40 protein-coding genes, 2 tRNA genes and 1 other RNA gene are annotated in these 43,853 nt (G+C 72.8%); 26 read left to right on the top strand and 17 right to left on the bottom strand.

The annotated features are described in order from the left end of the window. A partial coding sequence (locus BLW04_RS18290; protein ID WP_139306901.1) for a transposase occupies positions 1-268 on the bottom strand: 268 nt, incomplete at its 3' end. 857 nt (positions 269-1,125) lie between these two features. Between BLW04_RS18290 and mobF the strand changes: the two genes are divergently transcribed. From mobF to BLW04_RS18275, 3 genes are all read left to right on the top strand, one after another. Continuing rightward, positions 1,126-4,011, top strand: coding sequence for a MobF family relaxase (gene mobF, locus BLW04_RS18285; protein WP_371327801.1), 2,886 nt, complete (start codon positions 1,126-1,128; stop codon positions 4,009-4,011). A gap of 134 nt (positions 4,012-4,145) precedes the next feature. Beyond that, positions 4,146-4,376, top strand: coding sequence for a helix-turn-helix transcriptional regulator (locus BLW04_RS18280; RefSeq protein ID WP_091544586.1), 231 nt, complete (start codon positions 4,146-4,148; stop codon positions 4,374-4,376). Between the two features lie 81 nt (positions 4,377-4,457). Next, complete coding sequence (locus tag BLW04_RS18275) at positions 4,458-5,609, top strand: tyrosine-type recombinase/integrase (RefSeq protein WP_091544582.1); 1,152 nt, start codon at positions 4,458-4,460, stop codon at positions 5,607-5,609. A gap of 16 nt (positions 5,610-5,625) precedes the next feature. On the opposite strand, the gene BLW04_RS18270 is transcribed toward BLW04_RS18275, so the two are convergent. Then, positions 5,626-5,699, bottom strand: a tRNA-Ile gene (locus BLW04_RS18270). Positions 5,700-5,775: 76 nt separating this feature from the next. Further along, entirely contained in the window at positions 5,776-6,426 is a 651-nt protein-coding gene (locus BLW04_RS18265) for a maleylpyruvate isomerase family mycothiol-dependent enzyme (protein WP_091544579.1), read from the bottom strand. Between the two features lie 269 nt (positions 6,427-6,695). Between BLW04_RS18265 and BLW04_RS18260 the strand changes: the two genes are divergently transcribed. Further along, positions 6,696-7,193, top strand: coding sequence for a DUF3145 domain-containing protein (locus BLW04_RS18260; protein WP_091544575.1), 498 nt, complete (start codon positions 6,696-6,698; stop codon positions 7,191-7,193). A gap of 134 nt (positions 7,194-7,327) precedes the next feature. Here BLW04_RS18260 and BLW04_RS18255 read toward each other — a convergent pair whose 3' ends face one another. From BLW04_RS18255 to BLW04_RS18230, 6 genes are all read right to left on the bottom strand, one after another. Next, complete coding sequence (locus tag BLW04_RS18255; RefSeq protein WP_091544572.1) at positions 7,328-8,743, bottom strand: acyl-CoA carboxylase subunit beta; 1,416 nt, start codon at positions 8,741-8,743, stop codon at positions 7,328-7,330. Between the two features lie 72 nt (positions 8,744-8,815). Next, positions 8,816-10,057, bottom strand: a complete 1,242-nt coding sequence (locus BLW04_RS18250) for a beta-ketoacyl-[acyl-carrier-protein] synthase family protein (RefSeq protein WP_091544567.1) — start codon at positions 10,055-10,057, stop codon at positions 8,816-8,818. Positions 10,058-10,328: 271 nt separating this feature from the next. Beyond that, positions 10,329-10,574 carry an acyl carrier protein gene (locus BLW04_RS18245; RefSeq protein WP_091544564.1) on the bottom strand — a complete coding sequence of 82 codons (246 nt, stop codon included), beginning with the start codon at positions 10,572-10,574 and terminating at the stop codon, positions 10,329-10,331. Between the two features lie 91 nt (positions 10,575-10,665). After that, positions 10,666-11,634: a beta-ketoacyl-ACP synthase III gene (locus BLW04_RS18240; RefSeq protein WP_091544560.1), complete on the bottom strand. Its 969-nt coding sequence runs from the start codon at positions 11,632-11,634 to the stop codon at positions 10,666-10,668. Then, complete coding sequence (locus tag BLW04_RS18235; RefSeq protein WP_091544611.1) at positions 11,631-12,833, bottom strand: acyltransferase domain-containing protein; 1,203 nt, start codon at positions 12,831-12,833, stop codon at positions 11,631-11,633. The genes BLW04_RS18240 and BLW04_RS18235 overlap by 4 nt, the downstream gene beginning before the upstream one ends. A gap of 172 nt (positions 12,834-13,005) precedes the next feature. Then, a complete protein-coding gene (locus BLW04_RS18230; protein WP_254781771.1) occupies positions 13,006-14,199 on the bottom strand; it encodes a PucR family transcriptional regulator in 1,194 nt (397 codons plus the stop codon). Between the two features lie 44 nt (positions 14,200-14,243). Between BLW04_RS18230 and BLW04_RS29335 the strand changes: the two genes are divergently transcribed. The 4 genes from BLW04_RS29335 (at position 14,244) to BLW04_RS18210 (ending at position 17,117) form a co-directional block, all read left to right on the top strand. Then, positions 14,244-14,948: a phosphatase PAP2 family protein gene (locus BLW04_RS29335; protein ID WP_091544558.1), complete on the top strand. Its 705-nt coding sequence runs from the start codon at positions 14,244-14,246 to the stop codon at positions 14,946-14,948. After that, a complete protein-coding gene (locus BLW04_RS18220) occupies positions 14,945-15,484 on the top strand; it encodes a pirin family protein (protein WP_091544555.1) in 540 nt (179 codons plus the stop codon). Before BLW04_RS29335 ends, BLW04_RS18220 begins: the two co-directional genes overlap by 4 nt. An 83-nt stretch (positions 15,485-15,567) precedes the next feature. Then, positions 15,568-15,813 (top strand): nickel-binding protein, encoded by a 246-nt coding sequence (locus BLW04_RS18215; RefSeq protein WP_091544553.1) that lies wholly within the window; start codon positions 15,568-15,570, stop codon positions 15,811-15,813. Between the two features lie 89 nt (positions 15,814-15,902). Beyond that, on the top strand, positions 15,903-17,117 hold the full coding sequence (locus tag BLW04_RS18210) for a M20 metallopeptidase family protein (protein ID WP_091544549.1): 1,215 nt from the start codon (positions 15,903-15,905) through the stop codon (positions 17,115-17,117). Positions 17,118-17,250: 133 nt separating this feature from the next. On the opposite strand, the gene aceE is transcribed toward BLW04_RS18210, so the two are convergent. Continuing rightward, on the bottom strand, positions 17,251-20,064 hold the full coding sequence (gene aceE, locus BLW04_RS18205; RefSeq protein ID WP_091544545.1) for a pyruvate dehydrogenase (acetyl-transferring), homodimeric type: 2,814 nt from the start codon (positions 20,062-20,064) through the stop codon (positions 17,251-17,253). 389 nt (positions 20,065-20,453) lie between these two features. Between aceE and BLW04_RS18200 the strand changes: the two genes are divergently transcribed. From BLW04_RS18200 to BLW04_RS18185, 4 genes are all read left to right on the top strand, one after another. Beyond that, complete coding sequence (locus BLW04_RS18200) at positions 20,454-20,879, top strand: DUF3052 domain-containing protein (RefSeq protein ID WP_091544541.1); 426 nt, start codon at positions 20,454-20,456, stop codon at positions 20,877-20,879. 15 nt (positions 20,880-20,894) lie between these two features. Next, positions 20,895-21,350 (top strand): peroxiredoxin, encoded by a 456-nt coding sequence (locus BLW04_RS18195; RefSeq protein WP_091544539.1) that lies wholly within the window; start codon positions 20,895-20,897, stop codon positions 21,348-21,350. Between the two features lie 79 nt (positions 21,351-21,429). Next, positions 21,430-21,501: transfer RNA gene (locus tag BLW04_RS18190), tRNA-Val, on the top strand. Positions 21,502-21,833: 332 nt separating this feature from the next. After that, entirely contained in the window at positions 21,834-22,205 is a 372-nt protein-coding gene (locus tag BLW04_RS18185) for a dirigent protein (RefSeq protein ID WP_091544536.1), read from the top strand. Positions 22,206-22,265: 60 nt separating this feature from the next. Here the strand turns inward: BLW04_RS18185 and BLW04_RS18180 are convergent, their stop codons facing one another. Continuing rightward, positions 22,266-24,224 carry an FUSC family protein gene (locus BLW04_RS18180; protein ID WP_091544532.1) on the bottom strand — a complete coding sequence of 653 codons (1,959 nt, stop codon included), beginning with the start codon at positions 24,222-24,224 and terminating at the stop codon, positions 22,266-22,268. A gap of 84 nt (positions 24,225-24,308) precedes the next feature. Here BLW04_RS18180 and BLW04_RS18175 point away from each other — a divergent pair, with 84 nt between their 5' ends. The 8 genes from BLW04_RS18175 (at position 24,309) to nadA (ending at position 35,061) form a co-directional block, all read left to right on the top strand. Then, positions 24,309-28,073, top strand: a complete 3,765-nt coding sequence (locus BLW04_RS18175) for an ABC transporter ATP-binding protein (RefSeq protein WP_254781769.1) — start codon at positions 24,309-24,311, stop codon at positions 28,071-28,073. 75 nt (positions 28,074-28,148) lie between these two features. Continuing rightward, positions 28,149-28,655: a GNAT family N-acetyltransferase gene (locus tag BLW04_RS18170; protein ID WP_091544529.1), complete on the top strand. Its 507-nt coding sequence runs from the start codon at positions 28,149-28,151 to the stop codon at positions 28,653-28,655. Positions 28,656-28,957: 302 nt separating this feature from the next. Then, positions 28,958-30,145, top strand: a complete 1,188-nt coding sequence (locus BLW04_RS18165; RefSeq protein WP_254781767.1) for a Nif3-like dinuclear metal center hexameric protein — start codon at positions 28,958-28,960, stop codon at positions 30,143-30,145. A gap of 32 nt (positions 30,146-30,177) precedes the next feature. Further along, positions 30,178-30,459: a DUF3311 domain-containing protein gene (locus BLW04_RS18160; protein ID WP_217631103.1), complete on the top strand. Its 282-nt coding sequence runs from the start codon at positions 30,178-30,180 to the stop codon at positions 30,457-30,459. Positions 30,460-30,462: 3 nt separating this feature from the next. Then, positions 30,463-32,121, top strand: a complete 1,659-nt coding sequence (mctP, locus tag BLW04_RS18155; RefSeq protein ID WP_091544521.1) for a monocarboxylate uptake permease MctP — start codon at positions 30,463-30,465, stop codon at positions 32,119-32,121. Positions 32,122-32,147: 26 nt separating this feature from the next. After that, a complete protein-coding gene (locus tag BLW04_RS18150) occupies positions 32,148-32,888 on the top strand; it encodes a zinc ribbon domain-containing protein (RefSeq protein ID WP_091544516.1) in 741 nt (246 codons plus the stop codon). Beyond that, complete coding sequence (locus tag BLW04_RS18145) at positions 32,885-33,982, top strand: bifunctional RNase H/acid phosphatase (RefSeq protein ID WP_091544512.1); 1,098 nt, start codon at positions 32,885-32,887, stop codon at positions 33,980-33,982. The genes BLW04_RS18150 and BLW04_RS18145 overlap by 4 nt, the downstream gene beginning before the upstream one ends. 53 nt (positions 33,983-34,035) lie before the next feature. Next, positions 34,036-35,061, top strand: a complete 1,026-nt coding sequence (gene nadA, locus BLW04_RS18140) for a quinolinate synthase NadA (RefSeq protein ID WP_254781765.1) — start codon at positions 34,036-34,038, stop codon at positions 35,059-35,061. On the opposite strand, the gene BLW04_RS18135 is transcribed toward nadA, so the two are convergent. Both BLW04_RS18135 and BLW04_RS18130 read right to left on the bottom strand, forming a co-directional pair. Then, positions 35,062-36,291 carry an SLC13 family permease gene (locus BLW04_RS18135; RefSeq protein WP_254781763.1) on the bottom strand — a complete coding sequence of 410 codons (1,230 nt, stop codon included), beginning with the start codon at positions 36,289-36,291 and terminating at the stop codon, positions 35,062-35,064. A 25-nt stretch (positions 36,292-36,316) separates the two neighbouring features. Next, the gene (locus tag BLW04_RS18130) at positions 36,317-37,072 is read right to left on the bottom strand and encodes a sulfite exporter TauE/SafE family protein (RefSeq protein ID WP_091544502.1); all 756 of its coding nucleotides are present in this window, start codon (positions 37,070-37,072) and stop codon (positions 36,317-36,319) included. 24 nt (positions 37,073-37,096) lie between these two features. On the opposite strand from BLW04_RS18130, the gene BLW04_RS18125 reads away from it, so the two are divergent. Further along, positions 37,097-37,456, top strand: coding sequence for a DoxX family protein (locus tag BLW04_RS18125; protein WP_091544499.1), 360 nt, complete (start codon positions 37,097-37,099; stop codon positions 37,454-37,456). Positions 37,457-37,492: 36 nt separating this feature from the next. Here the strand turns inward: BLW04_RS18125 and BLW04_RS18120 are convergent, their stop codons facing one another. Further along, positions 37,493-38,095: an Lrp/AsnC family transcriptional regulator gene (locus BLW04_RS18120; RefSeq protein ID WP_091544493.1), complete on the bottom strand. Its 603-nt coding sequence runs from the start codon at positions 38,093-38,095 to the stop codon at positions 37,493-37,495. A 423-nt stretch (positions 38,096-38,518) separates the two neighbouring features. On the opposite strand from BLW04_RS18120, the gene BLW04_RS18115 reads away from it, so the two are divergent. The 4 genes from BLW04_RS18115 (at position 38,519) to rnpB (ending at position 40,979) form a co-directional block, all read left to right on the top strand. Continuing rightward, positions 38,519-38,965, top strand: coding sequence for a hypothetical protein (locus BLW04_RS18115; RefSeq protein WP_091544490.1), 447 nt, complete (start codon positions 38,519-38,521; stop codon positions 38,963-38,965). 79 nt (positions 38,966-39,044) lie between these two features. Beyond that, a complete protein-coding gene (locus BLW04_RS18110) occupies positions 39,045-39,692 on the top strand; it encodes an alpha/beta fold hydrolase (RefSeq protein ID WP_217631102.1) in 648 nt (215 codons plus the stop codon). A gap of 21 nt (positions 39,693-39,713) precedes the next feature. After that, positions 39,714-40,442, top strand: coding sequence for a PIG-L deacetylase family protein (locus BLW04_RS18105; RefSeq protein ID WP_091544487.1), 729 nt, complete (start codon positions 39,714-39,716; stop codon positions 40,440-40,442). A gap of 136 nt (positions 40,443-40,578) precedes the next feature. Then, an RNA gene (gene rnpB, locus BLW04_RS18100) (RNase P RNA component class A) lies at positions 40,579-40,979 on the top strand. A gap of 29 nt (positions 40,980-41,008) precedes the next feature. Here rnpB and BLW04_RS18095 read toward each other — a convergent pair. Beyond that, a complete protein-coding gene (locus BLW04_RS18095; protein WP_091544483.1) occupies positions 41,009-42,109 on the bottom strand; it encodes a tyrosine-type recombinase/integrase in 1,101 nt (366 codons plus the stop codon). Between the two features lie 37 nt (positions 42,110-42,146). Next, complete coding sequence (locus tag BLW04_RS18090) at positions 42,147-42,338, bottom strand: helix-turn-helix transcriptional regulator (protein WP_217631101.1); 192 nt, start codon at positions 42,336-42,338, stop codon at positions 42,147-42,149. A 246-nt stretch (positions 42,339-42,584) separates the two neighbouring features. Here BLW04_RS18090 and BLW04_RS18085 point away from each other — a divergent pair, with 246 nt between their 5' ends. Further along, complete coding sequence (locus BLW04_RS18085; RefSeq protein ID WP_091544480.1) at positions 42,585-42,800, top strand: hypothetical protein; 216 nt, start codon at positions 42,585-42,587, stop codon at positions 42,798-42,800. A gap of 755 nt (positions 42,801-43,555) precedes the next feature. On the opposite strand, the gene BLW04_RS18080 is transcribed toward BLW04_RS18085, so the two are convergent. Next, positions 43,556-43,853 (bottom strand): transposase (locus BLW04_RS18080; RefSeq protein WP_139306900.1); only part of this gene is annotated, 298 nt, incomplete at its 5' end.

Raw genomic sequence — 43,853 nt, 5'->3', positions numbered from 1 at the left:
CGCGCTCAGGGGCTGCGGCGCGCACCGCGGCGAACATCCGCACGTAGGTGCCGTCGTCAGACCAGCGACGGTGGCGTTCCCACACCGATTGCCACGCGCCGAAGTGATCGGGCAGGTCACGCCACGGCGACCCGGTGCGGTACCGCCAGATGATCGCCTCGAGCGTCAGTCGGTGGTCATTCCACGGCCGGCCCTGATGACCGCCGGCAGGCAGCACCGGCTGGATCAACTCCCACAACTCGTCCGGGATCTCGTCGGTACGCAACATTCGTCCAGCGTCGCCCACCAACCCGCCAATCTTTGGCAGACACGCTCTAGACCATGGCGGGACAAGTGCGCGGGCGAGACGCGGGTGAGCAGATCGCCGCAGGCATGGCAGACGACTCGCCGGTCGGCGTCAGCGGCCACGAGCTCGCGGGGCGTGGCGAACACCGGACTGCCGTCGGGCGGCTGGGACACCGGGACATGCGGGCAGGTACTGATGCAGGACACCCACGCAGCATCTCGCGCGGATCTGACAGTTCCGGGGGGCGGTTGTGTGACAGGCTGTGGCGCCACTCCGAAGTGGCTGCCTGATCGATCTGCTGATGCGCTGGCCCGGCCAGGGGGCGTCGGGAAGGGCATCAACTCCTGTTCGCGCCAGGAAATGGCGTCCCAATTCGGTCTGGCCCCCGACGCTGACCCAGAAACAACGCCGGCCTTGAAGCTAGTCGCCTGTTGGATGGCAGCCAAAGCCTCACGGTTCCGATGACCGGCCAGAGCCCAGGCATCTGTCTGTTGACAGATGTTGGGCGACCTGCGGCCTGGCAGATTGGCGTCACCATCCGCGGGCGTTCCAACCGCCCGGCATCCACGTCGACGCAGGTCGCGAGGCACCCGACGTCATCAGCCCACTGACGCGAGCTCGCCGGACTCCAGTCGATTAACTATTACCGTCATCGTTCAATCAATCTGTTAAACCTTCACGAATAGTCGATGACCCCAAGCTCGAGCCATCACCGTCCAAGCCTTTACTGGGAACGGAACGGCACGCATGCTACCAATATCGGTAGTTCTGGCCCCGCTTCGCGGGGCCCTTCGTCGTTTGTGGGGTGACGTGTTGGTCATTATCGGGTGGTGCTGAAAATGCATGGCGGGATGAAGGTGTACGCCGGTGCGCCGGCCCCTGCCCGCCAGTACGTCGAGGCCGGTCGGGGTCGGGCCGATGACTACTACCTGACCGAGGGCACTGGCATCGCGCGCCGCTTCGCCGCCGCCGGCGGCCGGGTGGAGGAGTTGGCCTCGCTGACCGGTGACGGCTACGAGGCGTGGGTCGCCGGGGTGGACCCCGAGACGGGGCGGGCGCGGGGGCGGCTGCGGGACGACGACCGGGCGGTGCGGTTCGTCGAGGTGGTGGTCAACGGCCCGAAGTCGTGGTCGCTGGCGGCCGCGTTGTACCCCGAGGTGGCCGCGGCCTACGACGCCGCACAGGACCGCGCCGCAGGCCAGATCATCGGCTGGCTCGCCGAGCACGTCACCACCCGGCTCGGGCCGCGGGGCGGGCAGGTGCAGGTGCCGGTCGAGGTGCTGGAGGCGGTGACGGTGCGGCACTACACGTCCCGGGCCGGGGATCCGCACCGGCATCTGCATCTGCAGATCAACGCACGGGTGTTCGCCGCGGGGAAGTGGCGGGGGCTGCACACCGTCGGGGTCCGGGACTCACTGGCTGCGATCAACGGGATCGGGCATGCAGCGGTAGCCACCGACCCGCATTTCCGCGCCGCACTCGCAGCCCACGGCTACACCTTGGACGCGGCTGGAGAGATCCGTGAGTTGGCCGGATATGTAGGCGCGTTCAGTGCGCGGGCGGCGCAGATCGGTCGCAATTTCGAGCGCTACGAAGTCGAGTGGACGGCAGCGCATCCCGGGGAGCTTCCCGGGCCGGCGCTGCGGCGGTCCTGGGATGCGCGGGCTTGGGCCGATGGGCGCCCGGACAAGGTCACCCCGCTTTCAGGCGCGGACGTGGATGCCCGGTGCCTGGCCGAGCTCGCCGCGCTCGGTTACCGAGAGCGCGACCATCCGGTGGAACTGGTCCCGGCCTCAGTCGGGACCCTGGACCGCGACGGTGCGGTGCAGCAGGTGCTGGCCCGACTGGGCGCCGGGCGGTCGGCGTGGAACGCCGCAGACATCCGAGGCGAGGTCGAGCAGTTGATCGCCGCCGGCGGAATCGTCGTCGACGCCGCGGTCCGGGCCGAGCTGGCCGAGGACCTCACCGCCCGGGCCGTGGACCGCTGCGTGCCGCTACTGACCCGCGACGGCGCTGCCCTTCCCCTTCCTGAGCACATCCGTGCTTTGACATCGCGTCCGGTGCTCGCGGTCGAGGCGGATCTGACCGTCCGGCTCGCCTCCCGCGGCACTCAACCCGCCACCGACCGCTATCCCGACGTCGGCCTTGACGGCCAGCTCGCCGCTGGGATCGGACTGGATGTCGGTCAGGCCGCGGTTGTCGCCGCGCTGGCTGGGGACCGGCCGCTGCTGGTGGTCGAGGGCGCAGCCGGCGCCGGTAAGACCGCCACCCTCGCGGCCACCCGCGACCTCCTGAACCGGCAGGGGCGGGCACTGACGGTGGTAACCCCGACGTTGAAGGCGGCCAAGGTCGCCGCCGCCGAGGTCGGTGCATCGGCCGGGTCGGCGGCGTGGCTGGCGTTTCAATACGGCTGGCGCTGGAGCAGCGACGGCGTCTGGACCCGGCTCGCCGTCGGGCAGACCGACCCGAGCACTGGTCACGTCTACTCGGGGCCGGTCGAGCGGGCACGGCTTCGTCACGGGGATCTGCTCGTGGTCGACGAGGCCGGGATGCTCGGCCAGGACAATGCTCGGGCCTTGCTCACCGTCGCCGACGAGTGTCAGGTGCGGGTTGCGCTGCTCGGGGATAGGCACCAGCTGGCCGCCGTCGGCCGCGGGGGAGTGCTCGACCTTGCGATCGGCCAGGTCGACCCGACGGCGCACCTGACCCTGCAGGAGGTGCACCGCTTCACCCGCGCGCTCACCCTCGTCGACGGAGGCGTCCGGATGGCGCCGGACGCCGAATACGCGGACCTGACGCTGGCCATGCGCACGGGCGACAACCCCGGGACGGTCTTCGACGCGTTGGTGGCGCGCGGCCAGATCCAGCTGCACGCCGACGAGTCCGCGCTGCGCACGTCACTGGCGACCACCGCCGCCGCGTCCTACGGCGGCAGTGAAGAGCTCGCGGTGGTGGCGGACACCCTCGAGCGGACCGCTGCCCTCAACGCCGCGATCCGCCAGCAGCTCGTTGCCGACGGGCGGGTGGACGACACTCGCGTGGTCACAACGCGGGCTGCGCAGCGGATCGGGGCTGGAGACCTGATCGCCACCCGCCGCAACGACCGCGGCCTGGACGTCGCCAACCGGGACAACTGGACCGTCACGGCGGTCGACCGGCACGGGCAGCTCTATGTCGCCCCCGCCTGTGTCACCCCTGCCGGCAACGTTCATCGTGACGTCACCGCGGCCGGCAGCAGCGACCGGGTGCTGCTCGCCGAATACACGGCGGCGTACGTGGAGCTGGCCTACGCCAGCACCGCGCACGGCGTCCAAGGGGACACCGTCGACACTGCCCACGTGGTGCTGGGCGAGCAGACCGGGGCAGCGTCGGCCTACGTGGGGATGACGCGGGGGCGCCGTTCGAACACCGCCCACCTGGTCGCCGAGAGCCTGACCGAGGCGCGGGACCAATGGATCGCTGTCTTCGCCCGCGACCGCGCCGACCTCGGCCCCGCACATGCCGTCGAGCTCGCCGCCGAAGAGGCGGCCCGTTACGCCGGAGCCCGCCCTGGAGTCCAGCTGCCGGCGGAGCTGCGCCACGCGGGGGCAGTCCCACCCGACGAACGGGATACCTGGCCTGTCACTCGGGCGACCACCACGGAGCACGGAAGCGGCATCCGCCGGCCGGAGCCGGCCGCCTACCGGGTGCCGCGACGCGACGCCAGCCCGCGCGTCCGACGGTGACCGTCCACCCGTCACCGCAACAGCAGGTCAGGCGGACCGAACCCGTCACTCCGACGACGCTGTCACCAATCGACGGAGAAACGCGCCTTTGAAGCCGAAGGGCCAACCACTGCCGACCTGCCCCGGAGGCAGCTATGCCGGACCACCCCACCCGTCCCGAGCTCGCCGGCAGCCGCGACCCGGAGCTGCTCACCATCAGCGAAGCAGCCGAGCTCGTCCGCGCGCCCGTCGCGACCCTGCGCTACTGGAGACACCTGGGCACCGGCCCCCGCAGCTTCCGCCTCGGTCGCCGCGTCCTTTACCGCCGCGACGACCTCCGCGCCTGGATCGACACCCAGCACGACCAGCCGCCCGGCTCCCGTTGACGGGTCGCGGCGACCACCCGCGGCCTGATCGCCGCGGCGCCGTCCGTTGACGCAGGGACGGCATGTGGGGAAGGTCGTCTGATGGCCGGGACCATCAGCACGATCGTGCTCAGTGACGGCGCGAAGCGGTACCGCGCGCGCTACCGCGACGTCGGCGGACGTCAGCACGAGAAGCGCTTCAGCCGCAAGGTCGATGCCCAGCACTGGCTCGACGAGCAGACCTCGGCGCTGGTCACCCAGACCTGGACGGCGCCCGAGCGGGGCCGCGTCACCGTCGCGGCGTGGGCAGAGCAGTGGTCAGCCGCGCAGACCGGCCTGAAGCCCAGCACCCTGTACGGCTACCGGTCGATCCTAAGGGCCCGCATCGTGCCGCGGTGGGGCCAGTACCGGCTGGCGGACGTCACCCATGCCGAGATCGCGGCCTGGGTCGCCGGCCTCGTGTCGAGCGACCTGGCTCCCTCCAGCGTGCGGCAGGCGCACCGGGTGTTCTCGCTCCTGCTGACCCTGGCCGTCCGCGACGGGCGGATCCCGCGCAACCCCGCGGTCGGCGTTCCACTGCCGCGGGTCCGGCGGGCCGACCCCCGGTTTCTGAATCGGAACGAGGTCGAGCGGCTCGCCGAGGCGGCGGGGGAGTATGGCGACGTCGTCCACCTGCTGGCCTACACGGGCCTACGGTTCGGCGAGATGGCCGCGCTGCGGGTCCGACGGGTCGACTTCCTCCGCAAACGGCTCACCGTCGCCGAGAGCGCCACCGAGGTCGGCGGCACCGTCGAGTACGGCGCCCCCAAGAGCCACCAGCAGCGCACCGTGCCCATCCCCGGCGTTCTCATGGCGCCGCTGTCCCGGCGGTGCGAGGGGAAGGGCCGGGACGACCTCGTGCTGACCTCACCGGAGGGCGCGGTGCTGCGCTCAGGCAACTTCCGTCGGCGGGTGTTCGACCCCGCTGCTCGAGCGGCCGGGCTGGAGGACCTCAGCCCGCACGACCTCCGGCACACCGCCGCCAGCCTCCTGGTGGCGAGCGGCGCGAACGTCAAAGCGGTCCAGCGGATGCTCGGGCACGCCTCCGCCGCGATGACCCTGGACGTCTACTCCGGGCTCTTCGACGACGACCTCGGCGGGCTCGCCGACCGCATGGACGCCGCACACGACGCCCACACCTCTTCGCGGAGTGTGGGCGCCGTGTGGGCGCGGGACCCGATCGTCAAGATCACCGATCAGGACGCAAGCCGCTGACCTGCCCATATACCGGTGGGGCGGGTGGGGCTCGAACCCACGACCCAGGGATTATGAGTCCCATGCTCTGACCAGCTGAGCTACCGCCCCGTCCTGCCCGCACAGCCTGCCAGACGGCGCGCGCCGCCTCGCGACGCGACGGGCGCCTGACCGCGGTGGACCAAGCTCAGGTGACGGGCTGCAGCCGCGCGCGGAGCGGGGCCACGCCGTCGCCGGTGAGCTCGTGGAGTGCCGCGGTGCGACCGGCGATCGTCGTCACAAGCGCGACGGCCGGCCCGGACACCTGGGCGCCGTCGCCGGAGCTCCAGCTCGTGTCGGAGGCCGAGAAGGCCAACCCGTCGAGCAGGCCGGGCGTGAGCGCGCGGCGGCCCCGCGGGCTCGTCAGCTGGTCGAGCGTGCGGCCGGCGTCCTCCGGATCGGTCGGCGACGGCACGCCGAGGGGCCAGTAGACGTCCTCAGCGTGGATCACCAGGTGGCTCAGCGGCGCCTCGGCCGGCGCCCCGGGCCCGCCGGAGAAGGTCTGGTGCTCGGTGTCGCGCAGGGCAGCCATGACCTCCGACGGCGACCGCCGGTCCGTGGTGGCCCAGCGGTCCGCGGCCCGGTCGAAGTTCATTCGGGCGCGCAGCATCAGGAGCGCGAACCGGTGCACCGGCAGCTCGTAGGGCATGAGCAGGTGCACGACGAGGTCCCGCACCGACCAGCCCGCACACAGGCTCGGCGTCTGCCACTGCTCGTCGTCCAGAGCCTCGAGCACGCTGACCAGCCGTGCCCGCTCCTCGCGGACCCTGACATCCACGTCGTCCACCGTCCCGCTCATCCGAGCCCCCTTCGTCGCACCCTGGACGATCCACGGCCAGAGCGTCCAATTCCACGGGTCGCCGCGCCGCCGCACCGTCCAACTTCGGCGCCTCTTTGGACGCTAGCCGCCCCAGGCGTCCCATTCGCACCACTTCGCACTGGCGCAGGACCCCGCCGGTCGGGCAGACTGTCCGCCGGTACCCCGGTGCCGGAGCATGCCCGAGACACACCACCGCACGACAGGTCCGTTGGGGAAGACGAGGCCAGTCGAGTCGATGGAGGTGCCCCGTGCGGCGTTCTACCCAGGGTGTGGTCTTCGTGCACGCGTGCCCGAAGGCGCTCTGCCAGCACGTCGAATGGGCGCTCGAACGCGTCGTCGGCGGGCCGGTGTCTTTGACGTGGGCTGAACAGCCCGCGGCGCACGCTTCCTACCGTGCGGAGGTCGCCTGGACCGGTTCCACCGGTATGGGCGCCAAGCTGGTCGCTGCCCTCAAGCAGTGGCCGATGCTGCGCTTCGAGGTGACCGAGGAGCCCAGCCAGGGCAACGACGGCGAGCGCATGGCCTACGTCCCGGGCCAGGGCGTCTTCCGCGCTGCTACCAGCGCCAACGGTGACCTCATCGTCACCGAGCAGCAGCTGCGTCACCTGGCCGCCACCTCCGCCTCGCCCGAGGCCTTCCGGCACGGCGTCGACGTCCTGCTCGGCGCCCCCTGGGACGCCGACCTCGAGGCCTACCGCTACGCCGGCGACGCCGCCCCGGTCACCTGGCTGCACCAGGTCGTCTAAGGCCACCTCCCGGGTCACCGTCGCGGGACCACGGCAGAACGGCTCGGCACCCCCGTGGGGTGCTGGCCCGTCGTTCGGCCCGCTCCAGGGGCCCGCCGCGAGCTTGCGAGTGGTGGGGAGGAGCAGGTCCTTTCTCAGAGCGGGATGTTGCCGTGCGCCCCGCGACCGGACGGCGCCTCCGCCAGAGCCGCCACCAGCCGCCGCTTGGTCTCCGCCGGATCGACCACCTCGTCGACCACGCCGATCTCGCGGGCCCGGTTGACGCCGCCGGCGATCCGCTCGTGCTCGGCGGCCAACTGGGCGTGCAGCGCCTCGCGCTCCCCGGGAGGAGCCGCCGCCAGCTTCTTGCGGTGCAGGATGCCGACCGCGGCCTTCGCGCCCATCACGGCCACCTCGGCGCCGGGCCAGGCGAAGACCGCCGTCGCGCCCAGCGACCGGGAGTTCATCGCGATGTAGGCCCCGCCGTAGGACTTGCGGGTCACCAGCGTCACCCGCGGGACGACGGACTCGGCGAAGGCGTGCAGCAGCTTCGCGCCGCGGCGCACCACGCCGTCCCACTCCTGGCCGACGCCGGGCAGGTAGCCGGGCACGTCGACCAGCACGACCAGCGGCACGCCGAACGCGTCGCACATCCGCACGAACCGGGCCGCCTTCTCCGCCGAGGCCGAGTCCAGGCAGCCGCCCAGCCGTAGCGGGTTGTTGGCGATCACGCCAACCGTGCGCCCGGCCAGACGGCCCAGCGTGGTGACGACATTCGGCGCGAAGCGCGGGTGCAGCTCCAGCGACGGCCCGTCCAGCAGCGCGGCGACCAGCGGCTTGACGTCATAGGCGCGGTTCGGCCGCTCGGGCAGCAGCGCCCTGAGGTCGACGTCGGGCGCACCGTCCGCGGCGGCGAAGCTGCCCTGGGCGGCGAGCAGGTCGACCGCCTGGCGGGCGGTCTCCAGCGCCTCGGCCTCGCTGTCGGTCACCACGTGCACGACGCCGGAGCGCCGTCCGTGGGTGTCCGGGCCGCCGAGCCGCTCCATGTCGACGTCCTCGCCGGTCACCGACCGGACGACGTCCGGGCCGGTGACGAACACCCGGCCGGCCGGTCCCATGATCACCATGTCGGTGAGCGCCGGCCCGTAGGCGGCGCCGCCGGCGGCCGGGCCCAGGACGACGGAGATCTGTGGGATCCGTCCCGACGCCCGCACCATGGCCGCGAAGACCTCGCCCACGGCGTGCAGCGCGGTTACACCCTCGGCCAGCCGGGCACCACCGGAGTGCCAGATGCCGACGACCGGCACGCGTTCCCGCAGGGCGGCGTCCATCGCGTCGACGATGTGGCGGCAGCCGTCGAACCCCATCGCCCCGCCCATGATCGTGGCGTCGGTGCAGAAGGCGATCGCCGGGGAACCGGCGACGGTGCCCCGGGCGGCGAGCACCCCGGAGGTGTCCTTCGCCGCCAGCGTCCGCATCGACCCCGGGTCGAAGAACCGGGACAGCCGATCCTCCGGGTCCCGGGGGTCGACGGCGGGTGCGGTCGGCGGCTCGGCGTGCACCGTGGTCATGCGGACGTCCAATCGGGGGGCTCCGCCGGAAGGGCTCCGTTGCCGGAACCGGCGTTGCGGGCGAGCGGGGGCTCAGACAGTGGTGAACACCAGGGCCATGTTGTGGCCGCCGAAGCCGAAGGAGTCGTTGAGCGCGGCGGAGAAGGACGCCCGGCGCGGCTCGCGCCGGACGATGTCGAGGGACTGCACGGCCACGTGGTCGTCGGGGTCGTCGAGGTTCGCCGTGGCCGGCACGATCTGGTCGCGCAGCGCCAGGATCGTGAACACCGACTCGAGCGCACCGGCGGCGCCGAGCAGGTGACCGGTCTGGCCCTTGGTGGCGGTCACCAGCGGGTGGTCGCCGATGGTGCCGTGGATGGCGGTGGCCTCGGCGGTGTCACCCATCGGGGTCGAGGTGGCGTGCGCGTTGACGTGCCCGATGTCGGCCGCGGTGAGGCCGGCGTCCTTGATCGCGGCGGCCATCGCCCGGGCGCCGCCGGCGCCCTCGGGGTGCGGGGCGACCAGGTCGTAGCCGTCGGAGGTGGCCCCGGCGCCGGCGAGCCGGGCGTAGACCCTCGCGCCGCGGGCCTTGGCGGCGTCGGCCCGCTCGAGCACGAGCGCGGCGGCGCCCTCGGCCAGCACGAAGCCGTCGCGGCCCTTGTCGAAGGGGCGCGAGGCGCGGCCGGGCTCGTCGTTGCGGGTGCTCATCGCCCGCATGGCGGCGAAGCCGGCCATCGGCAGCGGGTGCACGCAGGCCTCGGTTCCGCCGACCAGCACCATGTCGGCGCGGTCGAAGCGGAGCAGGTCCATGCCCCAGCGGATGGCCTCGGCGCCGGAGGCGCAGGCGCTGACCGGGGCGTGGACGCCGGCCTTGGCGCCGACGGCCAGGCCCACCGCGGCGGCCGGGCCGTTGGGCATGAGCATCGGAATGGTGTGCGGGGAGACCCGCTTGGGGCCCTTCTGCTCCAGGATGTCGTCCTGGCCCAGCAGGGTCAGCGCGCCGCCGATCCCGGTGCCGAAGACGACGGCGATCCGCTCCGGGTCGACCCCGGAGGTCGCGCCGGCGGCATCCCGCCAGGCCTCCTCGGCGGCGATGACCGCCACCTGCTGGCTGCGGTCGAGCCGGCGGGCGCGGACCCGGTCGATCTGCTCGGCGGGGTCGACGGCGAGCCGGGCGACGAGCTGGGCGGGGAAGTCCTTCACCCAGTCGTCTGTGATGCGGGTGACCCCGGACCGGCCGGCCAGCAGCGCCTCCCACGTGGAGGCGACATCGCCACCGAGCGGCGTGGTGGCGCCCATCCCGGTGACGACGACGTCGGCGGTGGACGTGCTCATGGACGTTCCTCCTTGGACTGACTGGCCGGACGGCCGGGGGAGTGCGGGGGCAGAGCTGTACCTGAGGGGCGCGGTACGGCGGAGCCGTTCCGCTCCTACACCGGAGGTGGGTCCGGTTTCGGTTGGTACGGCGGAGCCGTTCCGCTCCTACACCGGAGGTGGGTCCGGTTTCGGTTGGTACGGCGGAGCCGTTCCGCTCCTACACCGGAGGTGGGTCCGGTTTCGGTTGGTACGGCGGAGCCGTTCCGCTCCTACACCGGAGGTGGGTTGGTCAGCCCTGGTTCTTCTCGATGTAGGAGATGGCGTCGCCGACGGTCTTGATGTTGCCGAGCTCGTCGTCGGGGATGGCCACCCCGAACTTGTCCTCGACGGCGGTGGCGATCTCGACCATGGAGAGCGAGTCGACGTCCAGGTCGTCGGTGAAGGACTTCTCGGGGCTGACGTCGGCGGGGGCGACGCCGGCCACCTCCTCCAGGATCTCGGCGACGCCGGTCTGGATCTCTGCGGTGCTGCTCACGGGCTGTCCTCTCGTCGGGGCGATGGGTGGCCAGCCGGGTCGGCTCGCCACCGTCGTCCGGGACGTGCGTCCCGGGGGTCTGTGGGGTGGGTCAGGGCAGGTTCAGGACCTGGCCGGCGAACGTGAGCCCGGCGCCGTACCCGAGCACCAGGGCGGTGTCGCCGCTCTTGGCCTCACCGGACTCCAGCAGCGCGGTGAGCGCCAGCGGCACCGACGCCGCGGAGGTGTTGCCGGCCTGGATGATGTCGCGGGCGATGACCGTGGACTCGGGGAAGCCGATCTTCTTGGCCATCGACTCCACGATCCGCAGGTTGGCCTGGTGGGGGGCGAAGACGTCGATGTCCGCCGGCCCGACGCCGGCCTTCTCCATCGCCTGGAGCAGGGTCTCGGTGAGCTTGGTTGTCGCCCAGCGGTAGACCGCCTGTCCGGCCATGGTCATGTGCGGCAGGCCCTCGGGGATGGAGATGGCGGTGTGCTGGTCGCCGTCGCTGCCCCAGACGACCGGGCCGATGCCCGGTTCGTCGGCGGCGCCGACCACCATCGCGCCGGCCCCGTCGGCGAAGATCACCGCGGTGCCGCGGTCGGTCAGGTCGGTGACGTCGGTGAGCCGCTCGACGCCGATGACGAGCGCGTTGCGCGCCGAGCCGGCGCTGATCGAGTCGGTGGCCAGGCCCAGGGCGTAGCAGAACCCGGCGCACCCGGCGTTGAGGTCGAACGCGCCGGGGCGGGTCACGCCCAGCCGGTGGGCGACCAGTGGGCCCATGCCGGGGATGGGCTTGCGCAGGCTCGCGCTGGCCACGATCACCAGGTCGATGGCGTCGGGCGACAGCCCGCTGGCCGCCAACGCCTTGCCGCCGGCGGCCACGGCCATCTCGATCAGCGTCTCGTCCGGCTCGGCCCAGCGGCGCTCGGCGATGCCGACCCGCGACTGGATCCAGTCGTCGCTGGTGTCCATCGTCTCGGCCAGGTCGGCGTTGGTCACCCGGCGCCGGGGCCGGTAGGCGCCCAGGCCCAGGACGCGGGCGCCGGCAGCGCCCTGCGCACGCTTCAGGGTGGTCATACGGCTACCTCCGGATAGAGACGGGCGAGCGGATCGCCGGCGTCGACGAGGTCGCCGTCCTGAACCAGCCACTCGGCGAGCACGCCGTCGTAGGCGGCGGAGACGTTGACCTCCTCGCGCCGGCCGCGGATGCAGCCGAGCGGGGTACCGGCGGGCAGGTGGGTGCCCTCCGGAACGTCGGCGGGGCTGACGGTGCCGCGGGCGGGGGAGACCACCACCCGCCAGTCGGGCAGGTGCTCGGCCTCGGCGCGGCCGCGTTCGGCGGTGATCAGTTCCCGGGCGCGGTCCAGGTCGTTGGGGCCGGCGAGGGCGAGCACCTCGATGTCGCTGCCCTTCCACTCGCGCTTGGCCAGCCCGGCCAGCGCACCGGCCGGGGGTAGCTCGAGCACCGCGGTCACCCCGAGGTCGCGCAGCGTCGCCAGGCAGGCGTCGAAGCGGACCGGGCTGGTGACCTGGCTGACCAACCGGGACAGCACCTCGGCGCCGGAGTCGACCGCCGCGCCGTCGGCGTTGGACAGCAGCAGCCGGCTGGGGTCGGCCGGGCGCAGTCCGCCGACCAGCCCCTCGAGTTCCTCGCGGGCGGAGGCCATGTAGTGCGTGTGGAAGGCGCCGGCCACCGGCAGCGGCATAACCCTGGCCTTGGCCGGCGGTTCGGCCCTCAGCGCGGCCAGCCCGTCGAGGGAGCCGGCGGCGACGATCTGGCCACCACCGTTGCGGTTGGCCGGGACCAGCCCGGAGGCCTCGATCGCGGCCAGCACCTCGTCGGGGTCCCCGCCCAGGACGGCGGACATCCCGGTGGGCGTCTGCGCACACGACCGCGCCATCGCCCGGCCGCGGACGGCGGTCAGCGCGATCGCTGCCTCGATGGACAGCACCCCGGCCAGTGCGGCAGCGGTGAGCTCGCCGACGCTGTGCCCGGCGATGACGACGTCCCGCCCGGCCTGCGGGCTGTGCACCACCGGGCCGGGCATGCCGCCGAGCTCCCGGGCGATGAACAAGCTCATCGCGACGACCAGCGGCTGGGTGACCGCGGTGTCCTGAATGGCCTCGGCGTCACCGGTGGTGCCGAGCTCCAGGAGGTCGGCGTCGGCGATCGCACCGGCCCAGCGGAAGAAGGACTCGGCACCGGGCAGCTCGAGCCAGGGCGTGAGCATTCCGGGCTTCTGGGCACCCTGTCCGGGAGCGAGGACGGCCAGCACGTGCCCACCGTGCCAGTCCGGCCGCCGATCCGCGGTGCTGGGACCCACGAAGAATGGCGGGGTCCCGTTGGAGGATCCCTCCAAACTGCGGGCCGTCAACCGCGGTTGGGTCAGCGTGTCGGTGGCAGAGACCACAATTCCATGTTTGGAACTCCGCCCAGGATCGGCCGGCTCAGTGCCAGAGGGAGCGATCGCCGTCCAGTCCGCTGAGCGCGAGGGCGAGCTGCAGGGTCCACGCCCCGCGGGCATCGGTGGCCGAGTAGCCGGTGAGTTCGGCCGCCCGCTTCAGCCGGTACCGCACCGTGTTGGTGTGCACGAAGAGGGCGCGGGCGCTGGCCTCCAGGTTGCCGCCGTTGCCCAGCACCACGCGCACGGTCTCCAGCACCTCGCCGCCGGCGGCCTGCAGCGGCAGCGACACCCGCTCGGACAGGGCCGCCCGCGCCACCGGGTCGCCGTCCAGAGCGCGTTCGGGCAGCAGGTCGTCGGCGGCGACCGGCCGGGGCGCCTCCGGCCAGGCGGCCGCCGCGTGCAGCCCGGCCAGCGCCGCGGTCGCGGACTCTCCGGCGGAGGCGAGTGACTCCGCCTGCGGGCCCAGCACCACCGCGCCGGGCCCGAATTCGCGGCTGACCCGGACGGCGACCTGTCCCAGGTCGGGCACCCCGCCCAGCACGACGACCAGCGTGTCCGCGTGGACGCCGACGAGCACGTCGCAGCCCGCCGAGCGGGCCGCCCGGCGGACCGCCGCGCGCTGGTCGTCCACCCCCGGGGGCGCCGCCCCGACCAGGACGACGACCGCACCGGTGGCCACCCAGCCCAGCGCGGCGGCGCGGCCGGGCAGCTCCTCCGAGCGGTCGCCACGCACCAGCGCGTCGACCACCAGGGCCTCCAGCCGGGCGTCCCAGGCGCCGCGGTTCTCCGCGAAGCTGGCGTAGATGTGCGCGGTGGCGAACGCGACCTCGCGGCTGTACTGGATGACCGCCAGGCGCAGCTGGTCGCCGTCCCCGGGTTCGGCCACCTGGTCGACCCGGTCCTCGACCGTCTCGACGGTCACCTTGATCAGGTCGACGGTCTGCTTGAGCGGAACGGCGCGGACCAGCTCGCGGGGTGCGGCGCCGAACACCTCGCCGGTCAGCCGGGGCGGCCGGCCGGGGTCGCGGCACCACTCGACCAGGGAGGCGATGCCGGCCTGGGCGACGATCATGACCCAGGACCGCTGGGCGGCGGGCATGGTGCGGAACCAGGCCAGCTCCTCGTCCATCCGGGCCACCGCCTGGGTGGCCAGCGCGCCGGACGCCCGCTCCAGCCGGCGCAGCGTCGCGGCCGACGGGCGGGCGGCCAGCCCGCTCCGCCGCTGCTGTTCCGCCACCCCTCCAGCGTGTCACGGCGCCGCGGGTGCGAGATCCTGGAGCCGTGCCCCCGCCCCGATCGAGTGATGCCCGCGCGGTGCGGGTCGCCGGCGCAACCGTGCTGGCCACCGTCCTGGTCGTGGCACTGCTGGCCTGGGCGGTGCTCGAGCAGGCTCCGCCGCTGCTGCGGGTCGACCGCGCGGTGGCCGACGCCCTGTACGCCGGCGACGACCGCTCCCGGCTGGTCGAGGGACTCCTGCAGGTGGCCACGGCGCCGGGCCTGCTGGTCGTCCGGTGCGTGCTGTACCTGCCGGTGCTGGCCTGGCTGGTTGTCCGCCGCCGCTGGTGGACGGCGGCCTGGGTGGCCACCGCCGTTCTGCTGGTCAGTCCGCTGACCACGCTGCTCAAGGACGCCGTCGGCCGGTCGCGCCCGCAGTTTCCCGGCGGGGGCGCGGCGTACGAGTCGCTGAGCTACCCCAGCGGGCACGCCTCGGGGGTGACCACGCTGGTCGCGGTGGGGCTGTTGCTGGCCTGGCCGGCGCTCGCCCCGCGGGCCCGCCGCGGCTGGCTGGCCGCCGGTCTGGTGCTGGCCGTGGTGGTCGGGCTGACCCGGATGTGGCTGGGCGTGCACTGGCTGTCCGACGTGGTGGGCGGGGAGGCCCTCGGCGCGGCCTGGACGCTGCTGGTGGCGCTCGCGTTCGGCGGCCTGCCTGGCGGCCGGGCCGCGCTGCCGGAGCGGTCGCCGGCCGCGGTGGAGCCTGTTCGGTGACCCTGGACTCGCGGGTGCTCCTCGACCCTGACGACGGCTCGCTGGGCCCGCTGCTGCGGCTGGCCGACGACCGGCTGAGCCCGGGGGAGGGCTACGGGCAGCACGCGCACCGGGACGTCGACGTCGTGGCGGTGGTGCTGGCCGGGTCGCTGACCCACCGCTGGCTGGTAGGTGCGGTGCTGGGTGCAGGGGACGTCGGGGTGTTGCGCGCCGGGGGCGGCCTGTGGCACGACGAGGTGGCCGGGGACGCCGGTGCCCACGTCGTCCAGACGTACCTGCGGGCCGCCGTGGCCGGGGGCCCGCCGTCGCACGACGTGCACCCCGTGCCGGCCGGCTGGATCGACCTGGGCCGCGCGGACGCGCGGCTGTGGGTGGCCGTGGTGGCCGCTGGGGAGTCGGCCGACCCGCCGCCGGGGCTGCGGGTGGTGGCCCGGGGCGACGAGGTGACCGCGGCACCGACGACCGGGCCGGTGACCGGACCGGCCACTGTCTGCGTCTGGCAGCTGGACCTCACCCGGCCCGCGTGGGCGACCTGACCGCACCGTCGTCGGGGTGCTGGACAGCGGGTCGCGGCGGGAGCACAGTGCCGTTCGCGGGGGGCTGACCGAGGAGCGAGGACATGCCCAGGTTCATGGACTTCCACGACCACCTGCAGCTGCCGCCCGAGGCGATCGCGGACATCGGCGCAGGTGCGCGCGACGGGGCCACCGACGCGTACGGCGTGCGCCAGGTCGAGCTGTACCACAACCCCGAGGGCAAGGTCTGGTGCGTGCTAGAGGCGCCGGACGAGGACGCCGTCCGCAAGCACCATGCCGCCCTGGACGTCCCGTGCGGCCACGTGCACCGGGTGGAGAGCCTGATGTGAGCCGGCCGGCGGCGAGCTTCCTCGTATGCGGCAAGGCTCAATCACGTGGCTCTGTCGAGATGCTGAGCCAAGCTAGGAGACTGTGCGGCATGTCTGCCCCGTCTTCATCAGTCGCTGAGCTGCTCGCCGCCGCCCGTGCCGACGCCGACCGCACCGTCGACCTCCGTCGCCGGCTGCACCGCACCCCCGAGATCGGGCTCCAGTTGCCCCGCACCCAGGCGACCGTGCTCGAGGCGCTCGGCGACCTCCCGATCGAGCTGACCACCGGCACGAGCACCACCTCGGTGGTCGGTGTGCTGCGCGGCGCACGCCCGGGGCCGACCTACCTGCTGCGCGGGGACATGGACGCGCTGCCGGTGCGTGAGGACACCGGGCTGACCTTCGCCTCCGAGGTGCCCGGCGCCATGCACGCCTGCGGCCACGACACGCACATGGCGATGCTGGTCGGCGCCGCGCGGCTGCTCGCCGAGCGGCGGGACGCACTGGCCGGGCAGGTCGTGTTCATGGTCCAGCCGGGGGAGGAGGGCTTCCACGGAGCGCGTTACATGCTCGAGGAGGGGCTGCTCGACGTCGTCCCGGAGGCGCCGGTGAGCGGCGCGTTCGCGCTGCACATCTCCACCATGTGGCGCACCGGAACGATCAACGTGCGGCCCGGCCCGGTGATGGCCGCCGCCGACCACTTCCGGATCACCCTGCGCGGTCGCGGGGGGCACGCCTCCACCCCGCACCTGACCGCCGACCCGGTGCCGGTCGCGGCGGAGATCATCCTGGCGCTGCAGGCGATGGTCACCCGCCGGGTCGACGTCTTCGACCCCGCCGTGGTCACCGTCGGGCACGTCGCGGCCGGCTCGGCGAACAACATCATCCCGGAGACGGCGTTCCTGGAGGGCACCATCCGGACGCTGTCGGCGCACCGGCGGGCCGACACCGTAGCCGCCGTCGAGCGGGTCGCCACCCACGTCGCGGCCGCCCACGACCTGACGGCGGAGTTCACCCGGGTCGAGGGCTACCCGGTGACCGTCAACGACGCTGCCGTGGCTGCGCAGGTCGGCGCGACCGCGGCGACACTGCTCGGCGGGCAGGCCAGCGCGACCATGCCGGTGCCGCTGATGGGTGCGGAGGACTTCTCCTACGTGCTGGAGCGGGTCCCCGGGGCGATGGCCTTCCTGGGCGCCTGCCCGCCGGACCTGGAGCCGGAGAGCGCGCCGGGGAACCACTCCAACCTCGTCGTCTTCGACGAGGACGCACTGCCGGCCGGCGTCGCCCTCTACGCGCAGATGGCACTGCAGGCACTCGCCGGGTGAGCGCGGAGCGGCCCGCCTCCCTGTAAAGGGGAGACGGGCCGTTCGGTCAGTCAGGCCCCTCTCTGCAGGGCCCGGCCCCCTTCCCGGGTCCCGCGCCGAGCTCGCGAGGCGTGGGGAGGAAGGGGGTCCTCTTTCAGCCCTCCGGCTGCTGCTCCGGGTCGGTGGTGGTGTCCGCAGGCGCCGCCTGGACGTCGCCGATCTGGTACTTATCCACCGCCTGGCGGACGACGTCCCGCTCGACCTGGCCGAACGTGGCCAGCGAGGCCAGCGCGCGGACGACGATCGACTCGGCGTCGATCCGGAAGTGCCGGCGCAGCGCCGGGCGGGTGTCGGACAGGCCGAACCCGTCGGTGCCCAGCGTGGCCATCCCGCCCGGGACGAACGGGGCGATCAGGTCGGGTACGGCCTTCATCCAGTCGGACACCGCGACGACCGGGCCGTCGGTGCCCTGAAGCGCCTGCGTGACGTAGGGGACCTTCGGCTCCTCCGCCGGGTTCAGCAGGTTCCAGTCCTCGGCCTCGACCGCCTCGCGGCGCAGCTCGGTCCATGAGGTCACCGACCACACGTCGGCCGAGACGCCCCAGTCGTTCGCCAGCAGCTCCTGCGCCCGCAACGCCCACGGCACCGCGACACCCGAGGCCAGGATCTGCGCCTTCTTCCCACCCTCGACCTGCGGGCCCTCGGCGTAGCGGTACATGCCGGCCAGCAGCCCGGTCACGTCCAGGCCCTCGGGCTCGGCCGGCTGGCGGAACGGCTCGTTGTAGACCGTCAGGTAGTACATGACGTCGGAGCTGCGGTGCCCGCCCAGCGGGGCGCCCGGGTCCTCGCCGTACATGCGGGCCAGCGCGTCCTTGGTGATGTGACCGACCTCGAAGGCGAACGCCGGGTCGTAGGCGACGACGGCCGGGTTGGTCGACGCCAGCAGCAGCGAGTGCCCGTCCTCGTGCTGCAGGCCCTCGCCGTTGAGGGTGGTGCGACCGGCGGTGGCACCGAGCAGGAAACCGCGGGCCATCTGGTCACCGGCGGCCCAGAACTCGTCACCGGTGCGCTGGAACCCGAACATCGAGTAGAAGATGTAGATCGGGATCATGGCCTCGCCGTGCGTGGCGTAGGACGTGCCGGCCGCGATGAAGGACGCCGAGGACCCGGCCTCGTTGATCCCCTCGTGCAGGATCTGGCCCTGCGCGGACTCCTTGTAGGCCAGGATCAGCTCCCGGTCGACCGAGGTGTAGTGCTGGCCGTGCGGGTTGTAGATCTTCTGCGTCGGGAACATCGAGTCGAAGCCGAAGGTGCGGGCCTCGTCGGGGATGATCGGCACGAAGCGCGGGCCGAGCTCCTTGTCCTTGATCAGCTCCTTGACCAGCCGGACGAACGCCATCGTGGTGGCGACCTCCTGCTTGCCCGACCCCCGCTTGACGACGTCGAACGTCTTCTCGTCGGGGGTCTTGAGCGGCTTGAACGCGACCCGCCGGCGGGGTACCGAGCCACCCAGTTGCTGCCGCCGCTCCATCATGTACTGCATCTCGTCGGAGTCGGCCGCGGGCTTGTAGTACGGCGGCAGGGTCTTGTCCAGCTGCTCGTCCGGGATCGGCAGGTACAGCCGGTCGCGGAAGTTGGCCAGGTCCTCGGCGGTCAGCTTCTTCATCTGGTGCGTGGAGTTGCGGCCCTCGAAGTGGCTGCCCAGCGTCCAGCCCTTGATGGTCTTGGCCAGGATGACCGTCGGCTGGCCCTTGTGGTCCATGGCGGCCTTGTAGGCGGCGTAGACCTTGCGGTAGTCGTGCCCGCCGCGCGCGAGGTCCCAGACCTCCTTGTCGCTCATGCTCTCCACGAGCTTGCGGGTGCGCGGGTCGCGGCCGAAGAAGTGCTCGCGCACGTAGGCGCCGTCCTCGGCCTTGTAGGTCTGGTAGTCGCCGTCCGGCGTCTGGTTCATCAGGTTGACCAGCGCGCCGTCGCGGTCGGCGGCCAGCAGCGCGTCCCAGCCGCGGCCCCAGATCACCTTGATGACGTTCCAGCCGGCACCCCGGAAGAACGACTCCAGCTCCTGGATGACCTTGCCGTTGCCGCGGACCGGGCCGTCGAGGCGCTGCAGGTTGCAGTTGATGACGAAGGTGAGGTTGTCCAGCTCCTCACGCGCGGCCAGCCCGATCGGGCCCAGCGACTCCGGCTCGTCCATCTCGCCGTCGCCGAGGAACGCCCAGACGTGCTGGTCGGAGGTGTCGGCGATGCCCCGGTCGTGCAGGTAGCGGTTGAACCGCGCCTGGTAGATCGCGTTCATCGGGCCCAACCCCATGGAGACCGTGGGGAACTCCCAGAACTCCGGCATGAGCCGCGGGTGCGGATAGGACGACAGCCCGCCGCCGGGGTGGCTGACCTCCTGGCGGAACCCGTCGAGCTGGTGCTCGCCGAGCCGGCCCTCGAGGTAGGCGCGGGCGTAGATACCGGGGGAGGCGTGGCCCTGGAAGTAGATCTGGTCGCCACCGCTGGGGTGGTCCTTGCCCTTGAAGAAGTGGTTGAAGCCGACCTCGTAGAGCGAGGCCGAGGACGCGTAGGAGGAGATGTGCCCGCCGACGGCGATCCCCGGCCGCTGGGCGCGGTGCACCATGATCGCGGCGTTCCACCGGATGTAGGCCCGGATCCGGCGCTCGACGTCCTCGTCGCCGGGGAACCACGGCTCCTGCTCCGGCGGGATCGTGTTGATGTAGTCGGTGCTGAGCACCGACGGGACGCCGACCTGCTGCTCCTGGCTGCGCTCGAGCATGCGGAGCATCAGGTAGCGCGCCCGGCCGCGCCCGGCGTGGTCGACGACCGCGTCCAGCGACTCCAGCCACTCCTGGGTCTCGTCGGGGTCGGTGTCGGGCAGTTGGCTCGACCGGCCCGCGGTGATGACCGCGCGAGGGGTTCCGGCGATGCGGGCGGGGTCCCCGTCCGACTGCTGCGGTGCGCTCATGTGCCCATCGTCTCCTGACAGGGGCCGCCGCGTCACCTGGCCCTGCCGACCGGCCCGCCGAGCGAGGTCGGTCGCGGTCGCTGCGGGCCGCATGCCGAGCCATCCGGCCGCGTACGAGCCCTTGCGCGACGTTCCAGATGCCCTACGCTCCGCTGCACACGGTGACCCCCTGGCGGCGCCGGTGTCCGGGCAAGGGGGTGCGCTGGTGAGGCTGCAGGTCGCTGCAGGTCCCCGTGCCAGCCCCTCGCCGAGCGCGGCGGGCACCGTGTGCGGGAGGCTGTGCCCGTGACCGATTGCGCGACCCGGCCCCGGACAGGGCACCATCCGTACAGATCACGCACCGGATCAGGCGCCCGACCAGGCGCCGAACACATGGAGGAACAGCAGGGATGAGCGTTGACTCGGGCAGCACCAGCATGGCTGCCCGGCTGGGGATCAAGCCGGGCATGGTCGTGCAGGAGCTCGGCTGGGACGAGGACGCCGACGAGGACCTGCGCGACTCCGTCGTCGAGCTCTCCGGCGGGGACATGGTCGACGAGGACTCCGACGAGGTGGCCGACGTCGTCCTGCTGTGGTGGCGTGAGGAGGACGGCGACCTGATCGACGCCCTCGTCGACTCCATCGCCTCCCTGGCCGAGGACGGCGTCGTGTGGCTGCTGGTGCCCAAGTCCGGGCGCACCGGTCACGTGGAGCCCGGCGACGTCACCGAGGCCGCGCCGACGGCGGGGCTGCAGCAGACCTCGAGCATCTCGGCAGCCAAGGACTGGTCGGGCATCCGGCTGGTCACCCCGAAGGCAGCCCGCTCCCGGCGCTGAGGGACGATCGGGGGCATGAGCATCTCCGTCGGCGACACCGCACCCGAGTTCAGTCTCCCCGACCAGGACAAGCAGGTCGTCTCCCTGGCCGAGCTGCGGGGCGCGCCCGTCCTCGTCGTCTTCTACCCGTTCGCGTTCTCCGGCACCTGCACCGGTGAGCTGTGCCAGCTGCGCGACGAGCTGGCCACCTACACCGACGCCGGCGTCCGGGTGGTGGCGATCAGCACCGACCCGACCTTCAGCCTGAAGGCCTTCCGCGAGAAGGAGGGGCTGCAGTTCCCGCTGGTGTCGGACTTCTGGCCGCACGGGGCCACCGCCCAGGCCTACGGCGTCTTCAACGACAAGGCCGGCATGGCGCTGCGCGGTACCTTCCTCATCGATGCCGAGGGAAAGGTCGCCTTCGCCGAGGTCAGCTCCCCCGGCGACGCCCGCGCGCAGTCCGGCTGGAAGGACGCGGTCGGGCAGCTGTAGAAGGACCCCCTCCCCGAGCCCTTCGCAAGCTCAGGGCACGTACGGAGGGGGCCGGCGGCCGGGCACTTTCCGGCCGTTCGGGCGCGTAGCTCAGCGGGAGAGCTCTCGCCTTACAAGCGAGCGGTCGCAGGTTCGATCCCTGCCGCGCCCACGCCATCGGCTTTCCTGTGCGCTGACTGTGACGCCGTGCCGAGCCCTCGGGATGTCCACCCCCGGCTGGTTGACCCCACCCCACGGCAGCCCGATCCTGTGACTCGCGATCGCGTCCAGGAACGTCCACGCGGATCTGAGGAGTTCGTGATGCGCCGTATCGCTGTGCTGTCTGCATGTGTCCTGGTCGGCGGCCTGCTGGGCCCGAGCACCGCGCTCGCCACATAGAACGGTGGGTCCCACGACGAGAACGACAGGTGGATCGCCGTCGAGGACCACTTCGCCATCGTCCTTCCCGACGGCGAGACGTTCACCGGGGACGAGGAGCCGCCGATGGACGGGGAGGAGGACGAGTCCGCCCCGGTCGGCAGCCGGCTGTTCATCAGCGAGGCCCTGTACGAGACCGACGACGGCACCACCCGCGGAGACGAGGTGGGTCGTACGCACATCGAGTGCACGGCCCAGGTCTACGACTTCACCTTCGCGTGCGACATCGCCTTCGTCTTCGACAGCGGATCGCAGCTGCACGGCTCCGTCGTCGTCGACTTCAGCACCCAGAGCGAGACCGAGGCACTGCAGTTCGACATCGCGGTCACCGGCGGCACCGGTGACTACTCCAGGGCCAAGGGCGTGGTGAACCTGCTCGACATCAGCGAGGACCCGGAGGCCGAGACCGAGACCCTCTACGAGGCCCACCGCGGGTAGTCCGCACCGGAAAGCGGTCGCCGGCGGCGCGGGAACGCCGGCGACCGCATCCGGTTGGGCTCACATCGCCGGATCGGCGCCCCGCCCGGGGATGGTCTGCCGCACCAGCCGCCTGGCCGTATCCACCTCCCGGGCGACCGGACCGAGCACGCCCTCGGCGTGGATCTCCGCGTCGTCGGGCGGCCGGTGATTGCGCAGGTCGTCCTCGAGCTGCCGGATCGCCCGCCCCAGGACGGCGACCTGGCCCGGCTCAGGCACCGGCTCCCCGGCCCGCATGGCGATGACCGCCTCGGTCACCGCGTCCGACGTCCGCTCCAGCTGCACGATCACCGGGTACCAGGCCGCGGCCCGGGTGCTGATCGGCGGCGGCTCGGCCAGCCGGCGCTGCAGCTGCGTCTGCAGCTCGGTGAGCGCCCGGTAGCTCGCCCGGCGCGCCCGCCGGGTGTCCTCGGGTGACTTGGTGAACGCGGCGTCGACGAACCGGTCGAGCGCGGTCGCGGCGTCGCGCAGGGCGTCGTCCAGCGGGGCCCGCCAGGTCTGCGGCCACAGCAGGTAGCCGAACACCAGCACGATCGCGCAGCCGATGAGGGTGTCGATCAGCCGGGCGCCGACCAGCTGCGCTCCGCCCGGCGCGGCCAGGTCCAGCAGCAGGATGACCACGGGTGTCAGGAAGATGCTGAAGATCCCGTAGCTGGCGTTGCGGGCCCACGGGAGGATGCCGGCGGCGATTGCCATGGCAACCAGCACCCAGACGTCGCGGGGCACGAACGCCAGCAGCAGCGAGCCGAGCAGGACGCCGAGCAGCGTGCCGGCGCCGCGTTGCACGGCGCGGGTGAACACCGAGCCGAAGTCGGGCTTCAGCACGATCGCCACGGTCAGCAGCACCCAGTAGGGCCGCTCGATCGTCAGCGTCTGCCGCGCAACCTCGGCGACCGTCATGCACAGGGCGAGCCGGACGGCAAAGGCCCGGGAATCGGGGTTGCCCACCGTGCGGTCCACCAGGTCCCGCGCCCGGACCGGCCAGTCGACCTCGGTGCGGGGAACCGCTGCGCTCGCCCGCTCCTCCGGGTCACCGACGACGTTCCACACCAGCCGGATCCCGTGCCGTACGGCCCGCCGCTGCGTCGGCCCCGCCGTCACCGGGGCCGGCCGTTCACCGAGCAGCGGGTTCCGTCGGGTGACCGCGCTGGCCAGGGCGTGCGTGGCACCGATGTCCCGCGAGTCGGCCGTCACCCCGGCACGGGCACTGGCCACTGCGGCCTCCACCAGCGGGGCGGCGGCATTCAGGATCCCGGCCAGCTCGGCGAGCTCGCGGCTCCGGCCGGCCGAGCGGCTGCGGGTGTGGATGACCCGGTCGTAGCCGTCGTTGAGCGCACCGGTCAGGGCGCGCCGGGCGTCCTCTCCGCCCGGGGTGCCGATCGCGGCGAGCAGCTCGGCGATCCGGGTGAAGACAGTTCCCACGGCGGACCGGTCGGGGTCCAGTGGCTCGGTGCGGGCCTGTACCAGGACGGCGAGGGTCGCCCAGGCCGCGCCGGCGAGGAAGCAGGCCACCTCCCACGACCAGGACAGCGTGGTCGCGAGACCCGAGGACAGCGCGGTGTAGACCAGCAGCTGCAGTGCACCGAGGGAGAAGGCGCCGCTGACGGAGCTGATCAACGCCGACAGCGCCGAGACGACCGCGATCACGGCCACCGAGATCCATCCGTCCCCGGTGGCGGCGTGTCCGATGACCAGGCCGGCACCGCCGAACAGGGACACTGCAGCGACCCGGCGCAACCGGGTGCGCAGCGGCCCCGACTGCGGCGCGATCGTGGCGGCCAGCGCCCCCGTCGTGGCGAAGATGCCTGCGCCCAGCGCGGGGCCCCCGGCCTGCACGCCCCCGTTGACCCCGATCGCCACCGCCAGCGGAGCCGGTATGACGACGGCGAACCGGAAGACGTCCCGCCACGGCACCGCCGGTCGGCTGGTGCGGACGAGCTCCTCCAGCCACGCCGGCGCTCGCAACCCCCGTTCTGCCACGGGCGGGAGCCTCCCATCCCGGCGCGGACGGGCGCGTCGTCGCACACTGGACGGCGTGCCGCACCCACCCGTCGTTCCGCGCGGGTGAGCGCGACCGTCGAGCAGGTCGCTCGTCCCGTTCCGGTGGAGCAGCCGCGACCACCCGCCGAGGGTGGCTGGCTGCGCCGGCTGGTGGGCTACTGCCTGCGCCACCGCTTCGACCTCTTCGGCGCGTTCGGGGCCGCCCTGGTGGGATCGGTGATCGCCGCGGCCGTGCCGCTGCTGACCCGCGCCGTCATCGACCAGGTGGTCGCCGCCGGCGGCTCCGGTGCGGCCGTCGACGTCACCCCTTACGTGGTCGCGCTGGTCGCGGCCGGGATGCTGCGCTTCGCCGCCGGCTTCGTGCGCCGCTTCCTCGCCGGCCGGCTGTCGCTGGACGTGCAGTACGACCTGCGCAACGACCTCGCCGCGTCGCTGTCCCGGTTGGACGGGCCGGGGCAGGACCGGCTGCAGACCGGGCAGACGGTCAGCCGGTCGATCAGCGACGTCACGCTCGTGCAGGGGCTGCTCGCGTTCCTGCCCAACCTGATCGGCAACGCGCTGCTGTTCGTCATCTCGCTGGTCGTGATGGCCTGGCTCTCGCCCCTGCTGACCCTGGTCGCGATCGCCGTCGGCCCGGCGCTGTGGTGGCTGGCCCTGCGCTCCCGCCGCGACCTGTTCCCGGCGAACTGGGCGGCCCAGCAGCAGGCCGGCGTGGTCGTCGGCGACGTCGAGGCCGCGGTCACCGGCGTCCGGGTGGTGAAGGGGTTCGGGCAGGAGGACCGCGAGCTGGACCGGATCGACCGGGGCGCCCGGCGGCTGTTCGGCGCCCGGATGCGCGTCGTCCGGTTCACCTCGCGCTACAACCCCGCACTGCAGACCGTCCCCGCGCTCGGCCAGGTCGGCGTGCTGCTGTTCGGCGGCTGGCTCGCGCTGCGCGGGTCGATCACATTGGGCACCTTCCTGGCCTTCGCCACCTACCTGGCCGCGCTGGTCTCCCCGGTGCGCCAGTTGGCCGCCGTCCTCGCGATCGGGCAGCAGGCCCGGGCCGGCATCGAGCGGGTGCTCGAGGTCGTCGACGCGCGGCCCACGCTGGTCAGTGGGGACGACGAGCTGTCGGCCGGCCCGCTGACCGTCGAGCTGGACGACGTCACCTTCGGCCACTCGGCCGACCGGCCGGTGCTCAGCGGCGTATCGCTGCGGGTCGAGCCGGGGGAGACGCTGGCGCTGATCGGCACCTCGGGGTCCGGGAAGTCGAGCATCGTCAGCCTGTTGCCGCGCTTCTACGACGCCTCAGCCGGCGCCGTCCGGGTGGGCGGTGCGGACGTGCGCACGCTGCGGACGGAGTCGCTGCGGTCGGCCCTCGGGGTGGTGTTCGAGGACAGCTTCCTGTTCTCCGACACCGTGCGGTCCAACATCGCCTTCGGTCGGCCCGACGCTACCGACGCCGAGGTGCGGGCCGCGGCGCGCGCGGCCCAGGCCGACGGCTTCATCAGCGCACTGCCCGACGGCTACGACACCGTCGTCGGCGAGCAGGGGCTCACCCTCTCCGGCGGGCAGCGGCAGCGGGTGGCCCTGGCCCGGGCGCTGCTGATCGACCCGCGGGTGCTGGTGCTCGACGACGCCACCTCCGCGGTCGACACCGCGGTCGAGGCCCGCATCCACGCCGCGCTGCGCAGCGGCATGCACGCCCGGACGACGCTGCTGGTGGCGCACCGCCGCTCCACGCTGGCCCTGGCCGACCGGGTGGCCGTGCTCGACGCCGGCCGGCTGGTCGACGTCGGCACCGCCGCGGAGCTGGAGGCCCGCAGCCCGCTGTACCGGCAGCTGCTGTCCGGCACCGGCGCGGAGCCGCCGCCGGCCGACGGGCCACCGACGGGCGCGGTGACCCCGGCGGCCTGGCCGGACGTCGCACCGTCGGCAGGGCGGGACGACGCTCCGCTGCGGAGCGCCGCCACGTCCATCGGCGGCCCTGGCTCGGCGATGGCCGCGGCCGCTCCGACGGCGTCCCTGCGGGCGCTGGTCGACCGGCTGCCGCCGACGGTCGACGAGCCCGACGTGCCGGCCCAGCGGGCGCGCGCCGCCGACCGGCACTTCTCGCTGTGGTCGCTGATCCGGCCGTTCCGGTGGGTGCTGGCCGCCGCGCTGGTCCTGGTGGCGCTGGACGCCGCCGCCGGGCTGGCGCTCCCCGCGCTGGTCCGCGACGGCGTCGACCGTGGCATCACCGCCGGCTCGTTCCCCCTCCTGCTCGGGGTCTCGGGGATCGCGCTCGCGGTCGTGCTGGCCGACTGGGCAGTGCTCATCGGCTCGACCCGGCTGACCGGTCGCACCGGGGAGCGGCTGCTCTACACGCTGCGGGTCACGACCTTCGCCCAGCTCCAGCGGCTCGGGCTGGCCTACTACGAGCGCGAGCTGGCGGGAAGGATCATGACCCGGATGACCACCGACGTCGACGCGCTGTCGGCGTTCCTGCAGACCGGGCTGACCACCGCGGTGGTCAGCCTGCTGACCCTGGTCGGGGTGCTGGTGGCGCTCGTCGTGCTGGACGCCGAGCTGGCGCTGGTGCTGGTGGCCACGCTGCCGGTGCTGGTGGCAGCCACGATGTGGTTCCGTGCGCGGTCGGTGCCGGCCTACACCGAGGCCCGGGAACGGGTCAGCGCGGTCAACGCCCGGCTGCAGGAGGACGTCGCCGGCGTCCGGGTGACGCAGGCGTTCGACCGGTCCGAGCACTCGACCGAGGTGTTCCGGGGATACGCACGCGCCTACCGCGACGTCCGGCTGCGGGCACAGCGGTACATCGCCACCTACTTCCCGTTCGTCGAGTTCCTGTCCGAGGTGGCGGCGGCGGCGGTGCTCGCCGTCGGGGCGGCCAGGGTGTCGGCCGGCACGATGACCGCCGGCGTCCTCATCGCCTTCCTGCTCTACGTCAACACGTTCTTCGCCCCGGTCCAGCAGCTGTCCCAGGTGTTCGACAGCTACCAGCAGGCATCGGTCGGGCTGCGCCGGCTGCGGGACCTGCTGCGGTTGGAGACGTCGACCCCGGCGGCCGCACATCCGGCGCCGGTCGGGCGGCTGCGCGGCGAGGTGCGCCTGGCCGACGTCACGTTCTCCTACCGCGGGGCGCCCACGCCGGCGCTGCGCGACGTCTCGCTCACCGTCGCGCCGGGGGAGACGGTGGCGCTGGTCGGAGAGACCGGGGCCGGCAAGTCGACGGTGGTGAAGCTGGTCGCCCGCTTCTACGACCCGACGTCGGGGGCGGTCTGCGTCGACGGCGCGGACCTTCGGACGCTGGACCTGCTGCAGTACCGGGGCCGGCTGGGCGTCGTGCCACAGGAGGCCTACCTGTTCGAGGGCACCGTGCGGGACGCCATCGCCTACGGCCGGCCGGCCGCCACCGACGCCGAGGTGGAGGCCGCCGCGCGGGCGGTCGGCGCACACGACATGGTGGCCGACCTGCCACAGGGCTACCGGACGCCGGTGGGGGAGCGCGGCCGGTCGCTGTCGGCCGGCCAGCGGCAGCTGCTGGCCCTCGCGCGCGCCGAGCTGGTCGATCCCGACGTCCTGCTGTTCGACGAGGCCACCGCCTCGCTGGACCTGGCCACCGAGGCCGCCGTGACGCGGGCCGCCGACGCGGTGGCCCGGCGGCGGACGACGCTGGTGGTCGCCCACCGGCTGACCACCGCGGCCCGCGCCGACCGGGTCGTGGTGCTGGACGGCGGGCGGGTGGCGGAGACCGGCACGCACGACGAGCTGCTCGCGCGCGACGGCGCCTACGGCCGGCTCTGGGCGGCCTACGTCGCCGACGAGGACGCCGACCCGCTGATGGCGTAAGGACCCCCTCCCCGAGCCCTTCGCAGGCTCACGGCACGCCAGGAGGCCAGGGGCCCCCGGCCCGCCCGGGGCAGGATGGTGGGCGTGGCAGAGGTGCGGTGGGCCGACGCCGACGACCTGGCGCAGCTGGCCGCCGTCGAGGCCGCGGCCGACGAGCTGTTCGTTCCCCTCGGCATCACCGACCTCCCGCCGCCGGCAACCGCCGGGGAGCGGGCCGCAGCCTGGCGGGTGCTCGTGGTCGGGCGGCCGGTGGTGGGCTTCGCCGTCCTCGAGCTGCTCGACGGTGCCGTCCACCTGGAGCAGCTCTCCGTCCACCCGACGCACTCGCGGCGGGGCCACGGCGGCGCGCTGCTCGACGCCACGATCGCGGCGGCCCGGGCGCACGGCGCGACCCGGGTCACCCTGCTCACGTACGCCGGCATCGCCTGGAACGCGCCGTTCTACGCTCGGCACAGCTGGCGAGAGGTGCCCGCGACGACCCCGGGCCTGCGCGCTCTACGGGCGCGGGAGGTCCAGCTCGGCCTCGACCGGCACGGCCGGCGGGTGGCGATGGCGCGCGGGGTTCCCCGCACAGGCAGTTAGGGACGGCGCTCGAGGGGGCACTGGAAGTGGATGACCCCGACGCGCCGGCGCGTGAAGAACGACACACAGGAATGTGGGGTGCCCACACGTCCGGATGCGGTCCGCAGCACGAAGACAGGGCAATGACGTCGTCTGCCCGGGTGCCCGACCGTCCCCTGGGCCCGGTCGGTGGAGGAACATTGCGCGCGACGGGCCGTGCACAGTCCGCTGACCTACAGTCTGCTGACCTACAGTCAGGTGTCGTGGCACTCCCGGCGCACGAAGGCGCACCAGACCCCCTGGCGACGGTCCGGGAGCTTCCGTTGCCCGGCGCTTCGCTCGGTGAGGTCATCGCCGCACTGGATGCGCGCTACGACCCGGCGCTGGCCGAGGACTGGGACGCCGTCGGGCTGGTCTGTGGCGACCCGGAAGAGACCGTCCGCTCGGTCCTGTTCGCCGTCGACCCGACGACCGCGGTGGTCGACGAGGCGATCGAGTCGGGCGTCGACCTGCTGGTCACCCACCACCCGCTGCTGCTCACCCCGGTGCACGGCGTGCCGGCCAGCGACCCGAAGGGCCGCCTGGTGCACCGGCTGGTGCGCGCCGGCATCGCCCTGTTCGTGGCGCACACCAACGCCGACCGGGCCGCCGACCACGGCGTCAACGACGCGCTGGCCGCCGCAGTCGGGCTGGTCGACCCGGCGCCCCTGGAGACGGCCCCGGCCCCCCTCACCGACACCCTGGTCGTCTTTGCGCCCGTGGCGCACGCCGACCGGCTGGTCGACGCGCTCTCCGAGGCCGGCGCCGGGACCATCGGCGAGTACACCCGCTGCGTCTGGCAGACCACCGGTACGGCCAGTTTTATCCCCGGCGACGAGTCCCATCCCGCGGTCGGCTCGCAGGGGAACCTGGAGCGGGTGACCGAGATCCGCCTGGAGATGGTCGTGCCCCGCGGGCGCCGAGCCGACGTGCTGCGTGCCCTGCATGCCTGGCACCCCTACGAGGACCCCGGCTACGCCTTCTTCGAGAACTCCGCGACCCCGTCCCGCGCCGGCCTCGGGCGGGTCGGTGAGCTGACCAGCACCCTGACCCTGCGGGAGTTCGCCGAGCGGGTCGCCGAGGTGCTGCCCGCCACCGCCAGCGGTGTGCGGGTGGCCGGCGACCCCGAGCGGCTCGTGCAGACCGTGGCCGTCTGTGGCGGCAGCGGGGGCTCCCTGCTGGGTGCCGCAGCCGCCGCCGGCGCCGACGTCCTGCTCACCAGCGACCTCAAGCACCACCCCGTCTCCGAGGCAGGCGAGTCCGCGGGGCCGGCTCTGTGTGAGGTGACACACTACGCGTCCGAGTGGCCCTGGCTGCCCGTCGCCGCGGACCTGCTGCACCGCGACCTCGGGGCACGTGTGCAGGTAGCGGTGTCGGCGTGCCGCACCGACCCGTGGACGTGGCACGTCGGGAGTCGCGACCGCAGCACCGAGGCGGTGCACCTGCACCGCGCCGATTCGTCGGCCGACTGAGCCCGGAGGTCTCCTCCGGGGAGGAGGAGACCGTGTCCAGCCCAGACGCACCGCCGGCAGGGGTGGCGCCGCGACGCAGCGACCGCAGCCCATGGAACTGGCTGCTCGTCCTACCTGTCGTGGTGCCGTTGCTGGTGCCGCTCTTCAACCGCATCGAGCCCACGCTCTTCGGTTGGCCGTTCTTCTACTGGTTCCAGCTGCTGATGGTCGCCCTCGGAGTGGGGACGACGTCCATCGTCTACCTCGTCACCAAGCGGTCGAAGACAGAGCGCCTCGCCGCCGGACGTTCCGCCGAGCGGGACGAGGGCCGCTGAGCCATGGACGGCGTCAACACGGTCGAACTGACCATCTTCATCGTCTTCTTCATCCTCGTCACCGTGCTGGGCTTCGCCGCCTCGCGCTGGCGGCGCGGGGACAACCTCATGCACCTGGACGAATGGGGCCTGGGTGGACGCAGCTTCGGCGGGTGGATCACCTGGTTCCTGCTCGGCGGCGACCTCTACACCGCCTACACGTTCGTCGCCGTCCCGGCGCTGGTCTTCGGGGCCGGCGCCGCGGGGTTCTTCGCTGTGCCCTACACCGTCATCGTCTACCCGCTGATCTTCCTGGTGGTGGTCCGGCTCTGGTCGGTCAGCCACGTCCGCGGCTTCGTCACCCCGGCCGACTTCGTCCGCTCCCGGTTCGACTCTCCCGGCCTGGCCCTGCTCGTCGCGATCACCGGCATCGTCGCGACGATGCCCTACATCGCCCTGCAACTGGTCGGCATCGAAGCCGTGCTGAAGACGATGGGGCTCAGCGGCGAGGGCCTGGCAGGTGAGCTCCCGCTGATCATCGCGTTCGTCATCCTGGCGATCTACACGTACAACTCGGGGCTGCGGGCACCGGCGCTGATCGCCTTCGTCAAGGACGGGCTGATCTACCTGACGATCATCGTCGCGGTGATCGTGATCCCGGCCAAGCTCGGTGGCTGGGGCGTGATCTTCGGTGCGGCGCAGGACAAGTTCACCGCAGCGGGCGCCGGCGGAGTGATCCTCGGCGGTCCCGGCCAGCTCGGCTACGCCACCCTGGCGTTCGGGTCCGCGTTGTCGTTGTTCCTCTACCCGCACTCCATCACCGGCGTGCTCGCGGCGAAGGATCGGAACGTGCTCAAGCGCAACATGAGCGCCCTGCCGATCTACAGCCTCGCGCTGGCCTTCATCGCGCTGCTCGGCTACATGGCGATCGCGGCGGGCACCACGCCGGTCGGCACCGACGGCAACACCATCGTGCCCCGACTGTTCGACGGCATGTTCCCCAGCTGGTTCGCCGGCATCGCGTTCGCGGCCATCGGCATCGGTGCCCTCGTGCCGGCCGCGATCATGTCCATCGCGGCCGCCAACCTGTTCACCCGCAACATCTACAAGGAGTACCTGAAGAAGGACGCCACTCCAGCGAACGAGGCCAAGGTCGCCAAGATCGCTTCGCTGGTGGTGAAGCTGGGTGCCGTGGCGGCGATCCTCTTCATCGACCCGCAGTTCTCCATCGACCTGCAGCTGATCGGCGGCGTGATCATCCTGCAGACCCTGCCGGCGGTTGCGGTCGGTCTGTACACGCGGTGGTTCCACCGCAGTGCGCTGGTCGTCGGTTGGGCGGCCGGGATGGCGGCCGGGATCTGGATGCTCTACAACGTGCCGCGGATGGGCCCCGGAGGGGTCGTCGTCCGCCAGCACTTCGGCGGGTCCAGCTTCTCCCTCGGCAAGCTCGGCTTCGACACCACGACGACCGTCTATGCCGGGTTCCTCGCCGTGCTGGTCAACCTGGTCGTGACCGCCGTCGTCACCTTCGCGCTGCGGGCGATGAAGGTGGATGACGGTGTCGACGGCACCGCGGAGACCGACTACACGGCCGAGCGCGAGGACCCCAGCGTCCGGGACCTGCCCGACCCGCTGGAGTCGGCGCCTCCGGGTGTGGCGGGAGGTGCTCCGTCGCGGGGGTGACAGCGCCCGCCGGGTAGGTTGACCTCGTGCAGGCCGACCACTTCGACCAGCAGAAGCTGCTGGCACTCGCCGCGGAGGACGTAGCCCTCTCGCAACTCGCCCATCGCAAGCGCACCCTCCCGGAGACCGCCGCCGTGGAGGACGCGGAGGAGGCGCAGCGTGCGTTGTCGGCCGACGTCGTCCGCGCCGAGACCGAGGTGCGCGACCTCGATCGTGACCAGAAGCGGCTCGAGGCCGACGTCGACACCGTCCGGCAGCGCGCAGCCCGGGACCAGCAGCGGCTGGACTCCGGGGCTGCGTCGCCGAAGGAGATGACGGGCCTGCAGCACGAGCTGGAGTCGCTGGCGCGGCGTCAGGGTGACCTGGAGGACCAGGTCCTGGAGTTCATGGAACGCCGGGAGACCGCTGACGCCGCGCTGGCGACCGCCCAGCGGGGGCTGACCCAGGCGCAGGCCGACGGCGAGCGGGCCACCCAGCTGCGCGACGACGCCCTGGCCGACATCGCCGACCAGACGAAGGTGCACGAGGCGACGCGCGGCGAGGTCGCCGGCACGGTGCCCGCGCCGCTGCTGTCGCTGTACGACCGGGTCGCCAAGCAGACCGGCACCACCGGCGCCGCCCACCTGCACGCCCGACGCTGCGAGGGCTGCCGGATCGAGCTGTACGGCAACGAGCTGTCCGCCTTCCGCAACGCCGACCCGCACACCGTGCTGCGGTGCGAGAACTGCGGCCGGATCCTGGTGCGCACGGCGGACTCGGGGCTGTGAGCGGCCGGAAGCTGATCGTCGAGGCTGACGGCGGCTCGCGGGGGAACCCCGGCCCGGCCGGCTACGGCGCGCTGGTCCGGGACGCCGAGAGCGGCCGGCTGCTGGCCGAGCGGGCCGAGAGCATCGGCCGGGCCACGAACAACGTCGCCGAGTACGGCGGCCTCGTCGCGGGCCTGCAGGCAGCCCTCGACCTCGACCCGAGCGCGACGGTCGAGGTGCGGATGGACTCCAAGCTGGTCGTCGAGCAGATGTCCGGCCGCTGGCAGGTCAAGCACCCGGACATGAAGAAGCTCGCCGTCCAGGCCCGGGACATCTCGCGGCAGCTGGCTTCGGTCCGTTACACCTGGGTGCCGCGGGCCCAGAACGGCGCCGCCGACGCGCTGGCCAACAGCGCGATGGACGGCAAGCCGGTGCGCCGCGACCTGGCCGTCGAACCGGTCATGGTCGAGGACGACACCGCGCCGACCGCCGAGCCGGCGCCGGTGGTCACCACGGTCACCCACCTGTTGCGGCACGGCCGCACCGAGCACACCCCCGAACGTCGTTTCAGTGGCAGCAGCGACCTGCCGCTGTCCGAGCTGGGCCGGGCCGACGCCGCTGCCGCGGCGAAGCACCTGGCCGGGCGGGGGATCGACGTCATCGTCGCCTCCCCGCTGCAGCGCACCCGGCAGACCGCCGAGGCCGCCGCCGAGGTGATCGGCGTGCCGGTCGAGCTGGACCGAGACCTCCGCGAGCTGGACTTCGGTGCGTGGGAGGGGCTGACCGGCAACGAGGTGGGGGCGAAGAGCCCGCTGGCCTTCCGCCGCTGGTGGGGCGCAGTGGACGTCCGGCCGCCCGGTGGTGAGTCCGTCGCCGACGTCTCCGCCCGGGTGGCCCGCGCCCGGGCGCGGATCCTGGAGCGGCACGCCGGCAAGACGGTGCTGCTGGTCAGCCACGTCACGCCGATCAAGCTGCTGCTCGCCGCGGGTCTGGGCGTCGGCGACGAGATCGTGCACCGGGTGTTCCTGGAGACGGCCTCGCTGTCGACGGTCACCTGGTCCTCCGACGGCCGTACCTCGGTGCGGCTGGTCAACGACACCTCGCACCTGGCCTGAGGCCCGCTGTGGGGCTTTCGGTACCGAGAGCCCGCCCTCCCGAGGAGCCCCGCGTGACCACCATCGCCCCCGCCACCCGCCCCGCGGACGCCGACCGGACCATGGGGCCGGCCGAGTACGAGACGTGGGCCGCCGAGGTCCGCCGGCTGGCCGAGGAGCGGGGCGCCGTTGTCCTGGCGCACAACTACCAGGTTCCCGAGATCCAGGACGTGGCCCACTTCACCGGCGACTCGCTGTACCTGTCCCGGGTGGCGGCGGAGACCGACGCCCGCGAGATCGTGTTCTGCGGCGTCCACTTCATGGCCGAGACGGCGAAGATCCTCTCTCCGGACAAGACCGTGCTGCTGCCCGACCACGCCGCCGGCTGCTCGCTGGCCGACAGCATCACCGCCGGGCAACTGCGCGACTGGAAGGCCGAGCACCCCGGCGCCGTCGTGGTCAGCTACGTCAACACCACGGCCGCGGTGAAGGCCGAGACCGACATCTGCTGCACGTCCTCCAACGCTGCCGACGTGATCCGGTCGATCCCGGCCGACCGCGAGGTCCTGTTCTGCCCCGACCAGTTCCTCGGCGCGCACGTCAAGCGCGTCACCGGGCGCACCAACATCTCCATCTGGGCGGGGGAGTGCCACGTGCACGCCGGCATCAGCCCGGCCGACGTCCGCGCGCAGGTCGCGGCGTACCCGGACGCCGAGGTGCTGGTGCACCCGGAGTGCGGCTGCACCACCTCGGTGCTGGACCTGGTCAGCCACGGTGACCTGCCGGCCGACCGGACCCGGGTGCTGTCGACCGGCGGCATGGCCGAGGCCGCTGCCGCCACCTCGGCAGCGCAGGTGCTGGTGGCCACCGAGATCGGCATCCTGCACCAGCTGCGGGCGCTGAACACCAGCACCGAGTTCATCCCGATGAACGCCCGTGCCGCCTGCCGCTACATGAAGATGATCACGCCGGCCAAGCTGCTGCACACGCTGCGGACCGGTGAGGGTGCGATCGACGTCGACGTCGAGACTGCGGCTCGCGCACGGAAGGCGGTCGAGGCGATGATCGCCATCGGCGAACCCGGCCGCGGAGGCGAGTGATCAGCCCGGGAGGACGAGCAGCCCCAGCCACAGCGCCGCCGTGCCGGCGACCAGGGTGACCGGCACGGTCGCCAGCCCGACGGCGCTGAACCGCAGCGCGCCCGGTGCGTCCGTACCGAGCGCCTTGCGCCACAGCAGGGTGGCCAGCGACCCGACGTAGGTCAGATTGGGCCCGACGTTGACCCCGATCAGCACCGCCAGCAGGGCCGGGGCGCCGCCGGCCGCGGCGACGGGGACCAGTGCCAGGGTGGCCGGCAGGTTGTTCACCAGGTTGGCCAGCACGGCGGCCACCGTCGCCACGCCGAGCAGCGCCAGCAGTCCCTGGCCGTCGGGCAGTACGGCGGCCAGCAGGTCCTCCAGCCCGGCGTCCTGCAGCGCCCGGACGACGACCGCCAGGCCCAGCACGAACAGCGCGAACGGCAGGTCGGCGGCGCGCAGCAGCTCACCGGGGGTGCTCCGCCGGGTCAGCAACCGCGGCACGCCCAGCACCAGCACGGCCAGCGCGGCCGGGACGACGGGGGCGATACCGAACGTGGAGGCGACGGCAAACCCGGCGACGGTCAGCCCTACCACGCTCAGCGCGAGGACCGGTGCCGGTGGCGTCTCGGTCACCGGAACCGCTCCCGGCGTCCCGAGGTCGTGGCGGAACACCGCCCGCAGGACGGCGTACTCGACGGCCACCACCACCAGCCAGGGGCCGGCCATCAGGCCGGTGAAGTGCACGAACGACACCCCGGTGGCGGCGAAGGCCAGCAGGTTCGTCAGGTTGGACACCGGCATCAGCAGCGACGCGGAGTTGGCCAGGTGACCGGTGGCGTAGGCGTGCGGGCGGGCCGGCACCCCCATCCGGGCGGCGGTCGCCACCACGACCGGGGTGAGCAGCACGGCCGTGGCGTCCAGGCTGAGGACGGCGGTCACCGCGGCGGCCACCAGCACCACCCGGGCGAACAGCCGGCGCGACGAGCGACCCGAGCGCCGGGCGGTGACGGCGGCGGCCCAGTCGAACAGCCCCTCCCGGTCGGCCAGGTGTGCCAGCAGCAGCAGGACGACGAGGAACGCGACGGTCGGGGCGAGGCCGGTGACGGTGTCCCGGGCCGCGGTCCAGCTGACCGACCCCAGCACGGTCAGCAGCACGGCGCCCGGGACGGCGACCGCCGCGGCGGGCAGCCGCGGGGAGCCGATGACGGCGACCAGCAGTGCGCCGCCGAGCAGCGCGCACGCCAGGAGCACGCCGGCCAGGGTCACCGGCGGGCCATCAGACCTGGAAGTACAGGAACACTGCCACGCTGATGCCGAACACCACGATCAGCACCCGCAGGGGCGTGGTGGGGATCCGGGTAGCGACCTTGGCGCCGAGGAACCCGCCGAGCAGGCTGGCCGGCGCGCAGACCGCCACGTAGGCCCACGAGACGTCGGCGAAGAACCCGAAGATGACCAGCGTGACGGTGGCGGTGACCAGCGAGATCACGCTCTTGACCGCGTTGGCCAGCTTCAGCTTCCCCAGCCCGAGCCCCAGGACCCCGACCAGGATCACGCCGAGCGCGCCGCCGAAGTAGCCGCCGTACACGGTGGCCAGGAACAGTGCGACGTAGAGCCAGACCGGGTCGCGGGTGTGCTCGCCCTCCTCGGCCTTCTTGAGCCGCTTGGTGACCAGCGGCTGCACGGCCAGCAGCAGGCTGGCCACCAGCACCAGCACCGGGACGACGGTGTCGAAGGCCGCCGAAGGGGTGGTGAGCAGCAGCACAGAGCCGACCGTGCCGCCCAGCACGGCCACCACCGAGAAGCGGATCAGCCGGCTGCGCTGGCCGCCGTACTCCTGGCGGAAGCCGACCACCCCGCCGATGTAGCCGGGCCACTGGGCGATGGAGTTGGTGACGTTGGCCGGCACGGTGCCCAGCCCGAGAGCGACGAGCGTGGGGAACAGGATCAGCGACCCGCCGCCGGCGATGGAGTTGATCACGCCGGCCAGCAGGGCGACCCCGGAAGCGATGAGGAGGTCGGCGGCGGACACGGCCGCGGAGCCTACGGTGCCCTCATGCGGACGCGTGATCTGACGCTGGGTTTGTCGGCCCTCCTGGGCGGGTCGGGAGTACTGCACCTGGTGCGGCCGCACACCTATGACTGGCTGGTGCCCCCGGAGCTCGGTCCCGCTCGGCCCTGGGTGACCGGCAGCGGGGTGGCCGAACTGGGCACCGCGGCGCTGCTGGCGGTGCCGGCCACCCGGCGGGCCGGCGGGTGGGCGGCGGCCGCGCTGCTGGCCGCGTTCGTGCCTGCGCACCTGCACACCTTCCGGGTGGTGCGGGGCAGGCCGGTGCCGATGGCAGTGGCCGTCGCCCGGCTGCCGCTGCAGGTGCCGATGGTGCTGGCCGCGCTCCGGGTGGCCCGCGGGCGCTGAGCTCGGGGCTCGAGCCCGACAAAGCTCCCTGAGGGGTCAGGTGCGGCGGACCGGCGGAGGCTCGGGGTCGGTGAGCCGGTCGCCGTCCATCAGGCTGCCGGCCTGCTTGACCCGGCGGAGCACGGTCGAGGTGTCCAGCGTGTGCACCGGCAGCGAACCGACCGTCTCGGTGAGAAACCGGTACAGGTGCGCGGTGTCCCGGCAGATCACCGCCACGACCAGATTGGCCGGGCCGGTGAGCACCGCTGTGTAGGCGGTCTCCGGCGGCCGGGCCAGCGCCTCGCCGACGTGCGCGATGGCCGAGGGGGCCACGCCCAGCCACAGCAGCGCGTCGACCGGGTGGCCGAGCTGCTCGTTGGCGATCTCCAGGTCGAAGTACAGCAGCCCGGCGGCGCGCAGCGTCTCCACCCGGCGGGCCGCCCGGCTCTCCGACCAGCCGGCCACCGCGGACAGCTCGGCGTAGCTCAGCCGCCCGTCGGTGGCCAGGGCGGCGAACAGGGGCTCGTCGTCCGCGTCGGGCGCCAGCACGGTGGCCGGGGGTCGAGCCGGGGCCGGGGTGAGAGCGGCGATCTGGTCGTGGTCCAGAGGGTCGTCGAAGCCGGTCCACTCGAACGGGCCGCCGACGAAGGCGTGCAGCACCGACAGGGCGGTCAGGTCGATGACCTGGACCGTGCGGGGCAGCCGGTCCGGTCTGGGTGCTGGTGGAGCTGCGCCGGCCCGCGCCGATGCTCGACGTCCGGTTGTTCCGGTCCCGCTCCTTCACCGGGATCATGCTGGGCGCCCTGGTGCTGAACGCGGCGGCCTTCTCGGCCAGCCTGTACACGTCGCTGTGGCTGCAGTCGATCCTGGGCCTGTCACCCCTGCAGGGCGGGCTGGTCTTCATCCCGCTGTCGCTGCTGAGCTTCGCGGTGGCCGGTGGAGCCGGTCGCTTCCTCCAGACGCGGCCGCCGCGTTTCGTGCTGGGCGGCGGACTGCTGCTCTCGGCATCGGCTCGCTCCTGCTGGCGAGGGTCTCCGCGGGCTCGACGTGGTCGGTGCTGGTCCCCGGACTCGTCGTCTCTGGGTGCCGGCGTCGGATGGCCAATCCGACGCTGGCGTCCGCGGCGCTGGCGGCGGTGCCCCGCCAGCGCAGCGGCATGCCTCCGGTGCGGTCAACACCGCCCGGCAGCTCGGCTTCGCCCTGGGGGTGGCGGTGCTCGGCAGTGTGTTCACCTCCCGGGCGGCCGCCGTCCTGACCGACTCCGGGGCGCCCGACCCGGCCGGGACGGTGTCGGCGCTGACCGCGGGTCAGGCCGGGCAGGTCATCGGTGCGGCACCGGCGCGGTCCCGCGGGGACGTGGCCGACCTGCTGGCCTCGGCGTACGCCGGTGGCCTGCGGGACGTCTTTCTCGTCTCTGGTGCCGCCGGCATCGTCGGCGGCCTGCTGGCGATCGCTCTGGTGCGCGCGGCGGCGCCGTCGGCCGGCCACCAGCCGGCACAGCAGCCGGCCGCCGAGCACGCCACGCGCTGAGTGGAGCGGGCACGATGACGCGATGACAGACATCGTCCTGGTGCACGGGGCCTGGCACGGAGCCTAAAGCTGGCGGCGCGTGCTGCCCCGACTGCACGCGGCGGGGCACCGCGCCGTCCTGGTGACGTTGACCGGGCTGGGGGAGCGGGCGCACCAGCTGTCGCCGGAGATCAGGCTGGGCACGCACGTGCAGGACGTCGTGTCCGCGGTCCTCGCCGAGGAGTGCTCCGGTGCGGTGCTGGTCGGCCACAGCTACGCCGGCATGGTCGTCACCGGCGCCGCCGACCGGCTGGGCGCGGCGGTCGGGTCGCTGGTCTACGTGGATGGCGTCGTCCCCAGCCCGGGCGAGTGCTGGTCGACCCGCAACTCCGCGCAGGTGCAGGCCGACCGCCGGACGGCGATCGCCGCGACCGGCACGTTGCCACCCCCGCCGGCCGCGGTCTTCGGGCTCACCGGCGCCGACGCCGCGTGGGTGGAGCGCCGGCAGACACCGCAGCCGGGCGGGGTCTACGACGATCCGCTGCACTTCGACGCCGACCGGTGGGTGGCCCGGCCGCGGACCTTCGTCGACTGCGCCTCCCCGCCGCTGCCGACGATCGACCCGTTTCGGCAGCGGGTGCGGTCCGAGCCGGGCTGGGACGTCGTCGAGCTGGCCACCGGGCACGACCCGATGGTCAGCGCACCCGACGACCTGGCCGACGTGCTGCTGAGGGTCGCCGCACGCTGATCGGCGGACCAGAATCCACCCATGCCCCCTGCTCCCGCCCCGATGCCCGACGACTGGCAGCGCGCCCTCGTCGTGGTCGCCCACCCTGACGACATCGAGTACGGCATCGCCGTCGCCGTCGCGGTCTGGACGGCGGCGGGCAAGGAGGTGCACTACCTGCTCGCGACCCGCGGTGAGGCCGGCATTGCGGGCCTCTCCCCGGTCGAGGCCGGGCCGCTGCGCGAGGAGGAGGAACGGCGCTCGGCCGCGGTGGTCGGGGTGTCGGAGGTGGAGTTCCTCGACCACCGGGACGGCGTGCTGGAGGCCGGGCTGGAGCTGCGCCGGGACCTCGCCGCGGCACTGCGCCGGCACCGGCCCGACCTGGTGGTCACGATGTACGGCGGCGACTGCTGGACCCCGCCGCAGGTGACCCCCGCCGCGCTCAACTCACCGGACCACCGGGCGCTCACCCGCACCGTGCTGGACGCGGTGGCCGACGCCGCGAACGAGTGGATCTTCCCCGACCTGACCGAGACGCCGTGGTCGGGCGTGCAGTACATCGCAGTCTCGGAGATCGGCCGGGACGCGCCGCACGTCGTCGACGTCACCGCGGCCGTGGAGCCGGCCGTGGCCTCGCTGACCGAGCACCGCCGTTACCTGGAGGCGCTGTCGGACGACCCGGTCGAGGAGCAGGCACGTCGACAGGTCGACATGGCGACCATGACCGAGGACGGCGGCCGCCAGGTCGGGTTCCGGCTCTACTGGGGGTGAGCCGGCGCGGGCCGGTGCTCCCCGCAGGCACACCTCGCGGTGTTGGGCGGTGACCCGCGGTCGACCGCGGGTCACCCCCCAACACCGCGGCTCATCCCCGGCCGTCGCGGGCCCGTAGACTCCCCGGCACGACGGACGAGTCGGCTGGGCGGTCGCGTCGGTGGGGGAGACCCCGTCGCCGAGGAACGTCCGGGCTCCACAGGGCAGGGTGGTCGCCAACAGCGACCCGGGGTGACCCGCGGGACAGTGCCACAGAGAACAGACCGCCAGTGCGTGCACTGGTAAGGGTGAAACGGCGGTGTAAGAGACCACCGCACACCGGGTGACCGGTGTGGCTCGGTAAACCCCACCCGGAGCAAGGTCGAGAAGGGACGGCGCTTCGCCGCCGTCCTGCGCAGGCGTTCGAGGGCGGCCCGCCCGAGCCTGCGGGTAGACCGCTCGAGCCTGCCGGCAACGGCAGGCCTAGATGGATGACCGCCCATCGGGACGCCGCGAGGCGCCCGGGGACAGAACCCGGCGTACAGGCCGACTCGTCCGTCGCCCCCCGCTGACCAGCGGTTTCTCGGTCAGAGAGGTGCGGCTGTCCTCAGTGAGTCCTCAGCAGTCCTCAGCACGGAGTCAACCGCGGCCCTGGTCCGATCGTCAGAATCGGGCCACAGGTGCGAGTAGGTGTCGAGTGTTTCGGCGGCCGAGGCGTGCCCCAGCCGGGCCTGGACGGTCTTCACCGACTCCCCGTGTCGGATGAGCAGCGACGCGTAGAAGTGCCGCAGCGCGTGGAAGGTCACCGACGTGGGCAGGCCGGCCCGCTTGACCGCCGGCTGCCAGACGCGGGCCGAGAACGCCGTCCGCCGGATGGGCGTCCGCAGCTCGGTGGTGAACAGCAGCGCCTCGGCCGGCCACTCGGCCAGGTGCGCCGCGAGGGCGTCGATGACGACCTGGGGGAGTGGGATGGTGCGGACGGACGCCTGGGTCTTGGGTGCGGCCAGATAGGGCGGTCGCCCGGGCAGCGTGACCAGCTGCCGGTCGACCGTGAGTGTCCGGCGCAGGAAGTCGACCCGGTCGATGCTGAGGCCAAGGGCTTCGCCTTGTCTGATGCCCGTTCCGGCCGCGAGGGTGATCAGCGCTCGGTACCGGGCGGGCATGGCGTCGGTGAGCGCCCGGACGGCGTCGAGAGAGAGCGGCTCGACCGGCTGCTTGTGCGCCTTAGGGAGCTTGGTTCCTTCGCACGGCGAGGCGACGATGCGCCGGTCGCGGACCGCGGCTTTGAAGATGCCGGCGAGAATTCGGTGGACGACGCCCACGGTGCTGGGCGCCAAGGTCGCCGAGAGCCGCTTGACGAGGCCCTGGACGTCGCTGGGCAGGATCGAGAAGAGCGGTCGTTCGCCGAGGGCCGGGTAGACATGCCGGCGGAGCATCGTCTCGACGTGCGCGGCGGTCGTCGGGCGATGGACTTGGCTGGTTCGCCAGAGCTCGGCGTACTCGCGGAGGGTCTGCTGGCCGGCCTTCGGGTCGACGAACTGCCCCGTGACGAGTGCTGCGGTCCGCTCGTCGAGCCAACGCTGGGCGTCGATCTTGCGATCGAAGGCCCGGGTCTTCTGCGGGCTGTTCGCGGCGGGGCGGTAGCGGGCCCGCCACGTGCCGTTGGGTCGCTTGTCGATGCTGGCCACGGGGGTCCTCTCGTGGAGGGGTGGTCTCGCGCAGGCGTCAGTTGTTGCGCAACGCGGCGGCGATCTTGGATTCGAACCAACGGTCGCACTCAGACTCGTCGTAGAGAACCCGTCGGCCGACGCGGACGCCGTCAGGGCCGATGCCGATGTGCCGCCAGTAGCGGACGGTGGCCGGGCTGGTACGGAACCGCGCGGCGACCTCCTCGGTGGTGAGCGGACGGATGGGCACGGATGCCTCCTGACGACGCGTGGGCCGCGGATTGTCCGACAGCCGCTCACGTCCAGAAGGCGTCGAACGGCGTCGATCGCTGCCAGCGCTGCTCAAGAACCCATCACCCGACTACCGAGAGGCGATGCCGGGATGTCATCCCGAGACGTCACCCCGGCACGTCACCCCTCGGGAAGCGTCCCCCCGCTGGATGAGGTGCGCGTCTCCCGGTGTCGATGACGTGTTCGCGGCGGTTACGGTCCAGCCGTGGATCACCCGACGCGCGTGCGGCATGGGCGGCAGGAATTGTTGGTGGTCTTCTGCTTCCTACTGGCGGTCGAACTCGCTTTCCTGATCTACGGGTTGGCGACCCGCCATTGGGTGACCGCCGTGATGGCTGCGCTGCTGTGCGTCAGCATGGTAATCAACATCTACGGGCAGCTACGGCGACTACGGGCTAAGGGAACAGATCGCCCGGCGTGATCGCCGAAGGCAGAGGAGTCGGGCTCTGTCGGGCCACGTCCGTTACGCCGTAAGGGTCGCGCGGAACCTGTCACCACGAATTGGCCGCACCGCCGGTGCATGAGGTGTGCTGGTCATGGTCTTGCCCGTTGGCGGAGGCGGAGGCGGAGGCGGAGGCGGCTGCGGCTGCGGCTGCGGCTGCGCTGGGACGTGGGGGGTTGACGACGCCGGAAGTCGAGGACGGCGGGGACCTTTTCGCGACTCGATCAACATGGCTGACGGGGAGAGCGATCGCGGGCTCGCCGTCCCCTGACGGACAACGCTGAGTGGATGGTCGCACCATCACTGCCCAGGCGCGGTGCCCTGCCGGCCAGCCTGCGAGCGGCTTGTCGTCGTGGACCCTCTGCTGGACGGGCCGCACTCGCATCACCCCAGTTGTGTCCACGAGTGGCGTGCGGCTGCGCCGCGTCGGCGGAAAGCTTACTTCGCCGTGCGATTGCCAACGCCAGTCGGCAATGGCCGCAACGTCACCCGACCATCCGGCCGAACGCCTGGGCAGCGACGCTCGAACTACCGAATCGGTAGCATGCGTGCCGTTCTTCAGTAAATACTTGGCCGTCGACGGCAAGTGTTGATGGTTATTTTCTGTTCGAGTGATCCTGTCGAGTTACTGGACAACGACGATCAACGTTTGTGACTGTTGTTGTTCTGGCGTCGGTGCGCGCTTCGGCAGTTCCCCGCATCCCGGCTCTTCGAACTTGAGGGGGAAATGACCCTCAGCAGACGGTGACCCGGCGGTGTCGCCGAGTGCAGGCGAACCGTACTCGGCGGCGCTGATTCTCGAGGTTGCGGAAGCCGTAGGCGGTGCGCGCGGCGGTCTTCACGGTCCGGTTCGTGGCCTCGGTGCCGGCGTTGGTGAGGCCGGTCTGCAGGAAGCCCAGCACCTCGGGCCACCAGGCCTCGATCGTGCCGGCCAGCCGCTCGAGCTCGGGCAGGCGCGAGTCGGCGCACCAGGCGTTGAACCGGTGCAGCCGGGTCGAGATCTCGTGCCGGTGTCCGCCGCGGCGGGCGCAG

The sequence above is a fragment of the Modestobacter sp. DSM 44400 genome, assembly GCF_900107175.1.
GTDB lineage: Bacteria > Actinomycetota > Actinomycetes > Mycobacteriales > Geodermatophilaceae > Modestobacter.
This window is presented reverse-complemented; position numbering and strand designations above follow the sequence as displayed.

Coding starts and splice junctions, on each gene's coding strand:
- mobF (WP_371327801.1), top strand. CDS start 1,126: ATGCATGGCGGGATGAAGGTGTACGCCGGTGCGCCGGCCCCTGCCCGC.
- BLW04_RS18280 (WP_091544586.1), top strand. CDS start 4,146: ATGCCGGACCACCCCACCCGTCCCGAGCTCGCCGGCAGCCGCGACCCG.
- BLW04_RS18275 (WP_091544582.1), top strand. CDS start 4,458: ATGGCCGGGACCATCAGCACGATCGTGCTCAGTGACGGCGCGAAGCGG.
- BLW04_RS18265 (WP_091544579.1), bottom strand. CDS start 6,426: ATGAGCGGGACGGTGGACGACGTGGATGTCAGGGTCCGCGAGGAGCGG.
- BLW04_RS18255 (WP_091544572.1), bottom strand. CDS start 8,743: ATGACCACGGTGCACGCCGAGCCGCCGACCGCACCCGCCGTCGACCCC.
- BLW04_RS18250 (WP_091544567.1), bottom strand. CDS start 10,057: ATGAGCACGTCCACCGCCGACGTCGTCGTCACCGGGATGGGCGCCACC.
- BLW04_RS18240 (WP_091544560.1), bottom strand. CDS start 11,634: ATGACCACCCTGAAGCGTGCGCAGGGCGCTGCCGGCGCCCGCGTCCTG.
- BLW04_RS18215 (WP_091544553.1), top strand. CDS start 15,568: ATGCCCAGGTTCATGGACTTCCACGACCACCTGCAGCTGCCGCCCGAG.
- BLW04_RS18210 (WP_091544549.1), top strand. CDS start 15,903: ATGTCTGCCCCGTCTTCATCAGTCGCTGAGCTGCTCGCCGCCGCCCGT.
- aceE (WP_091544545.1), bottom strand. CDS start 20,064: ATGAGCGCACCGCAGCAGTCGGACGGGGACCCCGCCCGCATCGCCGGA.
- BLW04_RS18200 (WP_091544541.1), top strand. CDS start 20,454: ATGAGCGTTGACTCGGGCAGCACCAGCATGGCTGCCCGGCTGGGGATC.
- BLW04_RS18195 (WP_091544539.1), top strand. CDS start 20,895: ATGAGCATCTCCGTCGGCGACACCGCACCCGAGTTCAGTCTCCCCGAC.
- BLW04_RS18185 (WP_091544536.1), top strand. CDS start 21,834: ATGGACGGGGAGGAGGACGAGTCCGCCCCGGTCGGCAGCCGGCTGTTC.
- BLW04_RS18170 (WP_091544529.1), top strand. CDS start 28,149: ATGGTGGGCGTGGCAGAGGTGCGGTGGGCCGACGCCGACGACCTGGCG.
- mctP (WP_091544521.1), top strand. CDS start 30,463: ATGGACGGCGTCAACACGGTCGAACTGACCATCTTCATCGTCTTCTTC.
- BLW04_RS18125 (WP_091544499.1), top strand. CDS start 37,097: ATGCGGACGCGTGATCTGACGCTGGGTTTGTCGGCCCTCCTGGGCGGG.
- BLW04_RS18105 (WP_091544487.1), top strand. CDS start 39,714: ATGCCCCCTGCTCCCGCCCCGATGCCCGACGACTGGCAGCGCGCCCTC.